Origin of the sequence: Thiothrix unzii, from assembly GCF_017901175.1 — a bacterium.
Lineage (GTDB): Bacteria > Pseudomonadota > Gammaproteobacteria > Thiotrichales > Thiotrichaceae > Thiothrix > Thiothrix unzii.
Genome location: NZ_CP072793.1, coordinates 1427680 through 1484705, shown reverse-complemented (window position 1 = coordinate 1484705; position 57026 = coordinate 1427680). Strand labels below are relative to the sequence as shown.

Sequence of the window (57026 nt, the reverse complement as noted above, 5' to 3'; positions counted from 1 at the left end):
AGTCGGGCAAAGATAAGACGCGGCGCGTGGCGGAATTGCTGGAGTTGGTGAATTTGCCCGGTTACGAAAAGCGTTACCCGCACGAATTGTCAGGGGGACAGCAGCAGCGCATTGCGTTGGCACGCGCCCTTGCGCCGCAACCACGTTTGCTGTTGCTGGATGAGCCATTCGGTAGCCAAGACGTGGAATTGCGCGAAATGTTAGCGCGGGAAGTGCGCGACATTCTCAAGCGCGAAGGCATGACCGCGATTCTGGTGACACACGACCAGCACGAAGCGTTTGCGATGGCGGATGAGATTGGCGTGTTGCAAAGCGGGCGGTTGCAGCAATGGGATACGGGTTACAACTTGTATCACAAGCCGGTGAATCAGTTTGTGGCGGGGTTTATTGGGCAAGGTGCGTTGATTGCGGGGACAGTGCTAAATCACAATACCGTATCGACGTTAATGGGTGCGGTACAAGGTGAAATACCCGCAGGCTGCCAACCAGAATGTCCGGTTGACGTGCTGATACGCCCTGATGACCTGAAACTGGTAGCAGATGCGCCACGCAAAGCCACCGTGGTATCGCGGGTATTTCGGGGTGCAGAATACTTATACGTGCTAAGTTTAGCGGATGGCAGTCAAATTTTAGCCGTCGCCCCCAGCCACGAGACCCACGCTATCGGCACGACGGTGTGTTTCGAGCTGGATATGCAGCATCGGGTGATTTTGAAGCACTTACCCCGCTAACGCTAACAAACTGGCGCGAGAATCAGCGGTAATCGCTTGCTGATCCTGATCTTTTAACACGCCGCCCAAATCGCCCGTCAAACGTTCTGCGGTGCGCAAGAAATCGTGAATAGCATCACCGTTGGCAATCGGGCTGGGTAAATTCAGGATCATCGACAAACCCGGTGTCGCTTGTTCGATCAGCTCTTCGGGAACCAATGTCCAAGGTTTTACCCCGTTCGCCACGCTAAACAAGCTGACTTCCGTACCATCGTGATTAATGATGCGGTGGAAAATACCCATATCGCCGAAACGCAAGCCCGCGTTATCCAAGGCTTTAAGCACTTCTTCACCAGCAAAACCCGCATCAATATCAGCCGCAACAAACAGCACCAATTGCGGCGGCAAAATCACACTGTTTTCAGGCTCTAAGGCCACATCGGAGGTAGTTGCGGGAGTCGCAACACCCGACATCATCGCATCGGATAAAATACGCGCATTCGCAGCCGGACGTTTGCCATCACGGGCGGGCACATCCTCCAACACGCTGGACATCGGATTGCCGTCTTTATCACGCAATACCGGCACACTTTCATCACGTTTTTGGGGCAAATCGCGACGTGAAATGCGGCTCAAAATATAAATGGCTACCAAAGCCACCAAACCCAACGCCATAATAACGAGGCTTATCAATTCCATTACAAAATCCTTACAATTCCTTATTGCATTAGCCGTTGGCTAACTTCACAGCTTCCGCCATATCCACGGACACCAAGCGTGAAACACCTGCTTCGCGCATGGTAACACCAATCAAATTTTCGGCAAGTTCCATTGTGGTCTTATTATGGGTAATGAAAATAAATTGTACCTGTTCTGCCATGTGGCGCACCAGTTCACAAAAACGTCCTACATTGGCTTCATCCAAGGGCGCGTCCACTTCATCAAGCATACAAAACGGTGCGGGGTTCAATTCAAAAATCGCAAACACCAATGCCACGGCAGTTAATGCCTTTTCACCACCCGACATCAGGTAAATGCTGGAAAGCCGCTTACCCGGCGGACGCGCCATAATAGCCACTCCCGTGGTTAACAAATCATCGCCCGTCATTTTCAAATAACATTCACCACCACCAAACAAACGCGGGAACATTTCACTCAGGCGCGTATTCACCCGCTCAAAAGTTTCTTTAAAACGTGCACGGGTTTCTCGATCAATTTTACGAATTGCCGTATCTAAAATTTCTAATGCCGCCAGCAAATCCGCGTTTTGTTGATCAAGGTATTGTTTGCGTTCGCTTTGCTCGCGGAATTCGTCAATCGCTGCCAGATTAATAGCACCCAAACGTTGAATCTGGCGTTGAATTTCTTCCAATTGCTGCTGGAGTGCGTTGACATCCACTTCAGCGACTAATTGTGCACGCAAGGTAGCGGGGTCAAAGCCGGTTTTGGCGAATTGTTCAGCGGTGGTTTGTTCGCGTACCTGAATTGCCTGCCATTCGAGTTTGCGATTTTCCTGCGAAGTGCGGCTTTGTTCTGCCAAACGTTCGTATTGTAATCGCTCTTGATCATGGGTGCGAATCGTCGCTTCCAACCCTTGCACCGCTTGACGGGCTTGACTCAACTGGGTTTCTACCAGCAGCCGTTGTTCCAGCGCGGTTTCCAGTGCCATTTGCAAATCGGCATCCGGGTCTTGCTGCTGTTCCAGTTGCAGAATGAGCGTGGCGTGCTGTTCTTCCAGCAGCGCAAGACGACTGTGAACACGCTCCAATTGCTGTTGGCTGTTAGCACGCTGGGCGCGGTTAGTTTCAAGGCGCAATTGCAAAGCATGAGCCTGATCCTGCCATTCGCGCTGCTGACGACGCGCATCCGTTACCGCTTGCTGAAAATCATGGCGACTATCGGCTAACACTTCTTGGTCATTTTGCGCCATTTCCAAGCACTCTAGGGCTTCGTTGCGACGTTCGGTAGCTAATAAGTGATCTTCCGCCTGTTGCAATCGCTGTGCTTCAAGCTCTTCGCGTTCAGCCTCAAGCTGTTGACGACGTTGCTGCCATTGTTCAATGCGCTGTTGTACTGCGTGCAAACGACTGCGTAATTCCGATTCCGCACGGTGCAACCGATTAGTTTCCGTTTGTAAAAACTGGCGTTGCTGCTCCTGCTCACGAATACGTTCGCGCAGTGCGTCGGCATCGTCTTGCAACGCCGTTAAACTGGCTTCCACAAGGATTAGCTGTTCGCGCAAGCCATCAATTTCCTGCTGACGCTGCAAAATACCGCTGTTGGCATCGTTTTGGCGGCGACTGCGTAACCAGTGACGACCAACCCATACCCCGTCGCGTGTTACCAGCGATTCCGTGGGCGATAAACTGCCACGCTGTGCCAAAGCCTCATCCAAGGTTTCCACGCAATAAATCTGCGCTAACCAAGGCAGCACCGCGTGGGGCTGAATCACTTTACTGGCAAGACTACGCGCTGAAGCTTGCAGCGCAGTTTGCGTGGTTTCCAACAAAGTGACACCCGCTTGCGGAAAGGCAGTCAATTCAGGAAAAGCATCCAACCCCACCGCATCCAAATCGCCACCTAACACCGCTTCCACCGCCGTTTCCCAACCGCTTTCCACCTGCAATTGCTCTGCCAAACGCGGATTTGCGCTTAAACCGTGCGTTTGTAACCATTGCTGGCGGGCTTTATTGGTTTTATCCAGCCCTGCTTGTTGCAAGGTTTCCAAGGAAGCCAACCGCCCTTGCAAAGCTTGACGGCGTGAACGTTGGTTATCAAGTTGCGCCTGCCATTCGCGTTGAGTTTGCTGATTTCTTGCCAACTCTGCATTCAATTGGGTTAGTTGCGTTTCGGCGGCGGCGTGCGCGTTACTGGCTTCAAGACATTGTTCGCTCACTACATCGCGCTCTTCGCTGTAACGAGCTGTGCTTAAATGAGTGGCTTCTTGTTGCAAGCGTTCGGCGCGTTGCGCGGTTTGGTTGAGTTGACGCTCCAACTGTTCCATGCGGGTTTTTTCGACCTGCGCTTGGCGGGTAGGTTCTGCCACGGCTTGCTGAACGGCGTGCCACTGCTCTTGCCAGTCGTTAAGTTGGTCTTCGGCCTCGGCTAATTGCGCCTCAGCGAGACTTAATTGCTCATCTACTTCGGCTTCACGCGGCTCCCATTCGGCAAGCATCGCCTCGCTTTGGGTCAATTTAATCCGGTCTTCGTCCGCGTGACGCTGGGTTTCCGTGATGCTTTGTTGGGCTTGTTGTAAGGCTTGCTGCTGACGGCGTTGAATATCACGCTGGTGTTGAATCGTTTGCTCAAGTCGCGCAATTTCCGCACCCGCTTGGTAATACTCACCCTGCACCGCATTAAGGGTTTCATTGGCACTGTGGTAATCGCTGCGTAAGGCTTCCAGTTGAGTTTCTAACTGACGTACTTGCATCATTTGTGCTTGGTAAGTCGTTGATTGCTGACTGAGTTCGCGCAAACGTTGCGCACCATCTTGCTGCAACGCCTCCCATTGACACAGCAATACAGACGCTTCCAACTGCCGTTCTTGCTCGCGCCATTCCCGAAAACGCTGGGCGGCTTTGGCTTGTTTATCAAGGCGTTCAAGCTGCTTTTCCAACTCATCCCGCAAGTCGGTTAAGCGTTCCAGGTTTTCACGGGTATGCGTCATCCGGGTTTCGGTTTCACGCCGCCGCTCTTTGTAACGTGAAATGCCCGCTGCTTCTTCGAGGGTATTGCGCAACTCTTCGGGTTTCGCCTCAATCAAGCGCGAAATCATCCCCTGTTCAATAATGGCGTAACTGCGTGGCCCCAAACCGGTGCCAAGAAAAATATCAGTAATATCGCGGCGGCGACATTTCGCGCCATTGAGAAAATATTTGGAATCGCCGTCGCGGCTGACTTGGCGTTTGACCGAGATTTCGGCGTATTGCGCGTATTCGCCGCCGAGTTTGCCATCGCTGTTATCAAACACCAATTCGACCGAAGCCAAACCTACAGGTTTACGTGAAGCTGAACCATTGAAAATCACGTCTTCCATTGACGCGCCGCGCAAATGTTTAGCCGAAGATTCGCCCATAACCCAGCGTACCGCATCAATGGTATTGGATTTGCCACAACCATTAGGGCCGAGAATACCCGTAAGGTTACTGCGTAAATCTAAGGTCACGGGATCAACGAAACTCTTGAATCCGGCAATGCGGATTTTACTTAAGCGCACGGTTCAACTGCTTATTGTTAGTCACAAGGCGGGCGATTTTACCGGAGAGCCACTCACAAACGCCAGCATTAGCTGCAAATCATCGCACATGCTACCCACGGCAACACGCAATGCTTTATTAGGGAAGCATTTGTGCTAATATTCAAACACAGCGCAGTGTGAGCGAGTCAGATACGATTATGGGAAAGGGATGACTACAAAATCTTCGGGAAGTTTCGATATTATTTTGGGTATGGAAGATATAGGCGGGAGAAGCAATCTCTGCTTATCTTTCGGTTCGGGGCTGTTCAGAAAACTGGGCTGGTCATCCGGTGATTGGCTGCAATTTGATGTGAGCCAAGAAAACATTATCGCCATCAGTAAAATTCCAGAACCAACAGAAACCTCATTTTACGCCAAAAAGATTAAACTCAGCAGTGGCTTTTATAAACTGTGTTTTTATTCAAAGTTGTATAAATTTCCCCGCCCTGCCGTAGAACTCTCCAAAGATAAAGCCACGTTTAACGTACAAACCCGCGCATTAAGTCTTGCTATTCCATCTGAATACGTGGTTATGCCAGAGCCAGAACCTCAATTAAAAGCGTTCAAAGATCTGCAAGTCGAAGATATTGCGGCAGCATTTAGAAAACTGTAAACAGCCAGTTGAATTGGTGCTGCTGAATCTGCTCAGCAACACCAAACTTCGTGCTTACTGAGTCAACTGTTTAACCACCACAAACGCACCACGTAAATCCCCTTCTTTATACCCTGTGGCTTTATCTTGTGGGTAAAGTTCGGTCAATTTCGCAGTAACTTCCGGGTTAAGATCTGTGCCGTGGCATTTTAAACAAACCGCGCCGGTTGGAATCGCTTTCATAAAGCGGAATTCTTTATCAACCACTTCCGCATAAGCCATTGTTGCAGGATCTTCACCCGCTGCTTTTTTGGCTTCAAAATCATTTAAAACGGCCACTTGCCATTCATTCGCTGCTCCCATTTCCGGGTTACGATTTTTCAGACTGACCCGGCTGATTTCCATGCCTTTTTCCGCTGATACTGCTTTGGCAATTTCCGGGGCTTTAGTGTGGCAAATGTTCATGGCTTCAACAGGGCCGCCCGCTTTCATTGCCGCTTCGAGTTCGCCTTTGAGTGTACCGCCCAAGGCTTGTACCGCGCCTTTCGCTTGCTCAACCAAAGCTGCTTTATCATTACCCTGTGCAGCAGCAGCCGCTGGAGCAGCAACCTGTTGGGCTGTTTTAGGCGCGTCAGCAGGTGCGGCTGCTTGTTCGGATTTTTCACCACAAGCAGTCAACAAAGCCACCAAACTAACCATTAATACATACTTATTCATCGTCATACCTCAAAATGCTACATACCGTGTTAAAACAGCGGTGGAAAGTGCCTGAAAAGCCCTGTCAGCCGCATTGAAATAAATCAAAAATTATCCACCACACTCACTTCACCTTGGATTAACAAGGGATTAAGCTCTGTAAAAAATCACGAATCCACCTACAATAACCTCAATCATTCACAGGAGTTACTTATGCCAGATTCCACCATCAATCCGCAGCGTCGCCAATTCCTGCTGGATGCCTTAGTACTTGCCGCGAGCATTCCGGCCTTTTATTACCCTGTTGCTGCTAATGCTGACAATACTGCACCACCTTCCAGCAATAATGTGCGCTTTTTGCAGCGTAACGATGCAAATTACCTGAAACATCGCCAAATTTTTAATAAACGCATTACCGCCATGCCCAAAATTATCGCGGTGTGTGCCAATGAAAAAGGTGTGCAGGAAGCGGTCGCCTACGCACGTCAAGCCGAGCTACCGATTGCGGTAAAAAGTGGCGGGCACAGTTTTGAAGGATTTTCCACCAATGACGGTGGCTTAATGATCGACCTTTCGGGCATGAATAAACCGCAATACAACGCCACCACTAAACGCCTGATTATCCAACCTGGAGCAAAACTCGGCGGTGTTTACGAATACCTCAACCAATACAAACGCCTGATTCCGGCGGGTTCGTGCGCAGGTGTGGGCGTGGCTGGTTTAACCTTAGGTGGCGGTTACGGCTTTTTCGGGCGGCAATTCGGGTTGACCTGCGATAGCCTGCAACGGGTACGCATGGTCGATGGCACGGGAAAAGTTCATGATTCTAAAGACAATGCTGAACTACTGTGGGCGTGCAAAGGCGGCGGCAATGGCAATTTCGGGATTATTACCGAACTGGAATTCAACACCCACCCAACCCCGACGTATTTCAGCAGCCACCGCTACAAATACCGCAATTTAACCCCGGAAGCTGCCACGCAATTAGCCGAACGCTGGTTTGAACTGATGAAAAACTTACCTAATACAGCGTATTCATCGTGGGTACTTAATGGCAAACACCTCACGGTATTACTAACAGATACCGCCCCTACCCCCAGCGCAACACTCAAAATCATCCTCGCCAAACTCAAAACGGGTGCTACCGAAGTAATGACTCCGCGCAAAGACAGCTTTTTAGCGGGCATTCAACGCTATAAAGGCGGCGTTGACCCCATGTATTTCAAAAACGTTTCGGCGGGTTACTACCACAGCTTCAGCGACATTAAAACGTTGTTACCTGCTATTGCCAAGAAAATAGCTGCCGCCAAAATGACAACCCTTTTACAGATCAATACCTTGGGCGGGGAAATTAATAAAGCAGGTATGGCAAACACCGCCGCTTACCCTCACCGTGCCTTCGGATTTTTAGGCGAATTACAAACCTACTACGACAAAGCTACCCAAACCAAAGAGGCAGAAAGCATTGTGCGCGAGATTCAAGGAATGTTAACCGCTGGTGGCATCAAAGCGCATTACCGCAATTACCCAGATGTCGAAATCAAAGCATGGGAAACCGCGTATTACGGCGACAATTACCCGCGTTTACAGGCGTTAAAGCGGCAATTTGACCCGGATAATCGTATTCGGCATCCGCAGAGCGTGCGTTTATAACATCCCCCTTTCCGCAAACGACACCACGCTGTCACCGATGACAAAATGATCCAGTACGCGCACATCAATCAGGTGTAGCGCGTCTTTGAGTTTTTGGGTGATGCGCTCATCCGCCTGACTCGGTTCTGCCACGCCGGACGGGTGGTTGTGTGCAAAAATGACTGCCGCCGCATTGTGGTGTAAGGCACGCCGCACCACTTCACGCGGATGCACTGACGCGCCGTCAATCGTTCCGTGGAACATTTCCTCGTACTGGATGACGCGATGGCGATTGTCCAAAAACAGGCACGCAAACACTTCTGAGCGGTAATCGCGCAATTTCGCGGTCAGGTAATAACGCACCGCATCCGGGTCACTCAAGGGGTCACCTCGGCGCATATTTTCCGCCAGATAGCGGCGCGACATTTCCAGCACTGCTTGCAATTGCACGTACTTGGCTTCGCCCATACCGTGCGTTGCACAAAATTTTTGTGCATCTGCATCAAATAATTGCCGTAAACTACCGAACGTTTGTAATAGCTCCCGCGACAGGTCGACGGCGGTTTTGCCCTTGACCCCAACGCGCAGGAAAATAGCCAGTAATTCGGCATCAGACAGGGCTTGCGAGCCGCGTGCTAAGAGTTTTTCGCGTGGTCGTTCATCCACAGGCCAGTCGGTAATTGCCATTATTTTCGCTTTTTTATTCATGGGTTAGGATGCAAATCTTATGTCATTCCTTCACGGTAAAAACATTCTTTTAGGGATAAGTGGTGGTATCGCCGCGTATAAATCCGCTGAACTGGTACGCTTGTTGATTAAACAAGGTGCGAACGTGCGGGTTTGCATGACCGCTTCCGCCCAGCAATTCATTACGCCCCTGACGATGCAGGCGTTGTCGGGAAATCCCGTGCATACCGAATTGCTCGACCCACAAGCCGAGTTAGGGATGGGGCATATTGAACTCGCACGCTGGGCGGAGCTGATCCTGATCGCACCCGCCACCGCCAATGTACTGGCGCGGTTAACTTACGGTTTTGCGGATGATTTACTCAGCACGGTTTGCCTCGCATCTGCCGCACAGTTGATGGTCGCGCCTGCGATGAACCAACAAATGTGGAAAAATGCCGCCACCCAACACAACTTACAAACCCTCAAAGCACGCGGAGTAAGGGTATTCGGTCCCGCTGAAGGGGTGCAAGCCTGCGGCGATACGGGTATGGGGCGGATGTTAGAACCGGCGGAATTGGTGCAAGCATTAAGCAGTTGTTGCAGCACCAACGCGCTCTTGCAAGGCAAGCGGGTATTGATTACCGCAGGCCCTACCCGCGAAGCGATTGATCCGGTACGCTTTTTAACCAATCGCAGCTCCGGTAAAATGGGTTACGCGATTGCCAAGGCCGCTACGGCGATGGGTGCGCAAGTCACGTTAATTTCAGGGCCAGTCGCGCTGGAATGCCCACCGCGTGTGCAACGTATCGGGGTGGAGTCCGCCGCTGATATGTTAGTCGCAACCCAAGCACACGCCACTGATGCGGACATTTTTATTGCCACCGCCGCCGTTGCGGATTACACCCCGATCAGCGTGGCAGCGCAGAAAATCAAGAAAAATGCCGATGTGTTAGAACTGGCGATGAAAAAAACCACGGATGTCTTAGCCACCATTAAACTCGCCCACCCACAGCTTTTTACCGTGGGTTTTGCGGCGGAAACCAACGATGTCATGGCTTACGCACGCGGCAAACTCGAACGCAAAGGGTTAGACATGATCGCGGCAAATTCGGTGGCGGATGGCAAAGCGTTTGATCAACCCACCAACGCGCTGGAAGTCGTGTGGAAGGACGGGCATACTTCGCTGCCAGAGATGGACAAGCACACGCTTGCCCATGAGTTGTTGAAACTTGTTGCTGCGCAATACCACACACGGAAACCGTTTGCATGACCGCCATTGAATACAAAATCCTCGACCCGCGCATTGGCACGGCATTTCCCCTCCCCGCTTATGCGACTACGGGTTCAGCCGGGATGGATTTACGCGCCTGTTTAGATAGCGCACTTACGTTAAATCCCGGTGATACCACCTTGATTCCAACCGGTTTAGCGATTCATATTGGCGACCCCGGTTTAGCGGCGGTGATTTTGCCGCGCTCCGGTTTGGGGCATAAACACGGCATTGTGTTGGGCAATTTAGTCGGTTTAATTGACTCCGATTATCAGGGACAATTGCTGATTTCCTGCTGGAATCGTGGGCAGGACAGTTTCACCATCGAACCGGGCGAACGCATCGCGCAATTGGTGTTTGTACCCGTGGTACAAGTCAGCTTGCAGGCAGTGGACGATTTCAATCAATCAGACCGGGGCACAGGTGGCTTCGGGCATTCAGGGACGCATTAAGCATGAGTAAAAAACAAACGACTTCTATCCAAGACAATGACCAACAGTTTTGGGAATTAGCCGAGCAATTCATTGAAATGGCTAACCAGTCGCTAGAAACCGCCGATGCGGGTAAAATTGGTGCAGCCATGCTGTTTGCCGCTACCCGTTTTAATGCGTTTGTGGTGGCTTCGGCTTCCATTGACCGCGCAGAATTCGCTGCTGACATGGACGAAAGCATGGATTACTTAAGCAAACAATTTCGCCACATGCTAGGCGATAATTTGCGCGACTTCCGTGACAACTACAAGGTTTACATTAAGCATGAACAACAGCCCGAATAATACCGCCGCGATTTTGATGGAGGCACTGCCCTACATCCAAAAATACGCTGGCAAAACCATTGTGGTCAAATACGGCGGCAACGCCATGACCGACCCTGCGTTACAACAAAGTTTCGCACGTGACATTGTGCTGCTGAAACAGGTCGGGATTAATCCGGTCGTGGTTCACGGTGGCGGCCCGCAAATCGGTAATTTGCTCAAGCAAATCGGCAAAGAAAGCCATTTCGTTGATGGAATGCGTGTCACTGATGCGGAAACGATGGACGTGGTGCAAATGGTGTTAGGCGGTTTGGTCAATAAGCAAATCGTTAATATGATCAATCAAGCGGGTGGACGCGCCATCGGTTTGACCGGCAAAGACGGTAATATGATCATCGCCAAGAAAATGGTGCTGGAACGTAAAGCGATTGGCGATCAACCTTCTGAAATCATTGACCTTGGACACGTCGGCGAAGTCACTGAGATTGACGCAAGCGTGGTGCGCATGTTGGAAGAAGACCGCTTTATTCCGGTAATTGCGCCGATTGGCGTGGGTACGGATGGTACGAGTTACAATATCAATGCCGATATTGTCGCCGGTAAAATGGCGCAAGTGTTGAATGCAGAACGCCTGTTATTGCTCACCAATACCCCCGGTGTATTGAATAAAGCCGGTGTATTGCTGGAGATTTTAACCCAACAAGACATTCAGGACTTGGTGGCTGACGGCACGATTCAAGGCGGGATGTTGCCGAAGCTCGCGTGTGCGACGGACGCGCTGTCCGCTGGGGCAAAAAGTGCCAGTATTATTGACGGGCGGGTTCCGCACGCGGTGTTGCTGGAGCTTTTGACGGATCAGGGTGTGGGGACGATGGTAACTCCTTGAGCAATTCGCTCAGGCGTGCTTTGTCCTTGTCATAATGTTGACGCAGGTTGTCTTGCTCGGTCTGGTTTTCCTGCAAAGCATGGGTGTAATGCCCCAAGGTAGTTTCCGCCTCACTGACATAGCCTTCCAGTGTTTTGCGCTGGGGGGCTTCTTTTAAACCTTCAAGCTGCTTTTTTACCGTTTCCAAACGCTTCTTTAAAGAATCACGCCGCTCTTGCATTGAACGGGTGTTTTTATCCAGCAGTTCCAGTTTGCTTTTAAATACCGCTTCTAACTCCGCAACATTGGCGTAATTGGCTAACAGGTATTTATCACGTTGTTGTTGTTCGTTTTCCTTTTCAGCACGTAATTTCGCTAAGGTTTCGCTACGTTGCTGCGCGGCAATCGCTTCCGGCGTAGGGGCTGCGGCTACGGTTTTGCGCGTCATGCCTTGTTTATCCAATTCGCTGTGCCCTTGCGAAGAGACAGCCGGGGGAACCACATCAGCGTAATGCACTTCGCCACTGCTATCCACCCAACGGTAGACACCCGCGTTCAATGAAGTACACCAACACGGCAATGTGACAATCAAAAGTGTTTTGAAAAGTTTCAGATTTCCGACCATGACACGTCTTTTTTATGATTAAAATCAGTCGGTTTCACTACTCTCCGTCCCCGCCCCTTCCTCCCGTAAGGAGTGAAGGGAACGAGAAGGAAGAATCGCGCACCTTAGCGGGTCGTGTAAAACGCATCCGGCACAGTGCTGCGTACACGGCCTAAACTGGCTTTCGCTTCACTGGCACTGCCATACGGGATGCGCACTTTATAGTAGCCACCCACATTATCAATCACCGCAGTGAAGCCCGCAGAACGCATTTGGCTCAACATGGATTCTGCCGTGCCACGGTTAGGGCTGGCTAATACCTGTACGGCGTAAGAGCCGCTGGCACTGCCATTGCTACCGCCCGTAGAACCGCTGTTGTAATCGTAAGAACCACCGGATGAACCACCCGTACTATTTGCGTAATAATTGTCGTAACCCGACGAAGACGGCGCGGCTGCTCCTGTTGACGAAGAGCCACTGCTGTAATCGTAGTAGTTATTCGCAGCCGGAGCCGCTGCATTGGGATCATAAGCACCAGTCGTGCCCGCAGCATAGCTGCCACCCGTATTATAATCACCCGTTGCTGACGCTTGCGGTGTCGTGCTTGCCATCGGTGCGCAACCAGACATCAATACTGCCAAAGTGAGGCTGGCAGCCCCCAGTTTCATTTTGTTTTGCATAATAAAAGGCCCTAAGTAGTTGTTGTATTGGTAGACAATCTTATCTTCCTGAAGTTTCGCAAACAAGGATTCATTCTGAAGAAAAATGCTCGTAGCCGCGCCTTCCATCCGAAAGCCTATGATTCATAAGCAATCCTTGCTGCATTTTATCCACTTCACCAATCACGGTAATGCGCACCCCCACAACATTTGCTGCCATTATTAACGCTGCTAATGCATCAGGTGGCACAGTGAATAATAACTCATAATCATCCCCGCCACTAAGCGCGAAACCTAAACGTTGCGCTTGCGGCATCGCTTGTAAAGCCTCCGACCAAGGCAAAAGCTCGTGATCAAGCCGCGCCCCCACGCCCGATGCTTGCAAAATATGGCCTAAATCTGCCAATAACCCATCGGAAATATCCATACAAGCGTGTGCGTGTTGTTGCAGCAAATGACTCAAGGCATTGCGTGGGGTCGGATAATTCAAGCGTTGCACACAATAATCCGCTGCCGCTATGGGTAACTGCAATCGCTGTTGCACCACCGCCAAACCCGCTGCGGCATCGCCCAATGTCCCGGAAACAGCAATTAAATCGCCGTGTTGCGCATGACTACGCAATAACCCCGCACCGCACGGCACAAACCCCATCACTTGCACCGTAATACTCAATGCTCCGCGCGTGGTATCGCCCCCCACCAGAAAAATATTGTGCTGCTGCGCCAGTTCACGCATTCCACGCGCTAATTCCGCCACCCATTGCGCATCCGCTTGTGGCAGGGAAATCGCCAAGGTAAACCATGCCGGTGTCGCCCCCATTGCCGCTAAATCGCTTAAATTTACCGCCAACGCTTTATAACCAATCGCATGAGGCGGGGTTTCGTGCGGAAAATGAATCCCTGCATTAAAGGTATCTACCGACACTACCAATTCACTGCCCGCTGGAACCCGCAAAATCGCCGCATCATCACCAACCCCAACACGCACCGAATCCGGTGGTTGATCCCACCGAAAATAATCGCGGATCAGATCAAATTCAGACACTTGCGCCATGCTTATTTACTCCTCAGCAGCAAGCGATCAGCAACCGGTATATAGCGCGTCGCCGCCTGCATTAAGGTATTCGCGGTCAAACCCGGCACACCGTACACTTCGGTTTCCACCCCGTAACGCGCATTAGCCTTGCGCAATAACAGATCAAAATCACCATCGCCCGAAGCCAACACGATTATGTCGGTGGTTGCGGCTGCTTCAATCACATCCAAGGTAATTCCCACATCCCAATCGCCTTTGGCAGAACCGTCACTGCGCTGGATATACGGTTTCAGCTTCACCTCAAAACCAATGGCACGCAAAATATTCTGAAATTGCCGCTGCTTGTCGTCATCACGCGCAATCGCATACGCGCACGCCTGCACCACTTCACGACCAGCGGTGGCTTGTTGCCAAAAACGGTTGTAATCAAAACTGCAACCGTAAACCGCGCGGGTGGTGTAGTAAATATTTTGCACATCAACGAATAAGCTAACTTTTTTCATAAGAGGTATTTGAGAGTGAGGGATTTAAGGATACAACACCGCTTGTTTTGTCGATACCACCGCATCATGGATTCTAAAAGCATTGCAATTCCTCAGGAACACTTGATAATGCAGCGACAACCAAACAAACCTGCCAACCAATGCTAACAACCCATCGCCCTGAACGGGCTGGCAGTGCCTTCCCTACCTAGCAGCTTTTGGAGATCATTCCATGCAAACTTTCACCGATTACGGACAAAATGCCATCAATAATTTGGCGCAACGCTATGGCGTTTCTAACGATGCCGTTACCCACATGCTTTACGCCGTAATGAATGGCAACGGCACAATGGCACAATTCAACCACCCCGAACTCGGCGGCGGCGGGCAATGGATGCAAGGTGGCATGACCATGGTGGGCGATATGTTCAACTACGGCCTGAAAGCTAAAGTCGACGGCCTGTGCGTGGAATTATCCAACCTGTTAGGCGGGCAACAAGCGGTATTTATGCCGGTCAGCAACCCGACACAGTTTCATGGCAACCGCAACTGGTGGCCGGATGAGCTGGGCATTGCCTCCACCACTGGCGGGCAAAACAACACCCGTTACGCCTATTTCCCGACTACCTGCCGTTTGGCAGTCGACATTAATGGTCAAGTCACCGTCTACAACACGCTGGATCATCAAATCGGCGGTGTGTCACAACAGCAAGGTGGCAATAATTCCATGACTTTCAGCAGCCAATACGGCAATGTGCAAGTCGACCAATTGCCTATCGTATCTGTGAATGGGGTTGCGCCGTTCGTGCCTGCACCCGCACCTGCGCCTGCCCCTTACTACCCGAACAACAATAACGTCAGCAATAACAACCCTGCCCCCGCAGACAATGGCGACATTTTCGCGTTGATCGAACGGCTGGCAGACCTGAAACAAAAAGGCATCCTTAACGACGACGAGTTCGCCAGCAAAAAGGCCGAACTACTCCAACGTTTGTAATTCATACAATCGCGGTGGCCTTGATCTGCGCAAACACCGCCATCCCCACCTTCAACCCCAGTTGCACCGCTGATTTCTGGGTGATGTGTGCCAGCAATGGCACACCGCCCATGTTCAAACGCACCATCACTTGCCCCGCCACCGGTTGCGCCATGCCGGTAATGCTGGCGGGCAACACATTGAGAATGCTGGTTTGCGCCGGTTGTTGCAGCGTCAGACTGACATCGCGGGCATCAATGCGCAAGCGTAACGGCATACCCACGGCAGTCGCCTGCTGGTAAGGCAAGCTGATCACGCCCCCTGCAAAACCGACGTGGCTGAGGTGAAACTCTGGCTCATGATCCCACACTTTCACCTGCAACACGCTGGAGGCTTCTTTGCCTTGCGCCATTGGCGAATCCAGCCGCGTCAACACCTCCGCCAATGCGCCCGAAGCCACCACCCTGCCCGCTTCCAGCACCACCAGATGATCCGCAAGCTGGGTCACTTCCTCCGGCGAATGCGTCACGTACAGAATCGGAATGTCGAGTTCGCGGTGCAAGCGTTCCAGAAACGGCAGGATTTCCTGCTTGCGCTTGAGGTCGAGCGCGGCAAGCGGTTCATCCATCAACAACACTTGCGGCTTGAGGGCAAGGGCGCGGGCAATGCCGACCCGCTGGCGTTCCCCGCCGGAGAGTTGCGCGGGGATTTTGTCCAGCAAATGCCCAATCCCCAGCATATCCACAATCGCTGCCAGTTCGGCATCAGTGGCGGATTGCGCGGCACGTTTGCGCCCGTAATCCATATTTTTGCGGGCGGTCAAATGCGGGAACAGGCTGGCTTCCTGAAACACATACCCCAAGGGGCGTTGGTGGGTCGGCAAAAACACGCCCTTCGTACTGTCCTGCCACACCTGCCCGCGCACTTGCAAAAAACCGCTGTCCGGGCGTTGCAACCCAGCAATGCAGCGCAACAAGGTGGTTTTGCCAGAGCCGGAATGCCCAAACAATGCGGTTACACCACGCCCCGGCAATTGCAAATCGGTTTCCAGTTTGAAGCCACTGAAAGCCAGTTGAAAGCGGGCGTGTAGGTTATCGTGCGGTGTATTGCTCATATTTTTGACATCCTGATCCCACGGTTAAGCGTATACATCAGCAACAACACGATGAAGGAAAACACCACCATGCCGCCTGCCAACCAGTGCGCTTGCGCGTATTCCATCGACTCCACATGGTCGTAAATCTGCACCGACACCACGCGGGTTTTGTCGGGAATATTGCCGCCGATCATTAACACTACGCCGAATTCGCCCACGGTATGCGCAAACCCCAGAATGCAGGCAGTGAGAAAACCGGGTCGCGCCATCGGTAACGCCACGCTGAAAAACGCATCCAGCGGTTTTGCCCGCAGCGTACTTGCCGCCTCCATCAGACGCATATCCAGCGTTTCAAACGCATTCTGAATAGGCTGCACCACAAACGGCAGCGAATAGAACACCGAGGCAATGACCAAGCCAGTGAAGGTAAACGGCAATGTCCCCCAACCCAATGAGTCGGTCAATTGCCCAATCGGCCCTTTTGGCCCAAGGGTAATCAACAGGTAAAACCCGATCACGGTGGGTGGCAGCACAATCGGCAACGCCACCACCGCGCTCAACGGGGCTTTCCACCAGCGGCGGGTACGCGCCAGATGCCAAGCCAGCGGTGTGCCAATGACCAACAAAATCAAAGTTGTCAGGCTGGCAAGTTTAAAGGTGAGCCAAATGGCAGACCAGTCGCCAGCACTCAACATGGCTTGGCACTGTCGGTAGAGACGCAAGATTTTGCGTCTCTACGGGGAGGTGTGGGGATTTCGTAGCCGTAACTGCTGATAATGGCTTGTGCCTCTTCCCCTTTGAGGAATTCCAGCAAGGCTTTAGCTGCGGCACTGTCTTTGGCGTTGCTGAGCAATACCGCATCCTGCGCCATCGGTTGGTACATATCCGCTGGTACGATCCACGCCGAACCGCCCTTGAGTTTGCCGTCTTTTTGCACCTGCGACAGTGCGACAAAACCCAGTTCCGCATTGCCAGTGGAAACGAAATCATACGTCTGGGTAATATTCTCGCCCGTCACCAGTTTGGGCGTGATAGCAGCAGTCAGCCCCAGTTTTTCCATCACCGCCATACCCGCTTCACCGTAAGGGGCGGTTTTGGGGTTGGCAATTGCCAGATGCTTGAAGTCGCCTTTGCGCAATACCTCACCTTTGTCATCCACATAACCCTCGGTACTGCTCCACAACACCAGCTTGCCGAAAGCGTAGGTAAATTGGGTGTCAGCTTCCGCCATCTTGGTTTCAACCAGCTTTTTCGGGGTCTTGCTATCGGCGGAAATGAACACTTCAAACGGTGCGCCGTTTTCGATCTGGGCGTATAGCTTGCCCGTTGCACCTGCGGATATTTTCAATTCATGTCCGCTGGTAACTTTGAATTTTTCCGCAATGGCTTCCAGTGGCTTGGAGAAGTTGGAGGCAACGGCGACTTGCACTTCATCCGCTAGGGCGGTGTTTGTTGCAAACCCGACACCAGATACCAGCAAAATAGCCCAAAATATTCTCATAACTACCTCCGTTGACCATGAATGAGTAATGTTAATAGGAAGGCAAAAGTTATGCCATGTTGCTTTAGGCTAAGTGAAAATCGCGTATTGGTAACGCCCGATATTCTCCATTCAGCGGTTTGTTGCTACACTCAAACCATCTCGTATTACGGTATGACACCATGACTATTTCTGTACGTCTTCCACCGGAAGAACAACACATGCTGGAAGTGCTGGCGCGGCGCGTGGGGCGCAGCAAAAGTGACCTGATGCGGCAGGCAGTACGGGAGCTTTGCCAACGTTTAGCTGCGGATAACCGCACACCTTACAGCTTGGGGCAAGATTTGTTTGGGACGGGTAGCCTCGCGCCTGCACCCACTGACCCCATGAAACGCCAGATTTGGGAGAAGCTGCGTGCCAAACACCGCCGCTTGGGTTGATACGGGCTATTTGGTTGCCCTGTTTGCCAAAGAAGATCCTCATCATCAATCAGCGAATGCGTTTTTGAAGCAGTTGGGAAGAATCGAGCTGCACTCCATTTGGCCTGTAGTCGTGGAAGCCTGCTTCTTCCTTGACATTCGGGGCAAGCTTGCCCTGCTCCAGTGGATTGAGCGCGGCGCAATGACACTCCACGATCTCAGCCCGCAAGACCTGCCAATGGTGCGTAATACCTTGGAGAAATACCAAAATCTTGAGCCGGATTTTACCGACGCAGTGCTGGTAACGCTGGCGAGCATACTCAAAGTCCGGCACATACTGACCGTGGACGAACGGGATTTCTCGGTGTACCGCCTTGCTGATGGCAGTTGCTTTGAACGGTTATGGGTTTAGTTACCAAACCATGCACCCAAATAAAGATACCGTCATTTCATGGGGTTGCGTTTTCAAAATCACATTTCCCAATGGAAAAATTTATGTCGGTAGTGATACTGCCAGCACTGCACGTCTCGATTTTTTCAAATATTTTGGCTCGCCTCGTAAGGCTAAAACTGACATGCTTCACGAATTAGGCGCATACCTGACGACGGGTGATGCTTATGTTCTTCAGAAGGAAATTCTTTATGCCCAAGAAAATGTAAAAGTTGGCGACATCCTTCGGGTAGAACAGCAATACATAAAAGCCCTCAATGCTAAAGACCCAAGTATCGGCTACAACAGGTAAAGAGCAAGAAACCTACACACTTAAACCGGCATTTTCGCTTTTTCACCTGCAACTTCGCGCACCAGTTTCGGCACGAGAAAGCCAGGTAAACGTTGGCGTAATGCGTCCAGTAATTGCACAGCTTGGGCTTGAGTAACTTCAAAATGCGCCGCACCCGCGACACGATCCAGCAAATGCAGGTAATACGGCATCACGCCTTGCGCGAACAGGCTTTCGCTCAAATCAGCTTGCGCGTCTACCGTATCATTCACCCCGCGCAATAATACCGCTTGATTTAACAAGGTCACGCCGCTGGCACGCAATGCAGCTAATGCGTCGTGTACATCCGTTGCAGCTAATTCTTGAGCGTGATTGGCGTGAATCACCATCACTTTTTGCTGTGGCAATTGTGCCAAAAGCTGTTGAAATCCGGCATCAATGCGTGAAGGCAACACCACCGGCAAGCGCGTGTGAAAACGCACCCTTATCACATGAGGAATATGCTGTAATTGACTGAAAAATGAAGCTAAACGCTCATCGGACAAAGTTAACGGATCACCGCCACTCAAAATGACTTCGCGCACATCGGTATGCTCGCGCAAATACGCCAACGCGCTTTCCCACTCGCCTTTAACCGGATTGGATTCGCTGTAAGGAAAATGCCGCCGGAAACAGTAGCGGCAATGCACCGCGCACGCGCCCGTCGTTACCAACAGCACCCGTCCTTGGTATTTGTGCAAAACCCCATCAGCCACCAGCGCGTTTTGATCGCCGACCGGATCGTGATTAAAGCCTTCAACAACGCGCAATTCCTCGTCCAGCGGTAACACCTGCCGCAATAACGGGTCGTGCCAATCCCCTGACTTCATCCGCGCTAAATAACTATGTGGAACTAATAAGCGAAATTGTTGTGCTGCTTGCACACTTACCGCATCTTGCGGCAAATTCAACAAGCGCACCAAAGTCGCAGGATCACGCACCGCACCCGCCAGTTCACGTTGCCATACTGCTACCGTGCTGCTCACTGACGCGCCAACCGTTCCTGCGTGGTTAGGGCAATTTTATTACGCAAATACACCGGCTGCGCCAATTCCGGCGCAACCGCTTCACCGCGCTGCCAAGCCGCAACCGCCAATGGCAACATAAATTCCGCAGCAGGCAGCAATTCGGTATTCTCACCTTCCAGCTTGCCACTGAAACGCGCTTGTAACGTTTCCGCATACGCTGACCAACCATGCCCTACCGCAAACCAGCCTGCCGTTTCAGGTAAGGGCGTATGCTCCGCAGCGCACACTTGTTCCTCACCTTGCAATTGCACTAGGCCATTTTGCACGGTGTATTCCCCCCAATAAACCTCGTTCATGCGGGCATCCAGTGCCGCCAATACCTGCATCGCACCGTATTGCTGATACGCTTGCTGCGCCAATGCGGCTAAAGTCGACACCGGAATAACCGGCTTATCCGCCGCCAATGCCAACCCTTGCGCCACCCCAATGCCAATCCGAATCCCTGTAAATGCCCCCGGCCCACGCCCCACCACCAAAGCATCAACCTCAGACAGGCGCAATGCTGCTTGCGCCAATACCTGCTCAATCATGGGTAAAATTTTATGGGTATGCTCACGCGGGGTTAATTCAAACGCGCTAAACGTCACGCCATCGCTATAAACCGCGACGGAACAAGCTTCGGTGGAAGTATCAAGTGCTAACAGTTTCATCAGGCTCTCGCAAAGGCAGCATCTTATTCTCAAAAAAACGTTCAACGATTTCCAGCTTTTGGGTACGCGGCATACGCGGCAAACTGTCGAGAAACACTTTACCGTAACTGCGGGTACGCAACCGGGTGTCGCAAATCATTAAAACTCCGCGATCAGTTTGATCCCGAATCAACCGCCCTACCCCTTGTTTCAAGGTAATGACCGCCTGCGGAATCTGGTATTCACCGAATGGATTACCGCCGCGTTGCCGAATCGACTCCAAACGTGCTTCCATCACCGGATCGGTAGGCGCGGCAAACGGCAATTTGTCGATAATCACGCAGCTCAATGCATCACCACGCACGTCGACACCTTCCCAAAAACTCGCTGTTCCCAGCAATACCGCATTGCCCAGCTCCCGGAAGCGGTCGATCATATCACGCGGGGTCGATTCACCCTGAATCAACAACGGAAAATCAATGCGATCCTGCAAGAGTTCCGCCGCTTCATTCAACGCCCGGTAACTGGTAAACAGCATAAACGTGCGCCCACCACAGGCTTCAATGACCGGAACCGCCGCATCGACCAACGCGCTGATAAATCCGCTGTCTTGCGGCTCTGGCAACCGGGAAGGCAAATATAACAAAGCGTTACGCCAATAATCGAAAGGACTATCGAGCTGCAACGTGGTGGCATTATCCAACCCCATGCGCTGATTGAAATGCTCGAACGATTGCCCCACCGCCAAGGTTGCCGAAGTCATTACCCAACTGCACGGCAATTCCGCCATGCACTTTTTAAACGGCACCGCAACATCCAGCGGCGTACTGGTCAAAGCAAAACCACGGGTAAAGGTTTCAAACCATTGCACCGTATCCGCAGGCGGATTTTGCAGGCGTTGTAAACACGCTTGCTGTTCCAGTAAACGCTCGTAACAGGCTTGCAGCCCTTTGCTGCGTGATGACGCGAGTTCCAGCAATACGGCTAATTGTTCCATGCTTGCGGTTAATAATCCCACATGCTCAACAATCGCGGGCTTGTGGCAAATACGCGCCCAAGGCGCACGCTGCCCCGGTGTATCCATTGCCAAGCGCAAATCCAGCACTGCTTTTTCCAGCACATCCAATTGGTCGCGTAAATCCGGCATATCGGACGCATTCGCCAATACTTCGAGCAAGGTGTCGCGCTTCCAATCCTGCAACTTACGGCTACTGAAGGTATCGCTGAAAAAGCTGGAAGCAATTTCCGGCAACTGGTGCGCTTCGTCCAACACCACCACATTCGCCAGCGGCAATAATTCGCCGAAGCCTTCTTCTTTAATCGCTAAATCGGCGAAGAACAAATGATGATTGACTACCACAATGTCGGCTTCTTGCGCAGCACGCCGCGCTTTGACCACAAAACATTCTTGGTAATCGCTGCATTCCGCGCCAATACAATTTTCGGTGGTCGATGTTACCCGCTGCCAAATTTCGGCATCACGCGGCACTGCGGATAATTCCGCAGCATCGCCGGTACGGGTTAAACCCGACCAGTCACCGATACGCCGCAACCACACCACGCTTTTTTTATCGGGCAAACGCCCTTCGGATTGGGTGATCTTTAAGCGGTGCAAGCACAAATAATTGGCACGCCCCTTTAACAAAGCGGTCTTGCTGCTGCTTTTTAATGCCTTGCGCACCAATGGCAAATCTTTGTGGTAAAGCTGATCTTGCAGGGTTTTACTGCCCGTGGAGATAATCACGCGCTCGTCGCACAGCAACGCTGGAGCAAGGTAAGCAAAGGTTTTACCCACCCCCGTACCGGCTTCAATCACAGCGGTAGCTTGCGTTTTCAAAGCCTCTAACACTGCCTGCAACATCGCTTGCTGTTGCGGACGCGGCTGAAACCCGTCTATCAATTGCGCGAATGGCCCAAATTCCCCCAGCAAATCGCTCATGGGTAACTCAGGCGTGGTGGCAGACCCGGCTTTAATGGAGTGACTCCTGATAATACTGGGCTTTTGCCGCCATGCTTGCGGCTTGCTGGGCATTGCCTTGCTGTTTATTTAACTCGCTGAGGGTTAACCACAACTCTGGGTTTTCAGGCTCAATGCGTAATGCGCGTTCAATCGTGGCTACTGCACCAGATACATTGCCCTGCCCGGCTTCGGTTTGCGCTTGTTGACGTAAGCCACGGGCAGCGGGCGAAGACACGTATTTTTTCGGCGGCAAGGCTACCTGTGTTTCCGGGAGTTCCGGTGTTTCCGGGGGTTGCAGTGCTTCTAATGTAATCACCTCAGGCATCGGTGCAGGCGCAACAACTACCGGAGCCTGTTCTTGCGGTAAAGGCAGCCTGCGCGGTGGCGGTGTAACCGGACGTTGCGCCGGAGCCGGACGATTCACACGCGGCGGTTGCACTACATGCGGTTGTGGGTAACGGTTGTAAACCGCATCCGGCATAACCTGCGGGTTTGGCGCACAAGCGGACAGTGCACTTGCTGCTGCCACTGCCAGTAGCGCACGCACGGCATTTGAAGCTAGGATTATTTTCATTGTCATTACTGCATTAAATTATCAATCCAATTGGAATTGCCCGATGCTGGCTGTGGCGCAGCAGCAGGCGCGGGGGCAGCCGTACCTTCTTCAACAGGTGGTGCAACCGGCGCACAGAAATGGGTTTTCTGTGGTTGTGTGCCACGAATAAACGGCGTAGGCACTGATGTACCGCACGCCGGATTTGCCCGCAAACCACTGGTAGGATCAATATCAACCCACACCAAGCGCGACGAACCACCCGCATTCAAAGGTTTAGTCGGCAATACCCGGAACAAATCCGCCCACACTTTTAACGCCCCGGTTCCCCCGGTCATGTTGGTGGGTTTATTGTCATCACGCCCAACCCACACGGTCGCGACGTGCTGCCCGGAAAAGCCCGCAAACCAACTGTCTTTTTTATCGTTGGTTGTACCGGTTTTGCCTGCAACTTTTTTCCATTCCGGTAACACGCTGGATAATTCCTTAGCGGTTCCGTCCACCGTTACACGATGCAGACCGTAATGCAATAAATCCACCGCTTCGGGGCTGGCAACTTGTTGAACCGTGAGCGGATAGCGTGTTAACACTTTCCCCTGTAAATTCATCACGCTACGAATGGCTTTTAACGGGGAATACGAACCACCGGCGGCAATGGTTTGGTACATTTGCTGGACATCCATTGGCGACATTTCCAGCGCACCCAACAAAATCGACGGGTATTCAGGGATTTTCTTGTTGATACCAAGGCCGTGTAAGGTATTGATAACATTATCCACGCCGACATCCACCCCGATACGCACCGCTGGCGTGTTACGCGACAAGGTAAGTGCTTTCAGCACGGTAATGTAACCCATGTGACGTTGATCGTAGTTGCCCGGTTGCCAGTACTTGCGTTTATCAATCTTGACGGTAACAGGGCCGTCGCTGATGCGCGTGCCGAGGTTGTATTTGTTTTTTTGCTCAAATGCAGTGAGGTAAATCGCCGGTTTCACCAAAGAACCGATTTGACGTTGCGCCGTTAACGCCCGGTTATACCCCGCGTAACGCACATCGCGACTACCCACCAGAGCTACCACTTCCCCGCCTTGGACGCTGCTGATAATCAACGCGCCGTTGAGCTTACCTTTTTTGATACCTTGCGAACGCTCTAATTGCGCCACCCGTTTTTGCAAAATGGTTTCAGCGGTTAACTGGGTAATCGGATCCATCGAGGTAAAAATCATCAAACCCGCGCTGTGAATATCTTCTTCTTTGTAGTCACGCTGTAATTGACCGCGCACCACGTCCAAATAAGCCGGGAACGGTGACGCGCCGGAAGGTTTATGCTCTTCCACACCCAACGGGCGTTGGCTGGCTTCAGCAAACTCCTGCGGATTAATCACACCCTCTTGCTGCATCACTTGCAACACCAGATTACGCCGCTCCACTGCACGTTCGGGGAAACGCCGTGGATCGTAATATCCCGCGCCCTTGGCTAAACCAATCAGCAAGGCAATTTGATCGGCTTTTAACTCACCCACTTGGCGATTGAAATAAAACTGTGCCGCCAACCCAAAACCGTGAATCGCGCGATCGCCGTCTTGCCCTAGATGGATTTCATTTAAATATGCTTCAAGAATTTCGCGCTTGTCGTAATGCAATTCCAGCAAAAACGCCATCATCGCTTCTTTGATTTTACGCTGCCAACTGCGCTCATTGGTGAGGTAAAAGTTTTTGACGAGCTGTTGGGTTAAGGTACTGCCGCCCTGCACGGTATGCCCTGCTTTGAGGTTGGCGACCACTGCCCGCCCAATCGCCAGCGGGTTAACCCCTTGGTGCTCATAGAATTTTTTATCTTCAACCGCCAATAAGCCACGAATCAATAGCGGCGAAACTTCGGATTGCTTGACCAATACGCGGTCTTCGTTTTGACGCGGGTAGAAATTCCCGATTAGTACCGGCTCTAAGCGCATTAAATTCAACGGGCTTTTGCCGTCGGAAAACCCTAACGACGCAATCTTACCGCCATTGATGTTAATTTTAATGCTGCGGGCTGGCTCTTTATCGCCTGCAAACTGGAAACCACGGGTATTGATCATGAACTGATCACCCTTGCGGCGGTATTGCCCGGTCTGGGTCGGCTCTGCCACCGCGCGGTAGCCCAGCAGTTTCATTTCCTGCTCTAAATGATCAGCGTAAAGTTGCTGGCCTTCGTACATATCCAAGGGACGTGCAAACACCCGTGCAGGCAATTCCCAACGCTTGCCCTCAAATTGCGAACGCACGTTTTCGTCGAGTTGCATGGTGTAAACCACGAAAACCAACACACCTAAAATAAGTGCCACCATAAACAGGATGCGGAATGTCCGACCAAACAGCGCGAAAATAAACCATACTGCTTTGAAAAATCGCTTCCAGAGTGCGTCCTGTTGTGTTTCCTGACCGGCTTCCTGACTCAAGTTAGTTTCCTGCTATGCTTACGTTTTAGGGTTACCATTTTTGCGCAACAATGAGACACGGCATGTTCACCCATACACCTGACACTCTGCTGGAAGCCATGCGGCATCCCGCATTTTATCCGCATCCAGCAAATCCCGATATTCAAGTCATCCACACGCACATATCGAGCGTTTTCCTGACCGGCGAGTTTGCTTACAAGATAAAGAAGCCAGTCAATTTTGGTTTTCTGGATTTTACACAATTGGCAGACAGGAAACATTTCTGTGAAGAAGAATTACGCCTAAATCGTCGCCTTGCCCCTGCTTTATACCTAGGGGTGGTCGCAATTGCCTATAAAAATGGCACATACCGCCTGCATCAAGCTAACGCATCAGACTTACCCGCCGCTGACGTAGTGGAGTATGCCGTAAAAATGCGCCAGTTCGACACCCAACAACAGTTAGACCAGTTATTGAAGGTAGGTTCCCTGTCGCTGGTGCATATCGACACCTTGGCACTGCAAATCGCACAGTTCCACCGCGATAGCGAATGCGCCGCCAGCGAAACGCCGTGGGGAACACCTGCCAGCGTACTGGAACCGATGCTGCATAACTTTGTGCCATTGCGCCAACATTTAACCGATCCCGCGTTACAAGACCGTCTGCAAACACTCGAACAGTGGACGCAACACACATGGCAAGCGTTGCAACCCATCTTAGCCCAGCGCAAACACGAAGGGCGGATTCGGGCGTGTCACGGCGATATGCACCTTGGGAATATAGCCATGATTGACGGGGAAATCACAATTTTTGACGGCATTGAATTCAACGACAGTTTACGTTGGATTGATACCGCCAGTGAAATCGCGTTTTTATGCATGGATTTGCACTCGCGTAACGCCCCGCAATACGCTAACCGCGCGTTGAATGCCTACCTCGAAGCCAGTGGTGATTACGGTTTATTAGCGGTTTTTGGTTTTTATTGCGTGTACCGTGCCTTAGTGCGAGCCAAAGTTAATGCCCTGCGTTTACCCCAACAAACCGCAGCCGAAGAACGGGCTGAAAGTGTCAAAACTTGCACGGCGTATCTGGATTTAGCCCAACGTTACACCCAGCGTACCCGCCCCGTATTAATCATTAGCCACGGTTTAAGCGGTTCCGGTAAATCCTGGGGTTGCCGTCAATTGGGGGACGAGCTGGGGTTTATCCACCTGCGCTCCGATGTGGAACGCAAACGCCTAAACGCAATGTCAGCCACCGAACGCAGCACCGCAGGGCTGGATCAGGGCATTTACAGCCCCAGCATGAGCGCACGCACTTACGACCGCTTGGCGCAATGCAGTGCGCTGGCTTTAGATCAGGGTTATTGCGTGGTGGTAGATGCGACTTTTTTGGATGGCGCACAACGCCAACGCTTCCAAGCACTCGCTGCGGCACATGATGCCAGCTTTCTCATCCTGCATTTCAGCGCGAGTGTCGAACAACTCGAACACAATATTCGCACCCGCCAAGCAGCCAATAATGATGCGTCTGATGCTGATATTGCTGTGCTGCATCAACAATTAGCACACTATAAACCATTGCAGGATAATGAACCTTGTGTAACAGTTCAGTCTAATCAAGCTTTACCGATTGCAACGATACAAGCTCATGCACTGCTTAGGAGTAAATAATGCACCGTAAATCCCTCACACTGCTGATCAGCACACTGGCTTTAAGCCTTTCCGCACCGTTGTTGGCGGACACTAAACTGACCTATACCGACTCCGGTTTTGGCCCGCAGGAGCGTAAAACCATTATCCAAGTGAATGGCGACAAAGTGCGCATGGAAGAAGCCGACAGCGGCATTTACACCCTGTACGACAACACCAAAAAAGCCCTGTTCACGGTTAATACCAAAACCAAGCAGTACATTGAAACCACGCCTGAAAAAATGCGCGAACGCATGGGTAAAGTGGTGGAAATGCAAAACCAGTTCAAAGAGGAAATGAAAAAGCAAATCGCGGCAATGCCGGAAGATCAGCGTAAAGTCGCTGAAGAACGCATGAAACAAGCCGAAGAAGCCATGAAAGCCCCTGCACCGCCGATTAAAATGGAAAAAACGGATCGTAAAGACACCGTTCAAAACATTGCTTGCCAAATTTCCAGCATTAGTATTGACGGCAAACCAATGCGCGACGTATGCGTTGCAGGAAGCGATGCAATGGATGCCGCCGACCACACCATGTTGCTCACTATGTTTGAATACATGGATGGCATTACCGCTGAATCTGCGAAGGCACAAGGTATCGCAGCACCGAGCGATGGCTCTGCATCCGTTCACAAAGAAGGCTTGGCGGTACGAATTCAAGCTGTTCCTGAAGGCCCGCGTAGTGAGTTGAATGCGATTGCGAAAGACGCGCTTAACGATGCGGATTTTGCGATTCCAGAAGGTTTCACGGTGTTTGAACCTAGCATGGCTCCGCCGCCAGCTCCTCCTGCGACTGCACCAGCGGCTCCGGCTGCCTCAGCACCTGCTGCGACACCTCCGGCGGCTGCGCCAGCGGCGAAGTAAGACGGAAGACCCCCCTCACCCCAACCCCTCTCCCTCAAGGGGAGAGGGGCATAACACTACAAACACGCAGTAATCACTGCGGCTATTTCTGCGTCAGTTAGTTTCACGGGGTTGGTTTTCATGCTTGATCCGCGTGAATTGGCTACTAGATGTGGAATTGCAGCGGTTGTTACCCCGAAATCGCTTAAAGACGGTAAATTCAGTTGCTGCGCCCAAGTTGTCAGGGTATGCACTAAAAATACCCGCGCCCCAACCTCATCAACGTGACTGCGCCCCCGAAATAACTTACCGATTTGCGCGTATTTTGCTAAGGCCGGATGGTCTGGCTCGCGGGCTTCGAGGCAGTCAATATTCATGCGAGTTGCCGCTGCGACTAACATTCCGCAACCGACCCCATGCGGTACGGGATGAAACGCCCCCAACGGCGCGACAATCCCATGCACCGACCCCAACCCCGTTTGCGCCAAACAAATCCCAGACAGCAACGCCGCGTAAGCCATGCCCGCTTGTGCCTGTGCATCCGTCGGGTCAGCGTAAAGTGTCAACAAACTATCGCGCACCGCCGTCATCCCCGACAATGCCAGCGCGTCAGTCAGCGGATTTGAACGGGTGGACACATAAGCTTCCATCAATTGGGTAAACGCATCCATGCCATTGGCAGCAATTTGTGCAGGCGGACAGGTTGCCAGCAAACTCGGATCAACCAGCGCGTATTCCGCCATTAATTGCTCATCACGAAACGATTTCTTAAAACCGTTGACACCCTGCACCGACAGCACCGCATTTTTAGTGGCTTCCGACCCCGTTCCGGCAGTCGTTGGCACGGCAATAAACGGTGTCGCCGAGCCGCGATAAGGCAATTCAGGGCCGACACCTTCCAGATGATCCATCACCGAATTAGCGGGCTTGAGCAAACCTGCCACCGCTTTCGCCGCATCCAACGGGCTGCCGCCACCGATCCCCACCACCGCATCAAACGCCTGATCACGGTACTGCGCCACGGTTGCATCCACCCATTGCGGCGAAGGCTCCTCAGTCACCCGGCACAATTCCCAAGTAAAACCGGCAGCGTGCAATGCGCCCAACACCCGTTCCCCCGCAGGTGATGCGGTAAACGAACTCGCCCCGGTCACAATCAGCAAACGCTTACCGTATTGCGCCGCAATCGCAGGCAATTTATCGAGCGCACCTACCCCAAACTCAATACGCGGTAAACGCGCGAGGCTAAACGCACCAATGGTTGCCAGCGATTTCATTGCACACTCCTTGTTGCCAGCCTTGCGGCATCAGGTTTTCGGTAAGGTAACACCGGTTTGCCCTTGGTATTTGCCGCCGCGATCTTTGTACGAGGTTGAACACACTTCGTCGGACTCAAAAAACAGCATTTGTGCCACGCCTTCATTCGCGTAAATTTTCGCAGGCAAGGTGGTGGTATTGGAGAATTCCAAGGTGACATGACCTTCCCACTCCGGTTCCAGCGGGGTTACATTCACAATAATGCCGCAACGCGCATACGTCGATTTCCCCAAACACACCACCAACGTGCTGCGCGGAATGCGGAAATATTCAACGGTGCGTGCTAATGCAAACGAATTCGGCGGGATAATGCACACGTCACCCTTAAAATCGACAAAGCTTTTTTCGTCAAAGTTTTTCGGGTCAACAATGGTGCTGTTGATATTGGTAAAAATCTTAAACTCGTTGGCGCAACGCACATCATAACCGTAGCTCGACGTGCCGTAAGAGACGATTCTTTCGCCGTTGGCAGTGCGCACCTGCCCTGTTTCAAACGGTTCGATCATATTGTGTTCGGCTGCCATGCGGCGAATCCAATGGTCGGATTTAATGCTCATCCTTTCACCCCTACGCCACCTTGACGCTGAAACGGTACTTTAACAAACGGTAAACGCACCGCACCACTGAGGTTATACGCCACGGTACGTGAGCGGATAGCGTCCGGTGCGAGGCGTAAAATTTCGGCGAAATCGAGTTTTACCGGAATTTTAACCGGCACATCCTGACGTGCACCGAGCGTGACATTTTCGGTTTGATCACCACTGGCGACTTGCCGCCCGTTGAGGGTTAAACCGTATTCAATGCCCTGCAACGGAATCGGGAAGGCATTCGGGTTGCTGACATTCAGGGTGACAACTGCCGTGCCTTGGGTGAGGGAAATCTCTTGCACTTGGATGTTTTGAATCGAGACTTTGGGCTGCTCAATCACACCGGGGACGCTGCTGCACGCTTGCAGTAACAGGGAAGTGGATAGCAATAGGGATATTCGTTTCAGCATGGGTTTTTCTTTGTGTTAAGGGCGATAGCGAATACTAAAACAAAACAGAAGATCAGAATAGAAGAAACGCCTCCCCTGACAAGAGGAGGCTGGGAGAGGTTTCTTTGGACGAAGGCTTACACGTTCATAATCTTAATCGTCGGGAACTTGGTGCTGTAATCCTTGGCTTTTTGCGCCAGACGCGCTGAAGCTTTACGGGAAATGTCCTTGTAGATTTGCGCCACAGTTCCATCCGGGTCAGACACTACCGTAGGATTACCGTTGTCGACTTGCTCACGGATTTTGATGTCGAGTGGCAGGCCACCGAGGTAGTTCACACCGTATTGTTCCGCCATGCGCTGACCGCCACCTTCGCCGAAGATGTGTTCAACCGTGCCGCAGTTGCTGCAAATGTGCATACTCATGTTTTCGACGATACCCAAGATAGGCACTTCGACTTTTTCAAACATTTTCAGACCTTTACGCGCATCCAACAAGGCAATGTCTTGCGGTGTGGTAACGATAATCGCGCCAGAAACCGGGATTTTCTGGGAAAGCGTCAACTGGATGTCACCCGTACCAGGTGGTAAGTCGATTACGAGGTAATCCAAATCGCCCCAGTTGGTGTCGCCCAGCAACTGTTCCAACGCTTGTGTGACCATCGGGCCGCGCCAAATCATCGGAGTATCTTCTTCGATCAGGAAACCAATCGACATGGCTTTGATGCCGTGGTTTTGCATCGGCTCTAAGCTTTTGCCATCGCTGGATTCCGGCTGACCACTGATGCCTAACATACGCGGTTGGCTGGGGCCGTAAATGTCCGCATCCAACATACCGACGCTTGCGCCATCGGCTGACAGTGCCAGCGCGAGGTTCACCGCCGTCGTGGATTTACCTACGCCGCCTTTACCGGAAGCCACTGCAATAATGTTTTTAATGCCGTCTTTGCGCTTCACACTCTTTTGCACGGAATGCGCCGCCACCTGCGTGGTCACACTCACCTCAGCATCGCTTACGCCAGCCGCCGCTAATGCTGCTTTGATTTCAGCCGCTAATTCATCGCGGTAACTACCCGCCGGATAACCTTGCACCACACGCACGGCAACCTTGCCAGCGTCGGTGGTAATGTCTTTTACTTGATGCAGGCTCACAATGTCCTGATCCAGATAACGGTCTTTGATGCCTTTTAATACGGCTTCAACCTGTTCGCGTGTCATGTAGGGGTTCTCCTCAAATGGGCTTCAATCAATGTGGACGCGATTCTACACTATTAAAAGCGTCAGTCGAAATAAGCACCCATTCAGGGGTGGTAATTACCTAGTGGGATAGTCAGGAATGAGTGTCGGCAACCTACTCATACCGCTTCCCCGCCACCTCAACCCAGCCGCCTTTGCGCCCTTTGGGGTCGTGGTGCGTCCAGTGCAGTACCCCGCCGCGATTGTTCCACACGTATTCGCCTTTGATCGTGACGGCATCGCCTTGTGCTACCGGAATGCGTGGCGCGAGGTCGATATTGTGCGCCACCAGCAAAGTGATGTCGGGGGCAATTTCCACTAAAAAGCGTTGGTGTTGGCTGCCGTCGCGGTCGTCTTTGAGCAATTTAACGACTTTGCCCTGTATCGTTGTCCAAAACTTGGCATCGGGATTGCGGCTGGCTTGGCGGATTTGTTCCACAGCTTGCGCGGTTGAAGCACCCGGATTGGCAGTTTGCACCTGCGCACTGGGCGCACGCGCGGGCGCACTGGGTTCAGCAGGTTTTTGAAAATGTTGATAAACCGCGAATAAACCCGCGCCTGCGAGTAATACGACTGCCTTGACAATTTTTGCTTGCATCTAAAATTCCTAGCGTTAACCTTTAACGGTGGTGCGCACGTAAGTGAGGATTTCTTCGCGGGCTTCCGCCAGCACCGAATCGCGATCTAACGACTCCAAAATCTGTTGCACGGTTAATTTCGGCCCTGCGTCGCCCCATGATTTGCCATTGGCTAACCATTGCTCGGCAACGCGCCCCACTACGAGGGTGCTATACCACGCCACAGCCCCTTGCGCCGCGCCGGTCAATACCGTGGAAAGCCCCGCCGAACCGAGTTTGAGCGCGGAAGAGACCAAATGCACTGCCCACACCGCCCCCATTAATAACACCATTTGCGCTAACACAGTGCGCACCAAATCGCCCGCTTCATTGCGTGAAATCGACAAGCCGTAAAGCCGCGACAAATGCACCACCATGCCCGCGTCAATCATCGCCGCCGCCACCAAATCCGCCACCGGAATCGGGTTAAATGCCACCGCAATACCCTTACCCAAGCAATACAAGCGGATGGTTTTCGCCCCCAATTCGCGTTTCACCGCCAAGATGCGCTGCCCCAAGGCGTTACTGAGATCACCCGCAAATAACGAAGCATTGAGCGCGGCAAGAGTTTTGCCTTCGGCTTCCACAATGTCCCACAAGCGGGCTTTAAGTGCGCCAACATTGAGCGGACGCTCACGGATGCCATCGCGTTCCGTGCCGTCTTCGTCGATAAAAATCACACTTTGGCGGCTGGCTTGCGCCGTGGTGAACACAATGTTTTCCGGCGCAATCACCCCTTGAGTCCGGGTGCGCAAAATACTGCGCAATTGACGTTGCTCATCTTCGGTGTAGCGGTCGGCTTTATTAACCACTAATAATATCGGGCGATGCGCTGCCGCGACAATTTTTAATGCCTGAAACTCCACATCGGTCAGGTCACTGTCCACCACAAACAACAGCAAATCGGTACGGCTGGCGACTTCATGCGCCATGCGTTCGCGGGCTTCCCCGTCGATTTCATTGATCCCCGGCGTATCAATCAAAAACAAACCGCCGTCAGCGTATTCTTCCCACTGCTGCATATTAACGCTGCGGGTTTCGCCGTGTAACACGCTGACACTAAACGCGGTTTTACCCAGCAGCGCGTTTAACAAGGACGATTTGCCAACGCTGACCCGCCCGAAAACCGCAATGTGTAAATGCCCGTGTTCAAGCTTATCGAGCATTGCCCGCACTTGCGCATAATCTTCGCTCAACGTGCTGCGAATCGTGTCGGGAATCCGCGCATCTTCCAGCAATTGCCGCAAGCTTGCCGACGCTAATTGCAAATGGGTGTCGCCAGTCGTTGGCACATTGGCTGGCTCAAGAGCCTCAGTCGGCGGTTTTCCCCCGATACTGTTCAATAACCAATCTGGCAAATGTTTTTGTACGTTCTTCCAGATTTCCACTAAGCATCTCCTGAAAAGTCGTGGCAGCGGATGCTACTTTGAGCGTACCGCGTTGTTCGAGGGTGTGCGCCACGGCATGACCGAGCGCGTCAAAAATCAGCCCGTAGGCAACCGCATGTACCAAACCACCCGCCACCGTGCCGACACCGGGAAAGGCTTTCAAACCGTTACCCGCCACAGCCAGTAACAACGGTATGCTTTTATTGACACCGCCTTGGCTAAAGTTGAGAAACTGATCAATATCAAGCTCACTCACCGGACTATCGTACAGTTTGCACAACTCCTGCACCATGCGCGTGCCAATTACCCCTTGAATGATTAAATCCGTACCTGGGCTAACCGAAGCTAACGCCCCCAAAATCGCTTGACGGGTCGAGCTACGCACCACTTTTTCGGCTTGTTGGCGACGAAAATCAAGGCGTGTTACATCGAGTTTTTCCTGCACCAAACTCAATACGCTGGTATCGCGCTGGGTGGCTAACCAAGTTAAACGCTGATCAATTTCGTGCTGTAAATACTGTGCAAGCGCGGCAACATCGACCTTACGCGGGCGTTCCACCACCTCTTCACGCCCATCGGGGTAAATGCGGGTAATCGCTTCCACCCCGCCCGCCTGAATAAACACTACCGTCGGCTGCGGCGTGCTAAAGCGACTTTGGATGCGCTCAATCAATTGCTGTTGTTCACTGCGGCTGTACTGGTCACGCTTATTAAGCGCGATTAACAACGGTTTACCAAACCCCGCCAACGCTTGTAAATCCTGATATTGGCTGCGGCTCAAATCGGCATCGGTCACGTAAACCACAATATGCGCCCGAATGGCTTCATCCCGCGACAGCGCGTCCAACTCACCTTGGGCTTCATTGCGCCCCGGCAAATCGGTTAGCAATAAACGATCGCCACCCACGGTCAACCAAGTGTATTCGCGCACTTCACGTGTCGAGCCACCGCGCAAACTGATTTCCACGCCCGCATCCGGCAACAAGGCTTTAATCAGCGACGACTTGCCGGTGCTGACATCGCCAAAAAACGCAATGTGTACCTGACCCGCTACCTGACGCGCATGGAGGCGTTCCAACTCTGCTTGTAACGGTGCGGTATCCATGCCCACTGACGCGCTTTGCTCGATTTCACGCACCACACTGGCTTCGGTGACAGGCTCATTAGTGCGTTTGGGCAAGGTTTTACCAGAGCCACCGCGCACTAGCTTATACACCACCCAGCCGCTGAACAGGATCACCATGCCCACCAACCCGCTGTAGCTGTAAGCCAACCAAGGCGGCAATTGTTGCAGACGATCCCACAGATCTAGGAAATTTTTGGTAGCAAAAAACAGGAACACTAAAAACAACAAGGTTAGCAGTAACACCAAGCCTGCTAACAGCCAACGTAAACGCGAGGTAATTTTCATGGGTTGCGAGTCTTCCATTGCCTTTTTAATCCTGAGGCACATTATCCATTGAATGTCGCTGTCTGGGAAATATAATGGGGCTGGACTCTTAGCCAACGGGGCAAATACGCTTGATAAATACCCTTTTCACTTTCCGGCGCGGCATCATTTTCCTGACTTTGTTCTGGTTGGGGTTGTTTGTGCTGGTTCCACACGTATTGGTGTTGCTCACCAGCGTGTTAAGCCCTGATCCGCAACATTTGGCGGTGTGGCCTTTGACCTTGGATTCCTGGGCGCGGGTGTGGGAGCCGTTATACGCGGAAGTGTTTTTGCACAGTTTGTGGTTGTCTGCGGTAACGACACTCGTGTGTTTGTTGCTGGGCTACCCGTTTGCGTATTTGCTGGCAAAACTACCGAAATTGTGGCGCGGCGTTCTGCTGTTTTTAATGATTGTGCCGTTCTGGACGAATAGCCTGATCCGTACTTACGCGCTGAAATTGCTGTTGGGTAATAAAGGCGTGATCAATACCGCGTTGTTGGGGTTGGGGATTACTGACGAGCCGGTGGAATTATTGTATACCGAATTTGCGGTCATTTTCGGCCTTGTCTATGTGTTGCTGCCGTTTATGGTATTGCCGTTGGTGTCGAGTTTCGACAAGCTGGATGGTCATTTGATTGAGGCCGCACACGATTTGGGCGCGGGTTTCTGGCAACGTTTTCGCCATATTATTTTGCCGTTAACCACACCCGGCATTGTCGCGGGGTGTTTAATCGTGTTTTTACCGGCGATGGGAATGTTTTACGTCGCGGATTTATTAGGCGGGGCAAAAAACCTGTTGGTGGGTAACGTTATCCGCAACCAGTTTTTAGTGGTGCGCGACTGGCCATTCGGGGCGGCGTTTAGCGTGGCCTTGATTGCGATTATGGCGGGTTTGCTATGGCTGTATTTCGTAGCAAACCGCCGAATTAATCGCCAAGGTGGTTTGGATGATGAAGGCATTTAACCCTATCAAAACACCAAACTGAGTCACCACGTCACAACTGATCCCAACTCGGTACATTAGGATTGTGTGGCACTTTATCCAGCAATGACGCGATTTTCTGTTTTCAAATGAAATGTGACGCACCATTCGCGCTGATCAATGCTGCCAGTAGTACGTTAGCAAGGTGTCGTAAAACCGAAATACGGCGAAGCGAATTCGGCAAAAATAATGCATCCACCGCTCGGCGGCTGTATAATCCTGAACAATTGATTAGCAAATGGGGAAATACGCCATGATGACAACTAATTACTGCTTAGCACAGATGGCTTCATATCCTGATAGCCTGCTTCCGCATAGCCTGTTAGACATGGCTTCCGCCTAATAAACTGTTGAACTAAACCGCTAACGCGGTAGCCCACTGATTCCCAACGATTTTCCTCTGATGAGCCACACTTTAAGTGTCCGATAGATGGACATTTACAGGAGAACCCATCATGAAAGTCAGCCCGTTGCGCCAGCGGATGCTGGATGCCATGCAGATGCGTGGCTATTCCCCCAGAACCCACGACAGTTATGTCCAAGCCGTCCTTGACCTAAGCCACTATTACCACCGCTCACCAGACAAGATTTCGGCGGATGAGGTGCAGCAATGGTTGCTGTGGCTGTTAAAAGAACGCCACGTTTCATCCTCCACCTGTCACCTGTATTTCAACGGGATACGCTTCCTGTTTGTGACGGTGCTGGAAGATGCGGATTTTATGGCTTACCGCTTTGCCTTGCCCAAACGCCAGCAACGTTTGCCTGATTTGCTGTCGCGGGCGGAGGTCAGCCAACTGGTGGCAGCCCCCGACAACCCGACCCACCGGCTGCTGTTGCTGAGCTGTTATGCCTGCGGGCTGCGGGTCAGTGAGTTGGTGAATATCCGGGTGCAGGACATTGACGGCAGCCGCCGCATCTTGCATGTGGTGCAGGGCAAGGGGCAAAAAGACCGTTACGTGCCCGTACCCGACACCTTGCTGGCACAATGGCGGGCTTACTGGCAGCGTTGCCACCCCAAACAATGGCTGTTTCCGGGGAAATACTACGGCTACCAACAGTCGATGACGACACCCCAGAAAATCTACCTGCGCGCCAAGCGGCAAGTGGGTATCCGCAAGGCAGGCGGCATCCATAGCCTGCGCCATGCGTTTGCCACGCATTCGTTGCAGGCGGGAATGCCGATCCACCAGTTGCAGCAGGTGTTGGGGCATGAGCATGTCAGCAGCACGATGCGCTATGCGCATTGGTTGCCGGAAACCCAACAAGGCGGGCAAGCCATTGATCTGCTGGCGGGGCTGGATGCCGCCGCCGTATGTTACGCCTAGCCGAGGTGGTGCAGCGGTTTCAGTCACACTTGCCGCCGCTGCCACCGCCAGTGAACAAGGTGTGCCAACAACTGCTGGCGTGCCGCACCGCTGCCTTGGGTGGTTTCCAACTGCGCTGTGGGGAATGCGGCGAGGAAGTCCCGCTGTACCATGCCTGCCGCAACCGCCATTGCCCGCGTTGCCAGCAGCAGGCCAGCGAGCAGTGGCAACAGCGTGAACTGGCGAATGTTGTGCCTGCACCGTACTTCCATCTGGTGTTCACCCTGCCACATGAGTTGAACGGTTGGGTCAGGCTACATCCAGCGGTGGTTTACCATGCCCTGTTCCGCAGCGTGTGGGACACACTCAACACCTTGGGGCATGACCCCAAACGCCTCAACGGGCAATTGGGGATGACTGCGGTACTGCACACCTGGGGGCAGAACCTCAGCCAGCATGTCCACCTGCATTGCCTGATCCCCGGCGGGGCATTGGATGCTGCGCAACAGTGGCATCCGGCAAAAAGCACCTACCTGTTCCCGATCCGAGTGCTGTCGCGCCTGTTCCGGGGCAAGCTGGTCAGCCGCTTGCGGGAGGCTGCCGAGGATGGGCAATTGCCGCGTGTCACCCACCCCGGTGAGGTTAAACAATTGCTGGGGCAACTGATGCGTAAAGACTGGGTGGTGTATGCCAAACCCTGCCTGCACAAGGCCGAAACGGTGGTGAAATATCTGGCACGCTACACCCGCAAGATTGCCATCAGTGAGTCGCGCCTGTTGGGTATCACCGATGAAACGGTCAGCTTCCGCTACCACGATTACCGCGATGGGCAGCAGAAAGTGATGACCTTGGCGGGTGATGAGTTCCTGCGCCGCTTCCTGCAACACGTATTGCCTGCGGGGTTCCTGCGCATCCGCCATTACGGCTGGTTGGCGAATGCCTGCCGCAAAACCCGCTTGCCGCAAGTGCGCGAGGCCATTGCCCGTTACGCACCCACGCTGCCAATGGTGGCAGACAAGCCAATGGAAGCCATTGCTCGCTTTGATGGCATCCCTTGCCCTTGTTGCAAAACCGGGATGATGCGGGTGCGTTACCCGCTGCCGCCGCAACGGTTGGAGTATGGTTGACGGCACAATAGGCAGGTAGGTTTAGCTTTGGGCAAGGGAAAAACAGGCAGCCCCGGACTGCCCCCCACGGCTGTTGCGTCTGCTGGACAAAAGGCTCGAAACGCCCCTGACCCTGTGCTATGTTTGACCACAATCAGGGTAGCAGGCGGTGACAAGGCAATGGAAAAGCAGCAGTCGGTGTTAAATAATCGGGCAGCATGGGCTAATGTAGCGAAAGGCTGGAAAAGCAATCCCCTTATAGATAAAGAGTGGGACTCCGTAGCACGCGGTTCCGTCCAACAAGACATTTATGCCCAGTGCTGCCGCACACGGCATAAAATGCTTTAACGTTATGCGTCTTAGCTCATGAGCAAACTGATCCTCGACTACCTGAAATCTGGCGTAGAGCCCTTTCCCGACTCCAATTACGGCGAGGGCTTTCGCTGTAGTGCCTACCTAAAGGACGGCACGTACCTACCGTGCGTAATGCTGAGAAAAAGCGGCCCGATCGTCGAGCTCGCGATTCGGCGGTTTGAGCAGGAGAAGAACGGCAAGAGCATCTTCCGCTCAGGCAACGGCTACGAAACAATCGTCAGGAACTTTGTAGCTTCTGGCAACCGCCTAAATCACTATGACATCGAGCGTGTCGAACCAAGTAGATTCGCTATCCCTCTTGCGCTACTGAAGAAGATCGAAGGCGAAACAACCATGGCGTGGACTGGGTTCGTCTTTGAAATGCAGGATGGAAAATTGTTTTCCTATGGAACGTCGTTTGGCGTGGAGTTCTTCGGTCTTCCAGACGGTTACGGTTTCGAGAACGTCGTTGCAGTTCACAACCACGCCTACGTCTCGCCGAGTGGGGCGCTCAGTGCTCTCGCGCAGGGAATGGGAGCACAACCCGAAGACTACGACCGATCTCTGGTCTTTCGCGAACGACCGTACTTTGTCTGCTACTACGATGCCTAGCCTGGCGACGCATAACCTTGCAGTCGAGCGGACCTGCGCGAAAAGCCGCGCAGGCCGCTCACTTTCACGTTAGGCGGCACACCATGCATCGTCTCTATCGTATCGCTGACGACTTTGAGGCAACTATCCGAATTCTAACCGAGGCTGAGGGTGGCCGTATGAATCCACCCTTCAATGGCATACGTTGGGACTTTGCATATGCTTCTGACAAACCAGCGGAAAATCTCTACATGATCCATCCGGATTTTTACTCACAATCCGGGGATAGCCTACCAACTGATGCCCCGCTGCCCTTGGGTGTGGATCTTCCCGCTCGTATGACCATAGTCATTGACGAGATGCGAGAACAGGTTCACCGGGCACGTATAGAACCTGGCGTTGAGTTCTATTGCCATGAAGGGTCAAAGAGAGTCGCTGTTGGGCGCATCACCCGCATTACAGGGCTGCATAATTCACGCACCAGTGCCGCCTAACTCAGGCGTTATGTGTTACGGAGAAACTACTGGTGAGTGATCCAATTATTCTGGCAGGGTTTAGCAATATGGAGCTAGTGGATTTCCATTACCATATTGAATGGGAATCGTGGAAGGATAGCTTTATTGAGCTCTTTGCTAAAAAAGGTGAAAAAACTCGCCATCTACGTTTTAACGGTGTCAGTAATCTGAAAATTCAGGAAGGTTTTTCCGGGTCTTTGTCGGGAATGTTGGTCGTGGACGTCTCCGCGCGGCAATGGGACTCCGCGCTCATAGAAGTTCAGAATATCGAGCAAGATCCTGGAATCACGTTCTTAGCACACAGCATGGAGATCATCAATGACACATAACGATTGCGTCAACGTGACCGGTTTTCTGCTAGCGCTCCAAACCGGCCCGTTACGCTGGCGTTGCGGCTGTAGAATAACCTCGAAATTTAAATTTAATTACCTTATGAATCATATAGCTATGAAAGAGACATCCCTCAAAAATGGGGATTTTCTTACACCCTCGTTATGCCTATGGAGATTCTGATGAGTTGTAACTACAAATTAACTCAGCCGGAAGTTGTAAGAGCAATGCAACTTCATGGTCGAGGTAACAATAGAACCTTGGTTGTACTCTCTATTGTAGGCATTGCTTTAGTGTTGATAGGTGTTCTTACCGATTACAAGGCAATAGGTTTTGGTGGTTCTATTGGAGGAATCATTGGTTATTTTGCTGTTCTGTACCTACTAATTCCGTTCAATGCAAAGAGACAGTATAAGCAGCTCCGTGCTTTGAAGAATGAAATACACATGACGCTTTCTCCGCAAGGAATTGATTTCAAAAGCGAATCAGGAGAAAGCAAGTTGCAGTGGGATGATATTCACAAATGGAAAAGTGCCAATGGCGTTTACCTGTTATATGTAACCAGCAACATGTTTCATACGGTGCCATCAAGGGCACTGCCAAATGAAAATGAGCTTTCTAGATTACTAACCGAAAATGTTGGCGCAAGAACGGCATAACAATCGCGTCAACTCGGACGGCAAAAAGCGATGCTTCGTGCACGTCCCCACGTTCCTCAAAACACCAAACTGACATTCTCACGCCCTAATGCCACCCGTAAATCGCGCAAATTAGCATCGTCCAACGCCACACCCCATTGCCCGCCGAGGCGTAATTCGCCTTGCGCTTGCGGGGTGCGGTACTCCACCGTTACCGCGCATTTCATCGGCGCGTCGGGCTGTAAAAACTTGCGTAATTCCGCCCAAGCACCAGCCTGCACTTCCGCCGCATCCACCCGCAATACCAGTTTGCGCAGGAAATTTTCACGAATCGACAACATATTGTGAATTTTTTCCACACGCAAGCGAGTTTTGCCGGTGCGCTGATCGGTATCTAGCGTGCCTTCCAGCACCACCGCCGTTTCTTTTTCGAGCAAATGCCCGAATTGTGCAAACGCATCGGTGAAAATCAGGGCTTCGTAATACGCGGTTTTATCGTCCAACTGCACAAACGCACGTTTGCCGTTATCAGTCGCTTGGGTACGCACACTGGCGACTAAACCCGCCAGCATCACCGGCTCGCGGCGGTATTTAACGGTTTCATCTTCTGCTAAATCCGCCAGCGGTTTGCGATGCGGCAAGGCGGCTAATTCTTCGGTGTATTCATCCAGCGGATGCCCGGTGAGATACAAGCCCAGCGTTTCTTTTTCCAAACGCAGGCGTTCTTTTTCGGGGAATTCAGGGCGCGTCGGCACGCCCATTTCGGGCGAATCTTCTTTAACACCGGCAAACATCCCGCCGAATAAATCCACCTGCCCCGTGCCTTGATCGCGGTTGTGTTGTTCCGCCATTCGCAAGGCTTCAGGTAAAAATTCCAGCATAGCGCGGCGCGTACCGCCCAAACTGTCAAATGCACCAGCTTTAATCAGGGTTTCCAATACGCGCCGATTGACCTTTTGGGAACTACAGCGTTTGCATAAATCGGTTAATGATTTAAACGCACCGTGTTTCTCGCGTTCTTCGACCATTACGCTTAATGCCGCTTCACCCGCACCTTTAACCGCACCCAAACCGTAAATAATGCGATTTTTCTCATCCACCGTGAACTGAAAATCCGAGCGGTTAATATCCGGTGGCAAAACTTGTAAACTTAATTGACGGCAATCGTCTAATAGCGTTACAACCTTTTCGGTATTATCCATATCCGCCGATAATACCGCCGCCATAAACGCTGCCGGATGATGCGCTTTAAGCCAAGCAGTTTGAAACGCAACCAAGGCATAAGCGGCTGAATGCGATTTATTGAAACCGTATTCCGCAAACTTTTCCATTAAATCGAAAATGTAGCCAGCCTGATTTTCATCGACATTATTATTACGCGCCCCGTCCATAAAAATGGAACGCTGCTTGGCCATTTCCTCCGGTTTCTTTTTACCCATTGCCCGCCGCAACATATCCGCACCGCCCAAAGTGTATTGGGCGAGGACTTGCGCAATTTGCATAACCTGTTCTTGGTAAACGATAACCCCGTAAGTCGGCTTGAGAATTTGCTCCAAACTGGGGTGCGGGTATTCAACCTTAGCAATACCTTTTTTACGGTTGATAAAATCGTCCACCATCCCCGACTGCAACGGCCCCGGACGGAACAACGCCACCAACGCAATCACATCCTCAAACACATCTGGTTGTAACCGCCGGATCAGGTCTTTCATCCCTCGTGATTCAAGCTGGAAAACCGCCGTGGTTTTTTGCGCTTTGAGTAAATCAAAACTGGCTTTGTCGTCCAGCGGAATACGGTTAATATCGACTTCGGGTAAGCCTTTCGCTGCCTGCTTACGATTAATGGTACGCAATGCCCAGTCAATAATCGTGAGGTTGCGCAACCCCAAAAAGTCGAATTTGACCAGCCCGACCGCTTCCACATCGTCTTTATCGTATTGCGACACCACCCCATTGCCGAATTCATCACAGGAAATCGGGGTAAAATCCGTCAAATCCGACGGCGAAATCAACACCCCACCCGCGTGTTTACCGGTATTACGGGTCAAACCTTCTAGTGAAATCGCCATATCCAACAAGGCTTTAACTTCTTCGTCCTTGTCGTAAAGCTCGATCAAATCTGGGGAAACCCGCTCCGGGTCATCTTGAGCTTTTTTGGTACGCCCCAGCGCATCTTCCAAAGTGATGCCCAGCACAAACGGGATTAATTTTGCCACCCGATCCACAAAACCGTAAGGATGCCCCAACACCCGCCCCACATCGCGCACCACCGCTTTCGCCGCCATTGAACCAAAGGTAATAATCTGCGACACCTGATTACGCCCGTAAGTTTGTGCCACGTAATCAATGACTTTATCGCGATTATCCATGCAAAAGTCGATGTCGAAGTCCGGCATGGAAACCCGTTCTGGGTTCAAAAAACGTTCAAACAGCAAATCGTAAGCCAACGGATCAAGGTCAGTAATTTTCAGCGCGTAAGCCACTAGGGAACCCGCACCCGAACCCCGCCCCGGCCCCACCGGAATCGCATTGTCTTTCGCCCACTGAATAAAGTCCGCAACGATTAAGAAATAACCGGGGAACCCCATCGCATTAATAACACCGAGTTCAATCGCAAGGCGTTCATCATACGGCTGACGCTTTTGCGCAAATTCGGCTGTACCACGTGGAAACTGCTCACCAAACAAGAAATCAAGGCGTTGCTCCAGACCCTCTTCACTGACTTTACAAAAATACTCCGCTTCGGTCATACCTTCAGGAATCGGGAATTGCGGCAAATAGTTTTTACCCAATGTCAGCAACACATTACAGCGTTTGGCAATTTCCAGCGTATTCGCAATCGCCGCCGGAATATCCGCAAACAACGCCACCATTTCTTCAGAGGTGCGTAAATATTGCTGCTGACTGTAATGTTTAGGGCGTTTAGGATCAGCCAACACATTACCGCTATTGATACAAACCCGCGCTTCGTGCGAATTAAAATCGCTCGCCGCCACAAACCGCACATCATTAGTCGCCACCACCGGCACATCGTAAGCCAACGCCAAATCCACCGCTGCGTGCGTATAATGTTCCTCGCCATCACGCCCAGTGCGTTGTAATTCAAGGTAATAACGTTCAGGAAACGCCGCAAGCCACTCCTGCAAACGCTTTTCCGCCAACTCCTGATTACCCGCCAACAACGCCTGCCCCACGTCACCATCGCGCCCGCCGGAAAGCATAATGACACCATCACTGAATTCCGTAAGCCATGCCCGCTGCACACGCGGCACGCCCAACACCTGCCCTTGTTGCCATGCCCGCGAAATCAATTTGGTTAAATTGCGATAACCCGTATTGTTTTGACACAACAAAATCACATGAAACAAGGTATCACCGCCGGTTTCATCCACCAGCAGCACATCTACCCCGAAAATGGGTTTAATACCTGCGCCCATTGCGGCTTTATAGAACTTCACCAAACCGAAAAAATTGGTTAAATCGGTAATCGCGATAGCTGGCATCCCGATCTTCTCCGCAGCTTTCATCAGCGGCTTAATGCGGATAGTGCTATCGGTGAGGGAGTATTCAGTGTGGAGGCGGAGGTGGACGAATTGGGTCATGGTATACTCGCTTGAGATGCGGCAAAGTAGAAATGCAGAAAGGAGATAAATGGAAAAGGAGGATTACGTTTCAATAAGATACGCACCATTTCCTGCTTACTCAATTGCCGGAACATAGGATTATTGGTTTTAAGAATCACATCAAAGACAGCTTGTACCGCATTAACGCGATCATTCTGCAAGCGGATACAATTAAGATTGAGCAAATTTATAGTGTATTCGGCTCTTGCATTTTCATTAGCTGCCGACATTACGCCAGTATCTTTATTATATTTAAAGAATTCGCCAATATTTTCATCTTGCACAGGATTTATGAACTGTTTTTCATTGAAATCATTAGCTTTTTTATGACCACAAGAATGTACATCCTCTGGCTTATAGACCTTTTTGTTGTCGGTGTCACATAAATCACCATTACATGAAGCAACTAAGTTTGTATAAGCAAAAGTAAGATGCGCAAACTTACCGCTTACGTCTTTGGGATGAATATGCTCAACATGAGAAATATCTTTGCTTATCTTACGCTCACAATAAATACATAATTCTGCTTGTTCAGCTATCAAATGCTGATGTAACGCTTTTTTGCATTCACTAAGCTCTTGATTCTCAGAAAACTCATGCCATCCAGCATTCTCTGGCAAATTGGTCTTACAAGCTTCAAAAAAATCGGGACTGTTACCTTTTTTTACATGACGCATTAGACAGCATCCCGTAGCTCAATAAGGAACGCCATTTCTTGCATGAAACGGGAATGATCACTTTCTTCAGATAACTGAGCCTTCACAGCCAAGGCTTCTGGTGTATTTTCTTTGCTTTCTTCAACAAATTTACGGTATTGCGCGTATAGCTTCAATAATTCTGGTGGACGTGGGTCTGCTCCCATAATTTCAGAAAGGATGGAGTTCACATCGACACCAGAAGGTGGTTGATTCATATGAACAGGTTGTATTTTTCCATTTTCTTTGCGTAACAAAATACGGTTCTTATAGGGAACACTTGCAATAATTTGCGGCGAATGTGTGGCAACAATAAATTGGTTATTTCTCCCAATTCGGCTATAGATTTGCATGATCTTTTGTTGCCATGCTGGGTGCAAGGCGATTTCCGGTTCATCAATCAAAATCATAGAATTACTCGGATTGAGTATCATCAATGCAATCACACGTCCATAAAGTTGTTTTTCACCATCACTAAGTTGATCAATCGTAACCTCTTGATTTGCCGCATTAGAAAAAACAGGACGATTAAAAAGAGTTTTAGATAAGTTCGACAACTTCGTTAGCAAATTTGCATTTAAAAAATGGCTATTAAATGCATCTACGGCTACTTTTGTACGCTCCACAGGATCGGCAATATTACTTTCCAATATTTTATTAAGGACGTATTCTTTTGTATAAAACTCTGCATTTCCAAGAATTTTCTGGATATCAACTTTTTGTGCAAAAACATATTGCACAGCCATTTGTGTAACAGGTGAATACTGAAAATTTTGCTGTGATGGCATGAAAATCAGACGAGGTTGATCATCAAAGCCATTGATATCGGAATTGGTATTATTTAAATAAGAAATTTTATTTAACACCTCCATCCAGTTAAGTTGATTATATATCTCAGGCACATCATCCAAATTAACTTCATTAAAATCAAAAATACTAATTTGACCACATTTTTTTTGATGAAAAAAGAGTGCTGGTTGTGATATGGCTTGAAAGATCGCCTCAAGCAAGCTAGTTTTCCCCGTGCCATTAACACCCGCAATCACATTAACAACATTACCTGTTACGGGATTAGCCGTTATACCACTAGGTGGCTGAAAACGGATAGCGTTGACTCCCTCCATATTTTCCAGCACACGAAATTTTTTGATTTCAATCTTTTCAATATACATACAATTCAGCCTTCACGATTTAGGTTGGCGGCGGCGCGGAATCATCGCAGGTCGAACAGGCTCATAGGCTTTCAAGCCCTGATCACCCGTCAGAATTTCCACAGTATAGCCCGCTTTATGGTAATACTCGGCAACGTCTTTGATGGTGGCATCGCCTATTGATAGCTTTTGAGCGGCTTGCGCAGGCCAATTTTCGGATAAAGCACGCAAATTGTCAGCCTGCCACAAGTCGGCTTGTTCGGTAAATGCTGCCCACGGCGAACAGGCATCCGCTGCCAAACGCAAGTAATCAGCCAGCTTGGTAGCAAGGCTGAAACGATCACCCCCGACTTGCGCAATATGGTTGCCCGTTTCAATCAGCGTGGCGACTGGCAACACGAACGTACTGTGTTTCGCCTGTTCTGCCTGCAATAACACGTCGATGCGGGCATGAGTCCAACGATCTTCGTGCGTCCCCGCCTCTTCTTTACCCGGTACTTGCAGCCAGCAGCACAATACAGACGTATCCAAAATCAGTACACGCCTACCCATGCACCGACTCCAGCGACTTTTCAATCAAGCCTTGGGTGGAAAGTTTGCCGACAGTGCCTTGCGCCAACAGTTTAGGGAGTTGTTCGATGTCTTCCAATAACGTCAGTTTGCTTTCACCTGTGATGCTATCGCGGTGGGCAACGGTGACAAATGGCACAAATTCCGTTCCCAATGCGTCCAATAACGCGGGGTTATGCGTAGTGACTAATACATCAATATTGCGTTGTCTGCCGATGGTTTGCAGGGCTTCCAATAATAAGTGGGCACGGGAAGGATGGAAACCGTTATCCACTTCGTCGATTGCCAACAAACTACCTTCTGGCAAGGTCAGTAACGCGGTAAGGATGGCGAGAAAGCGTAATGTGCCGTCGGACATAGCGCGGGCATCAACAGTAAATATCTCGCCGGATTCACCCCATTTCTCATCGCAATAAAGCATCGCATCTTTACCCAGCTTCCCAACTTTTTCGGCGTAGACACGATGAATATCGCGCTCAGGTAAACGGCTGGCATACTGAGTGAGCGTATCCTCGATTTCTTTTTGCCGCTCAACAGATAGTGCAGCCAAAACGCCTGCAATATTACCCGCATCAGAATATAAATTATCAGATAATAGAGAATAACCTTTCATGCTATCAGGATCTGGACAAAAAATTACAATTTTACTTAGAATATTGAAAATTATTGATATAAATTCAAACCCTTCACGTAAGTCTGAACGATCTTCCAGTACTAATAATGAAGGAGATCGAATTTCAAAACTACGGTCAAGTGTTCGTCCATTAGCAGAAACACTTTCATTCACAAACAGACTATCTAACGAATGATTAATACCATATTTATATTCAATATTTTTCTCCAAAAAAACAACATTAAGACTAAATGCAAGATTGCTTTTTTTTGTTGCCCACTCAGAACCACCTCGAATACTATTTAAAGCATCCGAAAAAGTTACGCCAGAAGCAATACGCTGTAAAAACTGGAGCGCATCAAGTACATTCGACTTACCACTAGCATTCGTGCCAATCAAAATAGACAACGGATCAATATACAGCGTAGCCTCGCCGAAGCTTTTCCAGTTTTCCAGACGTAGTTCTGTAATCATTCGCTGCTCTCCACTTGTAACTCGGTATACTTCTTCGCCGAACCCGTCGCCAAAGCCACCGGGTATTTCTCACGATTTTTGAGCATTTTGCTGCGAATCGCTGCGTCGAGATCAATCCCTAAGTCGTGACACAGGTAGGTCAAATACACCGCGACATCCGCCACTTCATCGCGCAAGGCGGGCAAAACCTTGTGGAGCGCGTCGCCTTGGCGGTCTTCCCACTGAAATAATTCCAGCACTTCGCCTGCTTCAAGGGCAAGCGAAATCGCCAGATTGCGGGGCGTGTGAAATTGTTGCCAATCACGTTCGGCACGAAAGTCGATTAATTCAGCTACAAGGTCGGGGGGCAGCATTGCGGTATCCTGTTAAATCCGTAAAACCATTATAATCCCCCGATGCACACATGACAGAAAAAAAGGACTGCCCTCTATGCTGAAATTTCTTCCCGGCTTGATTTTGTTGCAAGTCATCACGGTCGTCATCACCTTGACCGCACCCGAATTGAACGGCTTTGGTTGGCTGCGCTTAATCGTCCCCCTAGTGATTGCGGGCGTAGTCACCGCTTTTTGGTTTAGCTCGATTGCGGCACACCAACGTAAAGACGAAATCAATCAGTTACAAGCATGTCATGCGAAAGAACGTGAAGCAATTCGCGTCAACGCGGAACGCGCCAAGGCAAAAGTGGTCAAACAAGCACACCAAGAAACCATGCAGGAAGTACGCCGCACCACCACCCAAGCCAATATCAAGGTCGGTTTGGCGTTCGCGGGAGCTGCCGGATTAGGCGGTTTATTGTTGTTAACCCAATTTATGACCTTGGGATTGTTGTTGCTAACCAGTGTCGGTGGTGCATTAGGCGGTTATGTTTTGCGCATTCGCCAAGAAAGAAACAAGCTGTTAATCGACACTTCAGCGGATAAAGTGCCACTGATCACCGCCACAAAAACACCCAAACGCTTGAATAAATAAGCCAACGAAGTAACCTTGAAAATGAAAGTTTCATCAAACTACCGCACTGCAAAATGTTACACTCTGGCAACCTAAATCAAGGAAAATACGATGCAGCCGACTGATGATCCCAGCGTCGCTGGACTCTTGCCACCACCGCAAACTGCCGGGCTAGTTACCCCATTGCGTTGGGAACAAGTGCTGCCGTTGCTCACACGCCTGCTGGTATGGGGCGTTTTTTTCGGGTTACTCACCCTGTTGAGTTCATTTTTCACCCTGATTTTCCTGACTTTTGTGTTTGCTTACCTGCAATCCAGCATCGTCGATATGCTGTCACGCCGTATCCGCTGGCTACGCACCGGCTTAGTTTTTATCACGGGCGGATTGTTTTTAAGCGTCATTATTGCGGTCAGTTTTTTTCTCGCCCCCAAAGTGTATGAGCAAGCCACCGGATTTGTGCGCGGCTTTTTTGTTTATATGGAACGGGTTGATGTGGAATTAATCAGTCTTGCCGAACGTTACCCCATGCTGCAAGAGGCCATTCCCGAACTGCGCAAACCAACGCCTCCCGCACCATCCAACGTGACTCCTCCCGCGTGGGCATACAATGGTCAAACGGGCGTTGCCACCCTCACCCCAGAACCAGCCGCGCCACCACGCGCATTTGCGGATTCCCCCAGTGGAGTCTTACTGAAAATGCTCACGGGAACGGAAAAATCTTTGGATGCACGCGAATCGGTCAAACTCGTGCTTGATCAATTAACCACGATTAGCCGTCAAGCCGTCGGGCTATTATCGACGTTTATGTTAGCCGTGCTATTTTCGTTCTTAATCGTATTAGATATGCCGCGTTTAGCCAGCAGTATCCGCGATTTACGCGAGACTCGCCTGCGCTTTGTTTACGATGAAGTCATTGATAATATTTACGAATTCGGCAAAGTCTTAGGCCATACTATGCAAGCGCAATTTTATATTGCCTGCGTCAATACGCTATTAACGGCGATTGGTTTATTGGTATTAGGCATGGGGCAACACGTTGCATTTTTATCGGTTATTGTATTTTTGTGCAGCTTTATTCCCGTTGCGGGGGTTTTCATTAGCTCCGTTCCCATTTGTTTACTGGCATTAAATGAAGGCGGGGTACATTTAATGTTCCTTGGGATTCTCATGATTACCTTCATTCACATGGTCGAAGGTTATATTTTAAATCCACTGATTTACGGCGCGCGCTTGCGGATTAATCCGGTTATTGTCCTAATTATCCTCACCGTAGGCGGCAAGTTATTCCATCTTTGGGGTTTGGTTTTGGGTGTACCGGTTTCGACCTACATTTTCGGGCACGCCATCCGTTATGACAAACCCAAATCGTTAGGTGCATTTAAGCGTTAATGCGTCACGGATTAACCTGCAACACGCCCACGATATTCACCAAGCGTTCCCCCACATAAATCAGCGGTAAACATTCGCGCTGCCAAGGGGGAATGCCTGCTTCTTGTAATAAATGTTTCAGCGAATGACTCCCGCCGCGATACGGTAACTGCATGATTTCCCCGCCTTGGCGAAACCGCACTGTCACCGCACTCCCGCTATCACGCACTATCGGCAACCACGCACCCAACATTTCCGGCACTAACGTTACCCCAACACTGGGTAAAACTAACGGTTGCTGCGTATCCCAGCCGTAAATTTGAGTGGAATCATGCGCCACGAGCGGCGGCAAGGCATACAAATCATCGCGATAACGGCGAATTTCGCAACCCGCCCAATGCACACATGGCATCGCGTCCGCAGTTGCCAGCAATACATCGTGCAACACACTCCCCAGTTTTTTCGCCGGAGGAAGCTGAAAACCCGCATTCACTAACCACACCCGCAACAACGCTGCTTGCAACGCCAACGAAGCAGTACGCAACTGACTAACCGCCAATGTGCCGGGGCGACTCCCCTGATAATGCGGTAATTTTTCTTGCAGACTCTCATGCAGTAATTGGCGGCTTTCACCTTGCAGACGGGCGGCTCGTGCAAACGTTGCCGTAACCGCAGGCCAGCGTTGCTGCAATAACGGCATCACCTGATGGCGCAAAAAATTGCGGTCAAAGCGCGTATCGGCATTACTAGGGTCTTGCAAATAATTCAAGCCATGCTGATACGCATAAGCGGCTAAATCCGCACGACTACAAGTCAATAAAGGTCGCCCCAACCAACCTTGCGCGAACGCACGCACCGCTGGCATTGCCGCCAAGCCATCAACACCACTACCGCGTAACAAGTGTAACAATAAGGTTTCAGCTTGATCATCCTGATGATGCGCGGTTAACAACATTTCACCGGGCTGCAAATGCTGCGCAAATGCGGCATAACGTGCCTGCCGTGCTTCCGCTTCCAGACTCGCCCCGCTAGGAATTTGCAAATGTAACGCGACGTTAACCACCGGCATTGCCAACACCTCGCAAACAGCGCGGCAATGCGCAGCCCAGGCTGCGGATGCGGGTTGTAAACCGTGATCAATATGAATTGCACGAAAGTGCCATTGAGGGTATGTCGCTCGCAGCGTCGCACTTAAGTGCAATAAAACGTGCGAGTCCAACCCGCCACTGAACGCAATTAAAAAGCGGGTGGCGGATTGCTGTTGGAGGAAGTGAACAAGCACCCTATTCCTCGAACTGCCCGAATCCCATAATACGCTGGTAACGTTTGTCTAATAAGGTGTCGATTTTAGTCGCATTCAAGGCACGCAGGTTAGCATCCAAAGCCTCACCCACAGCTTGCGCGGCAGCTTCAATATCGCGGTGCGCTCCACCCAACGGCTCAGGAATGATCTGATCAATCAAGCCAAGGGATTTCAGACGATCAGCCGTAATGCCCATTGCATCGGCAGCATCAGCGGCTTTTTCCGCGCTTTTCCACAAAATCGAGGCGCAACCTTCAGGTGAGATCACCGAGTACGTAGCGTATTGCAGCATCATCACTCGATCACCCACGCCAATCGCTAACGCACCACCGGAACCGCCTTCACCCACCACGGTACAAATAATCGGCACACGCAGTTTCGCCATTTCGTAAAGATTACGCGCAATGGCTTCGCTTTGACCACGCTCTTCCGCACCGATACCAGGATAAGCACCGGGGGTATCAATAAAGGTAATCACTGGCAGGTGAAACTTTTCGGCTAAACGCATTAAGCGCAAGGCTTTACGATAACCTTCAGGACGAGGCATCCCGAAATTGCGTAAAATATTTTCCTTGGTGTCACGGCCTTTTTGATGACCAATCACCATGACCGGCTGATCACGGAAACGTGCTAACCCGCCAATAATCGCTTTATCATCCGCGAATGCACGATCACCGTGCAATTCCTTAAAGTCCGTAAACAGACAACGGATCAAGTCCAAGGTGTAAGGACGCTTGGGGTGACGTGCCAATTGAGAGATTTGGCGCGGTGTCAATTTAGCAAAAATAGAGCGCGTCAACGAACCGGCTTTTTCCTCCAGCTTGCTAACTTCTTCGCTCAAATTAATTTCTGCATCGCCCACATAACGCAGTTCTTCAATTTTCGCCTGTAATTCGGCGATAGGCTGTTCAAAGTCGAGAAAATCCGGATTCATTGCCTGTCTTTTATCCGTAACCCTAAGTCAAGCGGTCAATTTTACATAGCTTGCACCCGGATTACGACATTAAAAGTACTGCTCTGTCGTAATATGTCCCGGCTTATGGCGTAAATGTCGCTGCAAACCCCGCTCACTGAGAGAATTCTTCATATCATTCAGCATGTTATGATTTCCACACAACATCACATGCGTTGTTGACGGATTGATGCTGACACCGGCTTTTCGCTCCAAAGCACCGCTGGCTAGGTGCGTGGTCATGCGTCCTTCTAGCCCATTAGGGTTACTATCGCGGCTAACACAGCTAATAAACTGAAATTGCGGCGGGTGCTGGGTTGCGAATGCCTGAATCAAATCAGCGTAAACCAGCTCAGTGCGTAATGGCACACCATGCACTAAAATCACTTTCTCGAACCGTTCCCAGACCTGCGCCGTTTTTAAAATCGACAAATAAGGCCCTAACCCCGTACCGGTTGCCATGAGCCATAAATGTTGCGCGGCAGGCACTTCATCCAGCACAAAAAAACCACTGGCGGGCTGTGAGACATCCACAATATCGCCGCTGCGCAACGTTGCTAATGCCTGAGAAAGTAATCCGCCGGGAACAGTGTTATAAAAAATTTCCGCAACATCGGTATCATCCGGCGCGTTCAATAAAGAGTAAGGTTTTGCCACCAACACCGACTTACCGCCTTGCTCAATCGGCAATTGCAACCGCACAAATTGACCGGCTTTAAAAGGCATCAAAGGCACTTTAATTCGTAAAGAAAACAAGCGGGCTGTCCATTGATGATTAGTTAATACTTCACCTTGCACCCAAGTAGAACGCACCACGGCTGCCATTGAACACCTCCCCAAAAATACCAAGTAAAATACTCGGAATTAGTGTAGCGCAGCGTTAGCCATAACGGTATTGCACCTGCCCAGTACAGGGTATTTTCCTGTTGTGGCAAGCCCGTTATAATCGCGCATCCCTTCATAGGAGGCATGTATGCCCAAGTTTGTATTTGATATTAATGGCTTTAGTGATTTTGATGAGCGTGTATTACAAGCCTCAGCACAACACCCAGTACTGGTTGACTTTTGGGCGGACTGGTGTGGTCCTTGCCTGTTTCTTGATCCTGTGCTGAAAGCAGTGGTTGCTGAATACCACGGCAAAGTATTACTGGCAAAAGTCGATACTGAAGAAGATGAGAACCTAAAACTGGCCGGACGTTACAAAGTACGCGGGTTTCCAACCGTGGTATTGATCGAAAAAGGTGAAGAAATCGCTCGTTTCAGCAGTGCCCGCACCAAGCCATTTGTACGTGAGTTTTTAGACGATAATAGCCAGCTATTAGCTGCCTCAACGAATTCCACTCGTCTGTAATTGCTGGCATCTGCCTACCGTTTGTGCCACCATCCGGGACTTAATGATAAATCATTCTGTTACCCCGGAGTGGCACAATAATGAAAACAGTTACCCTCAGTTATTCCGCAACACACGGTTTTTCCACGCCCTTACCCGTTATCACTGCTGAACAGTGTTTGGTACTGGTGTTCGGACATTCGTGCTTTGCTAATAATTCAATCCCATTTGATACCTTACGGGCGCAATACCCGCAAGCGATTATCATGGGCTGCTCCAGTGCAGGTGAAATTCTTGGCAAACGCATTCACGACGGCGGCTTAGTCATTGCGATTATTAGTTTTGAATCCAGTCAGTTACGCTTTGCCCATAGCGTCGTCCGTGAAATCCAAGACTCACGCTATACCGGGCGATTATTAGCCGATCAATTATCTGGCGAAGATTTGCGCGGCGTATTCGTATTATCGGATGGTTTGCATGTAAACGGCAGTGAGTTAGCACAAGGCTTTAATGATGTACTGCAAGGCGTTACCGTTACAGGTGGGCTAGCGGGTGATGGCGAACACTTCTCAAGCACATGGGTATTGCAAAATGGCAAACCGGTTGAGCGTGTTGTCACTGCATTGGGGTTATACGGCAATATTAGCGTTGGGCATGGTTCCAAGGGTGGTTGGGTTCCGTTTGGCCCTGCCCGTGAAGTCACCCGCGCTGAACACAATATATTGTACGAATTAAGCGGCAAACCTGCCCTCGCTTTGTATAAAACCTACCTTGGTGACATGGCAACAGGTTTACCAGCTACTGGCTTGCGTTTCCCGTTGGCTTTAAGCCAGCCCGGTGAAGACAAGGAGTTGGTACGCACGATTTTAGCCGTGGATGAAGCCACCCAATCGCTCACTTTTGCAGGCGATATTCCGGTCGGTGCTTACGCTCAATTGATGCGAGCCAATATTGATCAACTGGTGGAGGGTGCGGAACAAGCCGCATTAATGAGTGATACGCACACCACACAATCCGTATTGTGCATTGCCATCAGTTGTGTCGGACGACGCATGGTCATGGGTGCGGATGCGGAAGAAGAAGTGGAAGCTGTGCTGGATATTTTACCGGAAGCCACCCAGCAAATTGGCTTTTACTCCTACGGTGAAATCTCACCTTACGCCAAAGGTGATTGCGATTTGCACAATCAAACCATGACGTTGACGACTTGGTATGAGCCGTGAATTAACGCGTTGCCGGGTAAATCCAACCAGAAACTAAACCACCCACTGGATTGCTTACCTTATCGCTAACAACGTCGACCACATGATAGCGTCCGCCAACATTAAATAAACGGAGTTGGCGGGCATAGTGTGGTTGCGCCCAAGGTAAATTATCGTAGTTCTGCTCTGCTACTGACACCCAGCCTTGTTGTTGATCAACGCCAACCACAACGGCAATATGCCCATGCCGCCACTTTGGATTCTTCGGATCAGGGTAATAGATCAGCAAATCGCCGCGCTTCGGCGGGCGTTGCGCAGTACCGTTAATGGAACGCGCCAATGGAAAACTTGCTTTGCTACGAATATCTTTACCTTCGGTCAGGTAAAGGATTTCATGAGCACTATCGACATCCCCAAACGTAATCCCAAGGTTGGTCATCCACCAACGGCGAGCATATTCGACGCACTGATAACTCAAACCAATGTAATGCAAATGAGCATCTGCGGGTGGCTTTTGATGTAATGACACCGCTTTATTGCGTAAGTCCATGAAAGAAAACTCAGAACGTGCGCATGTTGACTGGCAATTGGAATAGGCATTCACGCGATCGACTGTCCCCAGCAACGTCCCCGCAGGTGTCACGCAACCAGTATCACAACTTTGCTTGGCCTGCTGATACGCTTGTTCGCTCACGTTTTTTGGCAAGGGTGCAGGCTTCGCCAATAAACCGTAACCGTCCGTCTGTGACAAAGGCGTTGCCAAACCACTAGGGTAGTCTGTTGTTCCCAAGGTTGGCGATGTGGTTGCGCATCCACTCAAAAGTGCCGCACCCAATACCAAGGTCACGAACCAAGATGATAACTGACTACCCATACACAAACCTCGCCTGTTTGGTATTACACAATCGCAATCGGATAAGAACCCAACACCCGTACCACAGCAGCATTCGCACGCAGCATTGCCAAGGCATTGCGAATCGGAGCATCTTGTTCATGCCCACGCACATCCAAAAAGAAGAAATATTCCCAGTTGGTGGTGCGGGAAGGACGCGACTCAATCCGCGTCATGTCGACCCCGTTTTCCGCTAACGGTTTCAACAAGTGGTATAACGATCCCGGTTGATTACGGGTCGAAATCAGCAAGGAAGTCCGGTCATTACCGCTCGGCGCAACCACTTGGTTGCCAATCACCAAAAAGCGCGTGGTATTGTTGGGATTATCTTCGATGCTGTCTTGCACAATCTGCAAACCGTAAATCGGTGCAGCTTGGCGACTTCCAATCGCTACTGCATCGGTATCCGCAGCCACCAAACGCGCAGCTTCCGCATTACTGCTCACCGGAATACGTTGCGCATGGGGTAAGTGTTTATCCAACCAATAGCGACATTGCCCCAGCGATTGCGCATGGGCATACACCTTGGTCACTGTCTGCCAATCCTGATGTACACACATTAAGTTTTGGTGGATGCGCAAGGAAATCTCCCCGCACACCTGCAACGTCGACTGCACAAACATATCCAGCGTGTGCGCAATCACGCCTTCGGTAGAATTTTCAACCGGCACGACTCCGTAACGCACCCTGCCCGCTTCCACTTCGCGGAACACTTGCGCAATCGAATCCACCGGCAACGTACCAACATTCATCCCAAAATGTTTGTATGTCGCTTCTTGAGTAAAGGTTCCGGCTGGCCCCAGATAGGCAATTTTCATTGACTCTTCCAGTGCGAGACACGAGGCAATGATTTCGCGGAATAAATGCGTCACTTGCTCATTGCGCAACGGCCCCGCATTCAAGAGCTGCATCCGCATGAGGATTTGCGCCTCGCGTTCGGGGCGGTAAAACGTCGCATTCGGGTCTTCCGCCAACTTCGCGTGTGCCACTTGCTCGGCACATTGTGCGCGTTCGTTGAGCAAGGCTAAAATTTGGGTATCCAGCGCGTCAATGCGCTCACG

The 57026-nt window shown here is 51.0% G+C and carries 58 protein-coding genes (2 of these 58 only partly in view); 24 read left to right on the top strand and 34 right to left on the bottom strand.

The window, feature by feature from the left end:
- On the top strand, positions 1-731 hold the 3' portion of the coding sequence (locus J9260_RS07580) for an ABC transporter ATP-binding protein (protein ID WP_210220398.1). 319 nt of this gene lie to the left of the window's left edge; 731 of the gene's 1050 nt are visible here — the last part of the coding sequence; the start codon falls outside the window, past its left edge; it ends in the stop codon at positions 729-731.
- On the opposite strand, the gene J9260_RS07575 is transcribed toward J9260_RS07580, so the two are convergent.
- Both J9260_RS07575 and smc read right to left on the bottom strand, forming a co-directional pair.
- Positions 720-1409, bottom strand: a complete 690-nt coding sequence (locus J9260_RS07575; RefSeq protein ID WP_210220397.1) for a cell division protein ZipA C-terminal FtsZ-binding domain-containing protein — start codon at positions 1407-1409, stop codon at positions 720-722. The two genes, J9260_RS07580 and J9260_RS07575, sit on opposite strands and share 12 nt — an antisense overlap.
- Before the next feature lie 28 nt (positions 1410-1437).
- Positions 1438-4926, bottom strand: coding sequence for a chromosome segregation protein SMC (gene smc / locus J9260_RS07570; protein ID WP_210220396.1), 3489 nt, complete (start codon positions 4924-4926; stop codon positions 1438-1440).
- Between the two features lie 190 nt (positions 4927-5116).
- Here smc and J9260_RS07565 point away from each other — a divergent pair, with 190 nt between their 5' ends.
- Positions 5117-5560, top strand: a complete 444-nt coding sequence (locus J9260_RS07565) for a hypothetical protein (protein WP_210220395.1) — start codon at positions 5117-5119, stop codon at positions 5558-5560.
- A 54-nt stretch (positions 5561-5614) separates the two neighbouring features.
- On the opposite strand, the gene J9260_RS07560 is transcribed toward J9260_RS07565, so the two are convergent.
- Positions 5615-6256 carry a Tll0287-like domain-containing protein gene (locus J9260_RS07560; RefSeq protein WP_210220394.1) on the bottom strand — a complete coding sequence of 214 codons (642 nt, stop codon included), beginning with the start codon at positions 6254-6256 and terminating at the stop codon, positions 5615-5617.
- Positions 6257-6448: 192 nt separating this feature from the next.
- Between J9260_RS07560 and J9260_RS07555 the strand changes: the two genes are divergently transcribed.
- Complete coding sequence (locus J9260_RS07555) at positions 6449-7888, top strand: FAD-binding oxidoreductase (protein ID WP_210220393.1); 1440 nt, start codon at positions 6449-6451, stop codon at positions 7886-7888.
- On the opposite strand, the gene radC is transcribed toward J9260_RS07555, so the two are convergent.
- Positions 7883-8554, bottom strand: coding sequence for a RadC family protein (gene radC, locus J9260_RS07550; protein WP_210220392.1), 672 nt, complete (start codon positions 8552-8554; stop codon positions 7883-7885). The genes J9260_RS07555 and radC overlap by 6 nt on opposite strands.
- Before the next feature lie 40 nt (positions 8555-8594).
- Between radC and coaBC the strand changes: the two genes are divergently transcribed.
- The 4 genes from coaBC to argB are packed head-to-tail and all read left to right on the top strand — an operon-like array spanning position 8595 to position 11446.
- Positions 8595-9806 carry a bifunctional phosphopantothenoylcysteine decarboxylase/phosphopantothenate--cysteine ligase CoaBC gene (gene coaBC / locus J9260_RS07545; RefSeq protein WP_210220391.1) on the top strand — a complete coding sequence of 404 codons (1212 nt, stop codon included), beginning with the start codon at positions 8595-8597 and terminating at the stop codon, positions 9804-9806.
- A complete protein-coding gene (gene dut, locus J9260_RS07540; protein ID WP_210220390.1) occupies positions 9803-10258 on the top strand; it encodes a dUTP diphosphatase in 456 nt (151 codons plus the stop codon). Before coaBC ends, dut begins: the two co-directional genes overlap by 4 nt.
- A 2-nt stretch (positions 10259-10260) precedes the next feature.
- Positions 10261-10581, top strand: coding sequence for a DUF3144 domain-containing protein (locus J9260_RS07535; protein ID WP_210220389.1), 321 nt, complete (start codon positions 10261-10263; stop codon positions 10579-10581).
- Positions 10562-11446: an acetylglutamate kinase gene (argB, locus tag J9260_RS07530; RefSeq protein WP_210220388.1), complete on the top strand. Its 885-nt coding sequence runs from the start codon at positions 10562-10564 to the stop codon at positions 11444-11446. The genes J9260_RS07535 and argB overlap by 20 nt, the downstream gene beginning before the upstream one ends.
- On the opposite strand, the gene J9260_RS07525 is transcribed toward argB, so the two are convergent.
- The 4 genes from J9260_RS07525 to J9260_RS07510 all read right to left on the bottom strand — a co-directional run bounded on the left by J9260_RS07525 (position 11367) and on the right by J9260_RS07510 (position 14227).
- Positions 11367-11984, bottom strand: a complete 618-nt coding sequence (locus tag J9260_RS07525; RefSeq protein ID WP_210220387.1) for a DUF4124 domain-containing protein — start codon at positions 11982-11984, stop codon at positions 11367-11369. The genes argB and J9260_RS07525 overlap by 80 nt on opposite strands.
- 170 nt (positions 11985-12154) lie before the next feature.
- Positions 12155-12709, bottom strand: coding sequence for an SPOR domain-containing protein (locus J9260_RS07520; RefSeq protein ID WP_210220386.1), 555 nt, complete (start codon positions 12707-12709; stop codon positions 12155-12157).
- A 70-nt stretch (positions 12710-12779) separates the two neighbouring features.
- Positions 12780-13742: a thiamine-phosphate kinase gene (gene thiL / locus J9260_RS07515; protein ID WP_246499695.1), complete on the bottom strand. Its 963-nt coding sequence runs from the start codon at positions 13740-13742 to the stop codon at positions 12780-12782.
- Positions 13743-13744: 2 nt separating this feature from the next.
- A complete protein-coding gene (locus J9260_RS07510) occupies positions 13745-14227 on the bottom strand; it encodes a LabA-like NYN domain-containing protein (RefSeq protein WP_210220385.1) in 483 nt (160 codons plus the stop codon).
- A 211-nt stretch (positions 14228-14438) separates the two neighbouring features.
- On the opposite strand from J9260_RS07510, the gene J9260_RS07505 reads away from it, so the two are divergent.
- Positions 14439-15203, top strand: a complete 765-nt coding sequence (locus J9260_RS07505) for an SHOCT domain-containing protein (RefSeq protein ID WP_210220384.1) — start codon at positions 14439-14441, stop codon at positions 15201-15203.
- Position 15204: 1 nt separating this feature from the next.
- On the opposite strand, the gene modC is transcribed toward J9260_RS07505, so the two are convergent.
- From modC to modA, 3 genes are read right to left on the bottom strand one after another with little or no spacing between them, the layout of a single operon-like run.
- Positions 15205-16296, bottom strand: coding sequence for a molybdenum ABC transporter ATP-binding protein (modC, locus tag J9260_RS07500; protein ID WP_210220383.1), 1092 nt, complete (start codon positions 16294-16296; stop codon positions 15205-15207).
- Positions 16293-16973, bottom strand: a complete 681-nt coding sequence (modB, locus tag J9260_RS07495) for a molybdate ABC transporter permease subunit (RefSeq protein ID WP_210220748.1) — start codon at positions 16971-16973, stop codon at positions 16293-16295. The genes modC and modB overlap by 4 nt, the downstream gene beginning before the upstream one ends.
- A complete protein-coding gene (gene modA / locus J9260_RS07490) occupies positions 16967-17779 on the bottom strand; it encodes a molybdate ABC transporter substrate-binding protein (RefSeq protein WP_210220382.1) in 813 nt (270 codons plus the stop codon). The genes modB and modA overlap by 7 nt, the downstream gene beginning before the upstream one ends.
- Positions 17780-17940: 161 nt before the next feature.
- On the opposite strand from modA, the gene J9260_RS07485 reads away from it, so the two are divergent.
- The 3 genes from J9260_RS07485 to J9260_RS07475 are packed head-to-tail and all read left to right on the top strand — an operon-like array spanning position 17941 to position 18920.
- Positions 17941-18198: a ribbon-helix-helix protein, CopG family gene (locus J9260_RS07485; RefSeq protein ID WP_210220381.1), complete on the top strand. Its 258-nt coding sequence runs from the start codon at positions 17941-17943 to the stop codon at positions 18196-18198.
- A complete protein-coding gene (locus J9260_RS07480; RefSeq protein WP_210220380.1) occupies positions 18173-18589 on the top strand; it encodes a type II toxin-antitoxin system VapC family toxin in 417 nt (138 codons plus the stop codon). Before J9260_RS07485 ends, J9260_RS07480 begins: the two co-directional genes overlap by 26 nt.
- The gene (locus J9260_RS07475) at positions 18558-18920 is read left to right on the top strand and encodes a GIY-YIG nuclease family protein (protein ID WP_210220379.1); all 363 of its coding nucleotides are present in this window, start codon (positions 18558-18560) and stop codon (positions 18918-18920) included. Before J9260_RS07480 ends, J9260_RS07475 begins: the two co-directional genes overlap by 32 nt.
- A gap of 20 nt (positions 18921-18940) precedes the next feature.
- On the opposite strand, the gene epmB is transcribed toward J9260_RS07475, so the two are convergent.
- The 5 genes from epmB to mrcB are packed head-to-tail and all read right to left on the bottom strand — an operon-like array spanning position 18941 to position 25549.
- On the bottom strand, positions 18941-19924 hold the full coding sequence (gene epmB / locus J9260_RS07470) for an EF-P beta-lysylation protein EpmB (protein WP_210220378.1): 984 nt from the start codon (positions 19922-19924) through the stop codon (positions 18941-18943).
- Entirely contained in the window at positions 19921-20616 is a 696-nt protein-coding gene (tsaB, locus tag J9260_RS07465) for a tRNA (adenosine(37)-N6)-threonylcarbamoyltransferase complex dimerization subunit type 1 TsaB (RefSeq protein ID WP_210220377.1), read from the bottom strand. Before tsaB ends, epmB begins: the two co-directional genes overlap by 4 nt.
- A complete protein-coding gene (yoaA, locus tag J9260_RS07460; RefSeq protein ID WP_246499694.1) occupies positions 20597-22627 on the bottom strand; it encodes a DNA repair helicase YoaA in 2031 nt (676 codons plus the stop codon). The genes tsaB and yoaA overlap by 20 nt, the downstream gene beginning before the upstream one ends.
- Positions 22566-23129, bottom strand: a complete 564-nt coding sequence (locus tag J9260_RS07455) for a tetratricopeptide repeat protein (RefSeq protein ID WP_210220376.1) — start codon at positions 23127-23129, stop codon at positions 22566-22568. Before J9260_RS07455 ends, yoaA begins: the two co-directional genes overlap by 62 nt.
- Before the next feature lie 5 nt (positions 23130-23134).
- Positions 23135-25549, bottom strand: coding sequence for a penicillin-binding protein 1B (gene mrcB, locus J9260_RS07450; protein WP_210220375.1), 2415 nt, complete (start codon positions 25547-25549; stop codon positions 23135-23137).
- Between the two features lie 62 nt (positions 25550-25611).
- Here mrcB and J9260_RS07445 point away from each other — a divergent pair, with 62 nt between their 5' ends.
- Complete coding sequence (locus J9260_RS07445) at positions 25612-27201, top strand: bifunctional aminoglycoside phosphotransferase/ATP-binding protein (RefSeq protein ID WP_210220374.1); 1590 nt, start codon at positions 25612-25614, stop codon at positions 27199-27201.
- Positions 27201-28082 carry a hypothetical protein gene (locus J9260_RS07440; protein ID WP_210220373.1) on the top strand — a complete coding sequence of 294 codons (882 nt, stop codon included), beginning with the start codon at positions 27201-27203 and terminating at the stop codon, positions 28080-28082. The genes J9260_RS07445 and J9260_RS07440 overlap by 1 nt, the downstream gene beginning before the upstream one ends.
- 56 nt (positions 28083-28138) lie before the next feature.
- On the opposite strand, the gene J9260_RS07435 is transcribed toward J9260_RS07440, so the two are convergent.
- The 7 genes from J9260_RS07435 to J9260_RS07405 form a co-directional block, all read right to left on the bottom strand.
- A complete protein-coding gene (locus J9260_RS07435) occupies positions 28139-29338 on the bottom strand; it encodes an iron-containing alcohol dehydrogenase (protein ID WP_210220372.1) in 1200 nt (399 codons plus the stop codon).
- A gap of 30 nt (positions 29339-29368) precedes the next feature.
- The gene (dcd, locus tag J9260_RS07430; RefSeq protein ID WP_210220371.1) at positions 29369-29935 is read right to left on the bottom strand and encodes a dCTP deaminase; all 567 of its coding nucleotides are present in this window, start codon (positions 29933-29935) and stop codon (positions 29369-29371) included.
- A complete protein-coding gene (locus J9260_RS07425) occupies positions 29932-30375 on the bottom strand; it encodes an LEA/WHy family protein (protein WP_210220370.1) in 444 nt (147 codons plus the stop codon). Before J9260_RS07425 ends, dcd begins: the two co-directional genes overlap by 4 nt.
- A 116-nt stretch (positions 30376-30491) precedes the next feature.
- On the bottom strand, positions 30492-31571 hold the full coding sequence (gene apbC / locus J9260_RS07420) for an iron-sulfur cluster carrier protein ApbC (RefSeq protein ID WP_210220369.1): 1080 nt from the start codon (positions 31569-31571) through the stop codon (positions 30492-30494).
- 133 nt (positions 31572-31704) lie between these two features.
- Positions 31705-32187: a DUF3465 domain-containing protein gene (locus J9260_RS07415; protein ID WP_210220368.1), complete on the bottom strand. Its 483-nt coding sequence runs from the start codon at positions 32185-32187 to the stop codon at positions 31705-31707.
- A 15-nt stretch (positions 32188-32202) separates the two neighbouring features.
- Complete coding sequence (locus J9260_RS07410) at positions 32203-33594, bottom strand: GTP-binding protein (RefSeq protein WP_246499693.1); 1392 nt, start codon at positions 33592-33594, stop codon at positions 32203-32205.
- A complete protein-coding gene (locus J9260_RS07405; RefSeq protein WP_246499691.1) occupies positions 33518-35023 on the bottom strand; it encodes a GTPase in 1506 nt (501 codons plus the stop codon). Before J9260_RS07405 ends, J9260_RS07410 begins: the two co-directional genes overlap by 77 nt.
- 92 nt (positions 35024-35115) lie before the next feature.
- On the opposite strand from J9260_RS07405, the gene potB reads away from it, so the two are divergent.
- The 7 genes from potB (at position 35116) to J9260_RS07370 (ending at position 40865) form a co-directional block, all read left to right on the top strand.
- Positions 35116-35988, top strand: coding sequence for a spermidine/putrescine ABC transporter permease PotB (gene potB / locus J9260_RS07400; RefSeq protein WP_246499688.1), 873 nt, complete (start codon positions 35116-35118; stop codon positions 35986-35988).
- A 473-nt stretch (positions 35989-36461) separates the two neighbouring features.
- Positions 36462-37331: a tyrosine-type recombinase/integrase gene (locus J9260_RS07395; protein WP_210217459.1), complete on the top strand. Its 870-nt coding sequence runs from the start codon at positions 36462-36464 to the stop codon at positions 37329-37331.
- Positions 37319-38437, top strand: coding sequence for an IS91 family transposase (locus J9260_RS07390; RefSeq protein ID WP_210217460.1), 1119 nt, complete (start codon positions 37319-37321; stop codon positions 38435-38437). The genes J9260_RS07395 and J9260_RS07390 overlap by 13 nt, the downstream gene beginning before the upstream one ends.
- 345 nt (positions 38438-38782) lie before the next feature.
- Entirely contained in the window at positions 38783-39382 is a 600-nt protein-coding gene (locus tag J9260_RS07385; RefSeq protein WP_210220367.1) for a hypothetical protein, read from the top strand.
- 83 nt (positions 39383-39465) lie between these two features.
- Positions 39466-39855 (top strand): hypothetical protein, encoded by a 390-nt coding sequence (locus J9260_RS07380; RefSeq protein WP_210220366.1) that lies wholly within the window; start codon positions 39466-39468, stop codon positions 39853-39855.
- Between the two features lie 32 nt (positions 39856-39887).
- Positions 39888-40205, top strand: coding sequence for a hypothetical protein (locus J9260_RS07375; RefSeq protein WP_210220365.1), 318 nt, complete (start codon positions 39888-39890; stop codon positions 40203-40205).
- A 183-nt stretch (positions 40206-40388) separates the two neighbouring features.
- Entirely contained in the window at positions 40389-40865 is a 477-nt protein-coding gene (locus tag J9260_RS07370; RefSeq protein WP_210220364.1) for a YcxB family protein, read from the top strand.
- Positions 40866-40921: 56 nt separating this feature from the next.
- On the opposite strand, the gene dnaE is transcribed toward J9260_RS07370, so the two are convergent.
- Genes dnaE through J9260_RS07340 form a run of 6 tightly spaced genes read right to left on the bottom strand, consistent with a single transcriptional unit; the run spans position 40922 to position 48323 of the window.
- Positions 40922-44446, bottom strand: coding sequence for a DNA polymerase III subunit alpha (gene dnaE / locus J9260_RS07365; RefSeq protein WP_210220363.1), 3525 nt, complete (start codon positions 44444-44446; stop codon positions 40922-40924).
- A complete protein-coding gene (locus tag J9260_RS07360) occupies positions 44443-45144 on the bottom strand; it encodes a retron system putative HNH endonuclease (protein ID WP_210220362.1) in 702 nt (233 codons plus the stop codon). Before J9260_RS07360 ends, dnaE begins: the two co-directional genes overlap by 4 nt.
- A complete protein-coding gene (locus J9260_RS07355) occupies positions 45144-46334 on the bottom strand; it encodes an AAA family ATPase (protein ID WP_210220361.1) in 1191 nt (396 codons plus the stop codon). The genes J9260_RS07360 and J9260_RS07355 overlap by 1 nt, the downstream gene beginning before the upstream one ends.
- Positions 46335-46346: 12 nt before the next feature.
- Positions 46347-46865, bottom strand: coding sequence for a hypothetical protein (locus J9260_RS07350; protein ID WP_210220360.1), 519 nt, complete (start codon positions 46863-46865; stop codon positions 46347-46349).
- On the bottom strand, positions 46858-47970 hold the full coding sequence (locus tag J9260_RS07345; protein WP_210220359.1) for an AAA family ATPase: 1113 nt from the start codon (positions 47968-47970) through the stop codon (positions 46858-46860). Before J9260_RS07345 ends, J9260_RS07350 begins: the two co-directional genes overlap by 8 nt.
- Positions 47967-48323 carry a nucleotide pyrophosphohydrolase gene (locus J9260_RS07340; RefSeq protein ID WP_210220358.1) on the bottom strand — a complete coding sequence of 119 codons (357 nt, stop codon included), beginning with the start codon at positions 48321-48323 and terminating at the stop codon, positions 47967-47969. The genes J9260_RS07345 and J9260_RS07340 overlap by 4 nt, the downstream gene beginning before the upstream one ends.
- A 76-nt stretch (positions 48324-48399) precedes the next feature.
- Here J9260_RS07340 and J9260_RS07335 point away from each other — a divergent pair, with 76 nt between their 5' ends.
- Positions 48400-48939 (top strand): hypothetical protein, encoded by a 540-nt coding sequence (locus tag J9260_RS07335; RefSeq protein ID WP_210220357.1) that lies wholly within the window; start codon positions 48400-48402, stop codon positions 48937-48939.
- Between the two features lie 90 nt (positions 48940-49029).
- Positions 49030-50307, top strand: a complete 1278-nt coding sequence (locus tag J9260_RS07330) for an AI-2E family transporter (protein ID WP_210220356.1) — start codon at positions 49030-49032, stop codon at positions 50305-50307.
- A gap of 4 nt (positions 50308-50311) precedes the next feature.
- On the opposite strand, the gene tilS is transcribed toward J9260_RS07330, so the two are convergent.
- The 3 genes from tilS to J9260_RS07315 form a co-directional block, all read right to left on the bottom strand.
- Positions 50312-51568: a tRNA lysidine(34) synthetase TilS gene (gene tilS / locus J9260_RS07325; protein WP_210220355.1), complete on the bottom strand. Its 1257-nt coding sequence runs from the start codon at positions 51566-51568 to the stop codon at positions 50312-50314.
- Position 51569: 1 nt separating this feature from the next.
- On the bottom strand, positions 51570-52523 hold the full coding sequence (locus J9260_RS07320; protein ID WP_210220354.1) for an acetyl-CoA carboxylase carboxyltransferase subunit alpha: 954 nt from the start codon (positions 52521-52523) through the stop codon (positions 51570-51572).
- 69 nt (positions 52524-52592) lie between these two features.
- A complete protein-coding gene (locus J9260_RS07315; protein ID WP_210220353.1) occupies positions 52593-53366 on the bottom strand; it encodes a ferredoxin--NADP reductase in 774 nt (257 codons plus the stop codon).
- A 148-nt stretch (positions 53367-53514) separates the two neighbouring features.
- On the opposite strand from J9260_RS07315, the gene J9260_RS07310 reads away from it, so the two are divergent.
- Together J9260_RS07310 and J9260_RS07305 are read left to right on the top strand one after the other, a co-directional pair.
- Positions 53515-53892: a thioredoxin family protein gene (locus tag J9260_RS07310; protein WP_210220352.1), complete on the top strand. Its 378-nt coding sequence runs from the start codon at positions 53515-53517 to the stop codon at positions 53890-53892.
- Positions 53893-53972: 80 nt separating this feature from the next.
- Positions 53973-55094: an FIST signal transduction protein gene (locus tag J9260_RS07305; RefSeq protein WP_210220351.1), complete on the top strand. Its 1122-nt coding sequence runs from the start codon at positions 53973-53975 to the stop codon at positions 55092-55094.
- Position 55095: 1 nt separating this feature from the next.
- Here the strand turns inward: J9260_RS07305 and J9260_RS07300 are convergent, their stop codons facing one another.
- Positions 55096-55947 carry a CHAP domain-containing protein gene (locus J9260_RS07300; RefSeq protein ID WP_210220350.1) on the bottom strand — a complete coding sequence of 284 codons (852 nt, stop codon included), beginning with the start codon at positions 55945-55947 and terminating at the stop codon, positions 55096-55098.
- Between the two features lie 23 nt (positions 55948-55970).
- Positions 55971-57026 carry the 3' portion of a prephenate dehydratase gene (gene pheA / locus J9260_RS07295; protein ID WP_210220349.1) on the bottom strand. It continues 30 nt past the right edge of the window, so only the last 1056 of its 1086 coding nucleotides appear in the window; the start codon falls outside the window, past its right edge; its stop codon occupies positions 55971-55973.

Excerpts from the sequence above, each read along its gene's own strand:
- J9260_RS07535 (WP_210220389.1), top strand. The coding sequence starts at position 10,261 with ATGAGTAAAAAACAAACGACTTCTATCCAAGACAATGACCAACAGTTT.
- J9260_RS07390 (WP_210217460.1), top strand. The coding sequence starts at position 37,319 with ATGTTACGCCTAGCCGAGGTGGTGCAGCGGTTTCAGTCACACTTGCCG.
- thiL (WP_246499695.1), bottom strand. The coding sequence starts at position 13,742 with ATGGCGCAAGTGTCTGAATTTGATCTGATCCGCGATTATTTTCGGTGG.
- J9260_RS07315 (WP_210220353.1), bottom strand. The coding sequence starts at position 53,366 with ATGGCAGCCGTGGTGCGTTCTACTTGGGTGCAAGGTGAAGTATTAACT.
- J9260_RS07520 (WP_210220386.1), bottom strand. The coding sequence starts at position 12,709 with ATGCAAAACAAAATGAAACTGGGGGCTGCCAGCCTCACTTTGGCAGTA.
- dnaE (WP_210220363.1), bottom strand. The coding sequence starts at position 44,446 with ATGACCCAATTCGTCCACCTCCGCCTCCACACTGAATACTCCCTCACC.
- argB (WP_210220388.1), top strand. The coding sequence starts at position 10,562 with ATGAACAACAGCCCGAATAATACCGCCGCGATTTTGATGGAGGCACTG.
- J9260_RS07455 (WP_210220376.1), bottom strand. The coding sequence starts at position 23,129 with ATGAAAATAATCCTAGCTTCAAATGCCGTGCGTGCGCTACTGGCAGTG.
- J9260_RS07385 (WP_210220367.1), top strand. The coding sequence starts at position 38,783 with ATGAGCAAACTGATCCTCGACTACCTGAAATCTGGCGTAGAGCCCTTT.
- J9260_RS07310 (WP_210220352.1), top strand. The coding sequence starts at position 53,515 with ATGCCCAAGTTTGTATTTGATATTAATGGCTTTAGTGATTTTGATGAG.
- J9260_RS07505 (WP_210220384.1), top strand. The coding sequence starts at position 14,439 with ATGCAAACTTTCACCGATTACGGACAAAATGCCATCAATAATTTGGCG.
- J9260_RS07370 (WP_210220364.1), top strand. The coding sequence starts at position 40,389 with ATGAGTTGTAACTACAAATTAACTCAGCCGGAAGTTGTAAGAGCAATG.
- J9260_RS07335 (WP_210220357.1), top strand. The coding sequence starts at position 48,400 with ATGCTGAAATTTCTTCCCGGCTTGATTTTGTTGCAAGTCATCACGGTC.
- J9260_RS07395 (WP_210217459.1), top strand. The coding sequence starts at position 36,462 with ATGAAAGTCAGCCCGTTGCGCCAGCGGATGCTGGATGCCATGCAGATG.
- tsaB (WP_210220377.1), bottom strand. The coding sequence starts at position 20,616 with ATGAAACTGTTAGCACTTGATACTTCCACCGAAGCTTGTTCCGTCGCG.
- modA (WP_210220382.1), bottom strand. The coding sequence starts at position 17,779 with ATGAGAATATTTTGGGCTATTTTGCTGGTATCTGGTGTCGGGTTTGCA.
- J9260_RS07565 (WP_210220395.1), top strand. The coding sequence starts at position 5,117 with ATGACTACAAAATCTTCGGGAAGTTTCGATATTATTTTGGGTATGGAA.
- apbC (WP_210220369.1), bottom strand. The coding sequence starts at position 31,571 with ATGACACGCGAACAGGTTGAAGCCGTATTAAAAGGCATCAAAGACCGT.
- J9260_RS07560 (WP_210220394.1), bottom strand. The coding sequence starts at position 6,256 with ATGAATAAGTATGTATTAATGGTTAGTTTGGTGGCTTTGTTGACTGCT.
- J9260_RS07330 (WP_210220356.1), top strand. The coding sequence starts at position 49,030 with ATGCAGCCGACTGATGATCCCAGCGTCGCTGGACTCTTGCCACCACCG.
- J9260_RS07475 (WP_210220379.1), top strand. The coding sequence starts at position 18,558 with ATGGCAGTTGCTTTGAACGGTTATGGGTTTAGTTACCAAACCATGCAC.
- J9260_RS07350 (WP_210220360.1), bottom strand. The coding sequence starts at position 46,865 with ATGGGTAGGCGTGTACTGATTTTGGATACGTCTGTATTGTGCTGCTGG.
- J9260_RS07380 (WP_210220366.1), top strand. The coding sequence starts at position 39,466 with ATGCATCGTCTCTATCGTATCGCTGACGACTTTGAGGCAACTATCCGA.
- J9260_RS07320 (WP_210220354.1), bottom strand. The coding sequence starts at position 52,523 with ATGAATCCGGATTTTCTCGACTTTGAACAGCCTATCGCCGAATTACAG.
- J9260_RS07435 (WP_210220372.1), bottom strand. The coding sequence starts at position 29,338 with ATGAAATCGCTGGCAACCATTGGTGCGTTTAGCCTCGCGCGTTTACCG.
- J9260_RS07355 (WP_210220361.1), bottom strand. The coding sequence starts at position 46,334 with ATGTATATTGAAAAGATTGAAATCAAAAAATTTCGTGTGCTGGAAAAT.
- J9260_RS07300 (WP_210220350.1), bottom strand. The coding sequence starts at position 55,947 with ATGGGTAGTCAGTTATCATCTTGGTTCGTGACCTTGGTATTGGGTGCG.
- modC (WP_210220383.1), bottom strand. The coding sequence starts at position 16,296 with ATGAGCAATACACCGCACGATAACCTACACGCCCGCTTTCAACTGGCT.
- radC (WP_210220392.1), bottom strand. The coding sequence starts at position 8,554 with ATGGCAATTACCGACTGGCCTGTGGATGAACGACCACGCGAAAAACTC.
- J9260_RS07485 (WP_210220381.1), top strand. The coding sequence starts at position 17,941 with ATGACTATTTCTGTACGTCTTCCACCGGAAGAACAACACATGCTGGAA.
- J9260_RS07510 (WP_210220385.1), bottom strand. The coding sequence starts at position 14,227 with ATGAAAAAAGTTAGCTTATTCGTTGATGTGCAAAATATTTACTACACC.
- J9260_RS07555 (WP_210220393.1), top strand. The coding sequence starts at position 6,449 with ATGCCAGATTCCACCATCAATCCGCAGCGTCGCCAATTCCTGCTGGAT.
- J9260_RS07445 (WP_210220374.1), top strand. The coding sequence starts at position 25,612 with ATGTTCACCCATACACCTGACACTCTGCTGGAAGCCATGCGGCATCCC.
- dcd (WP_210220371.1), bottom strand. The coding sequence starts at position 29,935 with ATGAGCATTAAATCCGACCATTGGATTCGCCGCATGGCAGCCGAACAC.
- J9260_RS07340 (WP_210220358.1), bottom strand. The coding sequence starts at position 48,323 with ATGCTGCCCCCCGACCTTGTAGCTGAATTAATCGACTTTCGTGCCGAA.
- dut (WP_210220390.1), top strand. The coding sequence starts at position 9,803 with ATGACCGCCATTGAATACAAAATCCTCGACCCGCGCATTGGCACGGCA.
- J9260_RS07305 (WP_210220351.1), top strand. The coding sequence starts at position 53,973 with ATGAAAACAGTTACCCTCAGTTATTCCGCAACACACGGTTTTTCCACG.
- J9260_RS07360 (WP_210220362.1), bottom strand. The coding sequence starts at position 45,144 with ATGCGTCATGTAAAAAAAGGTAACAGTCCCGATTTTTTTGAAGCTTGT.
- J9260_RS07440 (WP_210220373.1), top strand. The coding sequence starts at position 27,201 with ATGCACCGTAAATCCCTCACACTGCTGATCAGCACACTGGCTTTAAGC.
- J9260_RS07575 (WP_210220397.1), bottom strand. The coding sequence starts at position 1,409 with ATGGAATTGATAAGCCTCGTTATTATGGCGTTGGGTTTGGTGGCTTTG.
- yoaA (WP_246499694.1), bottom strand. The coding sequence starts at position 22,627 with ATGCCCAGCAAGCCGCAAGCATGGCGGCAAAAGCCCAGTATTATCAGG.
- J9260_RS07415 (WP_210220368.1), bottom strand. The coding sequence starts at position 32,187 with ATGCAAGCAAAAATTGTCAAGGCAGTCGTATTACTCGCAGGCGCGGGT.
- modB (WP_210220748.1), bottom strand. The coding sequence starts at position 16,973 with ATGTTGAGTGCTGGCGACTGGTCTGCCATTTGGCTCACCTTTAAACTT.
- J9260_RS07425 (WP_210220370.1), bottom strand. The coding sequence starts at position 30,375 with ATGCTGAAACGAATATCCCTATTGCTATCCACTTCCCTGTTACTGCAA.
- J9260_RS07405 (WP_246499691.1), bottom strand. The coding sequence starts at position 35,023 with ATGGAAGACTCGCAACCCATGAAAATTACCTCGCGTTTACGTTGGCTG.
- J9260_RS07345 (WP_210220359.1), bottom strand. The coding sequence starts at position 47,970 with ATGATTACAGAACTACGTCTGGAAAACTGGAAAAGCTTCGGCGAGGCT.
- coaBC (WP_210220391.1), top strand. The coding sequence starts at position 8,595 with ATGTCATTCCTTCACGGTAAAAACATTCTTTTAGGGATAAGTGGTGGT.